Source organism: Shewanella sp. DNRA4 (genome assembly GCF_012843185.1).
GTDB classification, from domain to species: Bacteria; Pseudomonadota; Gammaproteobacteria; order Enterobacterales; family Shewanellaceae; genus Shewanella; species Shewanella xiamenensis.
On sequence record NZ_JABAIP010000010.1, the window covers coordinates 1 to 57,671 of the forward strand.

At 46.2% G+C, this 57,671-nt stretch carries 46 protein-coding genes and 1 pseudogene (1 of these 47 running past the window's edge); 25 read left to right on the top strand and 22 right to left on the bottom strand.

Annotated features, from left to right (window positions below; genetic code table 11):
• The first annotated feature begins 119 nt into the window (after positions 1–119).
• The 11 genes and pseudogenes from HG547_RS11855 to HG547_RS11905 all read left to right on the top strand — a co-directional run bounded on the left by HG547_RS11855 (position 120) and on the right by HG547_RS11905 (position 11,751).
• On the top strand, positions 120–527 hold the full coding sequence (locus HG547_RS11855; protein ID WP_169547941.1) for a S24 family peptidase: 408 nt from the start codon (positions 120–122) through the stop codon (positions 525–527).
• A gap of 43 nt (positions 528–570) precedes the next feature.
• Positions 571–1,194: pseudogene (locus HG547_RS11860) on the top strand (DUF4113 domain-containing protein); the annotation flags it as partial.
• Positions 1,195–1,380: 186 nt separating this feature from the next.
• Positions 1,381–1,830, top strand: a complete 450-nt coding sequence (locus HG547_RS11865) for a low molecular weight protein-tyrosine-phosphatase (protein ID WP_169547943.1) — start codon at positions 1,381–1,383, stop codon at positions 1,828–1,830.
• A 294-nt stretch (positions 1,831–2,124) separates the two neighbouring features.
• Complete coding sequence (locus HG547_RS11870; RefSeq protein ID WP_037418282.1) at positions 2,125–2,541, top strand: CBS domain-containing protein; 417 nt, start codon at positions 2,125–2,127, stop codon at positions 2,539–2,541.
• A gap of 114 nt (positions 2,542–2,655) precedes the next feature.
• Positions 2,656–6,537 (top strand): ATP-dependent RNA helicase HrpA, encoded by a 3,882-nt coding sequence (hrpA, locus tag HG547_RS11875; protein ID WP_169547944.1) that lies wholly within the window; start codon positions 2,656–2,658, stop codon positions 6,535–6,537.
• 705 nt (positions 6,538–7,242) lie between these two features.
• Positions 7,243–7,401, top strand: a complete 159-nt coding sequence (locus tag HG547_RS11880) for a nitrate reductase (RefSeq protein ID WP_011716898.1) — start codon at positions 7,243–7,245, stop codon at positions 7,399–7,401.
• Between the two features lie 43 nt (positions 7,402–7,444).
• Complete coding sequence (locus tag HG547_RS11885) at positions 7,445–7,702, top strand: chaperone NapD (RefSeq protein ID WP_037418275.1); 258 nt, start codon at positions 7,445–7,447, stop codon at positions 7,700–7,702.
• 2 nt (positions 7,703–7,704) lie between these two features.
• Positions 7,705–10,194, top strand: coding sequence for a nitrate reductase catalytic subunit NapA (gene napA / locus HG547_RS11890; protein WP_169548034.1), 2,490 nt, complete (start codon positions 7,705–7,707; stop codon positions 10,192–10,194).
• A gap of 10 nt (positions 10,195–10,204) precedes the next feature.
• Positions 10,205–10,690, top strand: a complete 486-nt coding sequence (locus HG547_RS11895) for a nitrate reductase cytochrome c-type subunit (RefSeq protein WP_169547945.1) — start codon at positions 10,205–10,207, stop codon at positions 10,688–10,690.
• 8 nt (positions 10,691–10,698) lie between these two features.
• Positions 10,699–11,286 (top strand): cytochrome c3 family protein, encoded by a 588-nt coding sequence (locus HG547_RS11900; RefSeq protein ID WP_169547946.1) that lies wholly within the window; start codon positions 10,699–10,701, stop codon positions 11,284–11,286.
• Between the two features lie 138 nt (positions 11,287–11,424).
• Positions 11,425–11,751, top strand: a complete 327-nt coding sequence (locus tag HG547_RS11905; protein WP_169547947.1) for a hypothetical protein — start codon at positions 11,425–11,427, stop codon at positions 11,749–11,751.
• A gap of 162 nt (positions 11,752–11,913) precedes the next feature.
• Here HG547_RS11905 and crr read toward each other — a convergent pair whose 3' ends face one another.
• The 5 genes from crr to HG547_RS11930 form a co-directional block, all read right to left on the bottom strand.
• Positions 11,914–12,423, bottom strand: coding sequence for a PTS glucose transporter subunit IIA (gene crr / locus HG547_RS11910; RefSeq protein WP_037418261.1), 510 nt, complete (start codon positions 12,421–12,423; stop codon positions 11,914–11,916).
• Between the two features lie 71 nt (positions 12,424–12,494).
• Positions 12,495–14,198 carry a phosphoenolpyruvate--protein phosphotransferase gene (gene ptsP, locus HG547_RS11915; protein ID WP_169547948.1) on the bottom strand — a complete coding sequence of 568 codons (1,704 nt, stop codon included), beginning with the start codon at positions 14,196–14,198 and terminating at the stop codon, positions 12,495–12,497.
• Between the two features lie 29 nt (positions 14,199–14,227).
• Positions 14,228–14,485, bottom strand: a complete 258-nt coding sequence (locus HG547_RS11920; protein WP_037418255.1) for an HPr family phosphocarrier protein — start codon at positions 14,483–14,485, stop codon at positions 14,228–14,230.
• A gap of 23 nt (positions 14,486–14,508) precedes the next feature.
• Entirely contained in the window at positions 14,509–14,904 is a 396-nt protein-coding gene (locus HG547_RS11925; RefSeq protein ID WP_037418252.1) for an ACT domain-containing protein, read from the bottom strand.
• A gap of 209 nt (positions 14,905–15,113) precedes the next feature.
• Positions 15,114–16,751: a methyl-accepting chemotaxis protein gene (locus tag HG547_RS11930; RefSeq protein ID WP_169547949.1), complete on the bottom strand. Its 1,638-nt coding sequence runs from the start codon at positions 16,749–16,751 to the stop codon at positions 15,114–15,116.
• Between the two features lie 342 nt (positions 16,752–17,093).
• Between HG547_RS11930 and HG547_RS11935 the strand changes: the two genes are divergently transcribed.
• Both HG547_RS11935 and HG547_RS11940 read left to right on the top strand, forming a co-directional pair.
• Positions 17,094–17,819 (top strand): DUF3334 family protein, encoded by a 726-nt coding sequence (locus HG547_RS11935; RefSeq protein WP_047537307.1) that lies wholly within the window; start codon positions 17,094–17,096, stop codon positions 17,817–17,819.
• Positions 17,820–18,129: 310 nt separating this feature from the next.
• On the top strand, positions 18,130–19,170 hold the full coding sequence (locus HG547_RS11940) for a LacI family DNA-binding transcriptional regulator (protein WP_037418242.1): 1,041 nt from the start codon (positions 18,130–18,132) through the stop codon (positions 19,168–19,170).
• 108 nt (positions 19,171–19,278) lie between these two features.
• Here HG547_RS11940 and HG547_RS11945 read toward each other — a convergent pair whose 3' ends face one another.
• On the bottom strand, positions 19,279–19,917 hold the full coding sequence (locus HG547_RS11945) for a 3'-5' exonuclease (RefSeq protein WP_169547950.1): 639 nt from the start codon (positions 19,915–19,917) through the stop codon (positions 19,279–19,281).
• Positions 19,918–20,445: 528 nt separating this feature from the next.
• Between HG547_RS11945 and HG547_RS11950 the strand changes: the two genes are divergently transcribed.
• Together HG547_RS11950 and HG547_RS11955 are read left to right on the top strand one after the other, a co-directional pair.
• The gene (locus HG547_RS11950) at positions 20,446–20,991 is read left to right on the top strand and encodes a heme NO-binding domain-containing protein (protein ID WP_169547951.1); all 546 of its coding nucleotides are present in this window, start codon (positions 20,446–20,448) and stop codon (positions 20,989–20,991) included.
• Positions 20,984–21,919: an ATP-binding protein gene (locus HG547_RS11955; protein WP_169547952.1), complete on the top strand. Its 936-nt coding sequence runs from the start codon at positions 20,984–20,986 to the stop codon at positions 21,917–21,919. Before HG547_RS11950 ends, HG547_RS11955 begins: the two co-directional genes overlap by 8 nt.
• Here HG547_RS11955 and HG547_RS11960 read toward each other — a convergent pair.
• The 7 genes from HG547_RS11960 to HG547_RS11990 all read right to left on the bottom strand — a co-directional run bounded on the left by HG547_RS11960 (position 21,916) and on the right by HG547_RS11990 (position 36,475).
• Entirely contained in the window at positions 21,916–22,308 is a 393-nt protein-coding gene (locus HG547_RS11960; protein ID WP_037418057.1) for a hypothetical protein, read from the bottom strand. The genes HG547_RS11955 and HG547_RS11960 overlap by 4 nt on opposite strands.
• Before the next feature lie 55 nt (positions 22,309–22,363).
• Entirely contained in the window at positions 22,364–24,496 is a 2,133-nt protein-coding gene (gene recD, locus HG547_RS11965) for an exodeoxyribonuclease V subunit alpha (protein WP_169548035.1), read from the bottom strand.
• Positions 24,497–24,540: 44 nt separating this feature from the next.
• Complete coding sequence (gene recB, locus HG547_RS11970) at positions 24,541–28,341, bottom strand: exodeoxyribonuclease V subunit beta (protein ID WP_169547953.1); 3,801 nt, start codon at positions 28,339–28,341, stop codon at positions 24,541–24,543.
• The gene (recC, locus tag HG547_RS11975; RefSeq protein WP_169547954.1) at positions 28,341–32,120 is read right to left on the bottom strand and encodes an exodeoxyribonuclease V subunit gamma; all 3,780 of its coding nucleotides are present in this window, start codon (positions 32,118–32,120) and stop codon (positions 28,341–28,343) included. The genes recB and recC overlap by 1 nt, the downstream gene beginning before the upstream one ends.
• A gap of 109 nt (positions 32,121–32,229) precedes the next feature.
• Positions 32,230–34,413 (bottom strand): DUF3488 and transglutaminase-like domain-containing protein, encoded by a 2,184-nt coding sequence (locus tag HG547_RS11980; RefSeq protein ID WP_211164636.1) that lies wholly within the window; start codon positions 34,411–34,413, stop codon positions 32,230–32,232.
• Between the two features lie 11 nt (positions 34,414–34,424).
• A complete protein-coding gene (locus tag HG547_RS11985) occupies positions 34,425–35,465 on the bottom strand; it encodes a DUF58 domain-containing protein (protein WP_211164631.1) in 1,041 nt (346 codons plus the stop codon).
• Positions 35,466–35,563: 98 nt separating this feature from the next.
• Positions 35,564–36,475: an AAA family ATPase gene (locus HG547_RS11990; protein WP_047539638.1), complete on the bottom strand. Its 912-nt coding sequence runs from the start codon at positions 36,473–36,475 to the stop codon at positions 35,564–35,566.
• 146 nt (positions 36,476–36,621) lie between these two features.
• Between HG547_RS11990 and HG547_RS20930 the strand changes: the two genes are divergently transcribed.
• Positions 36,622–36,753 carry a hypothetical protein gene (locus HG547_RS20930; protein ID WP_269430391.1) on the top strand — a complete coding sequence of 44 codons (132 nt, stop codon included), beginning with the start codon at positions 36,622–36,624 and terminating at the stop codon, positions 36,751–36,753.
• A gap of 446 nt (positions 36,754–37,199) precedes the next feature.
• On the opposite strand, the gene HG547_RS11995 is transcribed toward HG547_RS20930, so the two are convergent.
• From HG547_RS11995 to HG547_RS12010, 4 genes are all read right to left on the bottom strand, one after another.
• On the bottom strand, positions 37,200–37,454 hold the full coding sequence (locus HG547_RS11995) for a hypothetical protein (RefSeq protein ID WP_169547956.1): 255 nt from the start codon (positions 37,452–37,454) through the stop codon (positions 37,200–37,202).
• A 23-nt stretch (positions 37,455–37,477) separates the two neighbouring features.
• On the bottom strand, positions 37,478–37,813 hold the full coding sequence (locus HG547_RS12000; RefSeq protein ID WP_169547957.1) for a hypothetical protein: 336 nt from the start codon (positions 37,811–37,813) through the stop codon (positions 37,478–37,480).
• A gap of 259 nt (positions 37,814–38,072) precedes the next feature.
• On the bottom strand, positions 38,073–39,050 hold the full coding sequence (locus HG547_RS12005; RefSeq protein ID WP_169547958.1) for a transposase: 978 nt from the start codon (positions 39,048–39,050) through the stop codon (positions 38,073–38,075).
• 178 nt (positions 39,051–39,228) lie between these two features.
• Positions 39,229–39,558, bottom strand: a complete 330-nt coding sequence (locus tag HG547_RS12010) for an SMI1/KNR4 family protein (RefSeq protein WP_169547959.1) — start codon at positions 39,556–39,558, stop codon at positions 39,229–39,231.
• A gap of 310 nt (positions 39,559–39,868) precedes the next feature.
• On the opposite strand from HG547_RS12010, the gene HG547_RS12015 reads away from it, so the two are divergent.
• Positions 39,869–40,828 carry an integron integrase gene (locus HG547_RS12015; RefSeq protein ID WP_169547960.1) on the top strand — a complete coding sequence of 320 codons (960 nt, stop codon included), beginning with the start codon at positions 39,869–39,871 and terminating at the stop codon, positions 40,826–40,828.
• 690 nt (positions 40,829–41,518) lie between these two features.
• Here HG547_RS12015 and HG547_RS12020 read toward each other — a convergent pair.
• The 3 genes from HG547_RS12020 to rmuC all read right to left on the bottom strand — a co-directional run bounded on the left by HG547_RS12020 (position 41,519) and on the right by rmuC (position 46,021).
• Positions 41,519–42,220 (bottom strand): EAL domain-containing protein, encoded by a 702-nt coding sequence (locus HG547_RS12020; RefSeq protein WP_169547961.1) that lies wholly within the window; start codon positions 42,218–42,220, stop codon positions 41,519–41,521.
• Between the two features lie 193 nt (positions 42,221–42,413).
• Positions 42,414–44,339, bottom strand: coding sequence for a transglycosylase SLT domain-containing protein (locus HG547_RS12025; protein ID WP_047539644.1), 1,926 nt, complete (start codon positions 44,337–44,339; stop codon positions 42,414–42,416).
• A 68-nt stretch (positions 44,340–44,407) separates the two neighbouring features.
• Positions 44,408–46,021, bottom strand: coding sequence for a DNA recombination protein RmuC (gene rmuC / locus HG547_RS12030; RefSeq protein WP_037417844.1), 1,614 nt, complete (start codon positions 46,019–46,021; stop codon positions 44,408–44,410).
• Between the two features lie 273 nt (positions 46,022–46,294).
• Here rmuC and msrP point away from each other — a divergent pair, with 273 nt between their 5' ends.
• The gene (gene msrP / locus HG547_RS12035) at positions 46,295–47,329 is read left to right on the top strand and encodes a protein-methionine-sulfoxide reductase catalytic subunit MsrP (RefSeq protein ID WP_169547962.1); all 1,035 of its coding nucleotides are present in this window, start codon (positions 46,295–46,297) and stop codon (positions 47,327–47,329) included.
• 105 nt (positions 47,330–47,434) lie between these two features.
• Positions 47,435–48,082 carry a protein-methionine-sulfoxide reductase heme-binding subunit MsrQ gene (msrQ, locus tag HG547_RS12040; RefSeq protein ID WP_126513171.1) on the top strand — a complete coding sequence of 216 codons (648 nt, stop codon included), beginning with the start codon at positions 47,435–47,437 and terminating at the stop codon, positions 48,080–48,082.
• A 94-nt stretch (positions 48,083–48,176) separates the two neighbouring features.
• Here msrQ and gloA read toward each other — a convergent pair whose 3' ends face one another.
• The gene (gene gloA, locus HG547_RS12045; RefSeq protein ID WP_037417829.1) at positions 48,177–48,587 is read right to left on the bottom strand and encodes a lactoylglutathione lyase; all 411 of its coding nucleotides are present in this window, start codon (positions 48,585–48,587) and stop codon (positions 48,177–48,179) included.
• Between the two features lie 626 nt (positions 48,588–49,213).
• Here gloA and HG547_RS12050 point away from each other — a divergent pair.
• The 5 genes from HG547_RS12050 (at position 49,214) to HG547_RS12070 (ending at position 56,281) form a co-directional block, all read left to right on the top strand.
• Entirely contained in the window at positions 49,214–50,392 is a 1,179-nt protein-coding gene (locus HG547_RS12050; protein WP_169547963.1) for a cation diffusion facilitator family transporter, read from the top strand.
• Positions 50,392–50,853: a MarR family transcriptional regulator gene (locus HG547_RS12055; protein ID WP_169547964.1), complete on the top strand. Its 462-nt coding sequence runs from the start codon at positions 50,392–50,394 to the stop codon at positions 50,851–50,853. The genes HG547_RS12050 and HG547_RS12055 overlap by 1 nt, the downstream gene beginning before the upstream one ends.
• Positions 50,854–51,115: 262 nt before the next feature.
• The gene (locus HG547_RS12060; RefSeq protein ID WP_169547965.1) at positions 51,116–53,209 is read left to right on the top strand and encodes a prolyl oligopeptidase family serine peptidase; all 2,094 of its coding nucleotides are present in this window, start codon (positions 51,116–51,118) and stop codon (positions 53,207–53,209) included.
• A gap of 258 nt (positions 53,210–53,467) precedes the next feature.
• The gene (locus HG547_RS12065) at positions 53,468–55,093 is read left to right on the top strand and encodes a phosphoethanolamine--lipid A transferase (protein ID WP_169547966.1); all 1,626 of its coding nucleotides are present in this window, start codon (positions 53,468–53,470) and stop codon (positions 55,091–55,093) included.
• A 159-nt stretch (positions 55,094–55,252) separates the two neighbouring features.
• Entirely contained in the window at positions 55,253–56,281 is a 1,029-nt protein-coding gene (locus HG547_RS12070) for a GGDEF domain-containing protein (protein WP_169547967.1), read from the top strand.
• Positions 56,282–56,395: 114 nt separating this feature from the next.
• Here HG547_RS12070 and HG547_RS12075 read toward each other — a convergent pair whose 3' ends face one another.
• On the bottom strand, positions 56,396–57,040 hold the full coding sequence (locus HG547_RS12075; RefSeq protein WP_169547968.1) for a DUF938 domain-containing protein: 645 nt from the start codon (positions 57,038–57,040) through the stop codon (positions 56,396–56,398).
• Between the two features lie 300 nt (positions 57,041–57,340).
• Here HG547_RS12075 and HG547_RS12080 point away from each other — a divergent pair, with 300 nt between their 5' ends.
• Positions 57,341–57,671, top strand: the start of a protein-coding gene (locus HG547_RS12080) for an FAD-binding oxidoreductase (protein WP_169547969.1). 959 nt of this gene lie beyond the right edge of the window; 331 of the gene's 1,290 nt are visible here — the first part of the coding sequence; it begins with the start codon at positions 57,341–57,343; its stop codon lies off the right edge, out of view.

Sequence of the window (57,671 nt, forward strand, 5' to 3'; positions counted from 1 at the left end):
GAGCAAGCAGTGCGTTCTAAGCCGATAACGTACCAATCAATTAAAAATCGATAACCACAATATATAGTGGTTGGTCGTGCTAAGTGGATAGCCCTTATATAAAAACAGTGGTGTTGACTATGCGTATTATCCCTATCTATGCCAGTGCCGGTATCACTGGCTTCGAAAGCCCTGCAGCTGAATATAGTCAGTTGGGTCTGAGTCTTGATGAGCTGTTAGTTGTGCATCCCAACGCTACCTTTATTGGTGTTGCAAAAGGTGACTCAATGCAGGGAGTGGGCATTTTTTATGGCGATATATTGATTGTTGACCGCCAGGAAACCACGCGTCATGGTGATGTGATTGTTGCCAATTTTAACGGTGAATTTGTATGTAAAATCCTCGATAAAACGCATCGCATGCTGCTGTCATCGAATGAACAGCACCAACCTCAGCCTATTCACGACTATGATAATTTTACGATTGAAGGGGTTGTTATTCGTTCTGTTCGTTGCCATCGCCAAAGTCCATTATTAGCGGATATCTGATGTTTACTTTGGTTGACGCCAATAGTTTCTATTGCAGTGCCGAGCAGGTTTAGCGCGGAAGCAATTTAGTATTGAAATAGAACGCACTGTGCGTGAACTCAACGGGCAAGAGTGCAAAGTATGGGACGAGGCGAGGGCGGATAAGAAGCAAATATTCTCAACTCGTAGTGTGGGTGAGCGTATTACTGAGTATGAGGATTTACTGCGAGCCTTAAGTAAACATGTGGCGATTGCCGCAGCGAAAGCGCGCAAGCAAGGTTCAAGCTGTAAAACAATGTTGTTTGCCAGTAATTCTCCCTACGATGAACCCCCAACAGGCTTTAAGACTTTAGTGCACTTTGCTTGTGCTACTTATTGCAGCATTGAGCTTATTCAAGGGATGACACAAGCAGCATCTCAACTTTTCCGTGCCTGCGTACGTTATTATAAAGTCGGTGTAGGCCTGATTGATGTGGTCAGCACCCAGCATGGCCAGTTAGATTTATTCAATGTCTCAAAAGCCAAGCCAGCGCTAATGAAGACCCTTGATGGCATCAATCAACGTTATGGCACAGACACCTTATTCATTGCCACTCAGGGTATCGAACAAAAATGGGCCATGCGCCGCGATTTGCTCACGCCACAATACACAACCAAGTGGCATTGTCTGCCTGAGATTAAGTGTTGATTAGTTGAAATAGACGTCTAGTTTTGGCCTATTAAGGAGCATTATTCACACTTTCTCTCTCCAAAAATCAAAATAAGTAATTGATTAAAATAGTATTTAAATTTGTTCAATGCTCTCTATAAAAACACCTTGAATAGCAGTTAACTACCTGATTTTGTTGTTAATTATCTTATTGGTTGTGTTTATATGGGGAATATTTGTCGTTCGCCCACGGCTGAGGCCGTTTGCCGTGCAAAAATTCGTGAACGTCGCCTCAATATTGAAGTTGATTCTGCTGGCACCATTGGTTATCACCAAGGAGATAAACCTGACAGTCGCGCCATAGCTGCGGGTATAAAACGCGGGTTAAGTTTCGATGGTATGCGCGCAAGACAAATTGTTGATGCCGATTTTGAGTATTTTGATCTTATTTTAGCAGCCGATAATGGTAATTTAGTGGATTTACATAGTCGTTGTCCGCTTGAGTATCAATACAAACTTCAGCTAATGTTGTCTTACGGAAATAGTGAAATTGATGAGGTCCCCGATCCCTATTATGGCGGTACTCAAGGATTTGAATTAGTCCTCGATTTGCTCGAACAGAGTATCGATAGCTTGTTAGATCAATTAGCAGGAAAAACGAATGACACAGATTAATGATTAAGGCGGAGTAGGTACCTTAGAACCTCGATGAGTCAAAGTATCAACCCCTGCTTACCTATGCAATAGAACGTAAAATCATTGGATTAATTTCATTAAGCGTTAACTAAGCTTATTTCGGGATACTAAATCTATCTCAAACAGTTCTTACCGCTATAACCTTAAAACGTCAACATGCCCTAGTCGTCAGATAAGCTCAATCGATATTAATTGCTTAACTCTTGCGAGATTTTGACTAGACTCAAAGCTCAGTTAAGTGAGTTTGTTACAGGTAAGTTTGGGGAGATTGCTATGGATTCAATCAAAATACGCGACCATATGGACCGTCAGCCTGTGTTGCTCAGTGCAAATATGTCACTGGCTACTGCGGTTGAGAAACTGTTAGATAATAACAAGATGGGTGCAGCTGTCGTGGATGACAGTGGTAATTTAGTGGGTTTTTTATCCCAGCAAGACTGCTTAGCTGTCATGTTAAAGAGCAGCTATCACTGTGACTTAACCTCAGTGGTGAAGGATTGTATGCGCACTGAAGTCCTGTATGTCGGTCCTGATGAGAGTATTTTACAACTCGCGGAGCAGATGCTGGGCGCTAAACCAAAGACCTATCCGGTGGTGGATAATGGCAAAGTCATCGGCACAATCAATCGCACCAATGTGTTGAAGGCGATGAATGTATACATGCAGCAATGTTATCTTGCGCCCGCTTAAGCTGTTATTTGGGTGGCTAATTTCCCGCGGTTTACGGTGTGTTTTGAACAATTAGCCATACCAATAAACCAGGTTCCTTGCTAGGATCGCCTTTTTCGATGCTAGCAATGGAATTTGGTTTTGAACTCTGACAAACATCCGCTATCGAGCGCTTTTCTCCAGCAGTGCTTTCAAAGTGATGCCTCGCGGATCCGCCGCCGTTTATTTAAGCTCAATAAAGAAGCCGATTCTGACAAAAAAGCACAAGAATTAGCCAAACTTGCTGAGCAGGCGCAAGCAGCGTTCGAGAAAGTAGAGCAGCGCCTGAAGGCTCGCCCTAAGATCAACTATCCTGACAATCTGCCCGTCAGTAGCATGCGCGAAGACATCGCCAAAGCCATTAGTGAAAACCAAGTGGTGATCATTGCGGGTGAAACCGGCTCGGGTAAAACCACGCAGTTGCCAAAAATCTGTTTAGAACTGGGCTTAGGCAGCCGTGGTTTTATTGGTCATACCCAGCCGCGGAGGTTGGCAGCGCGCAGTGTCGCGTCAAGGGTGGCTGAAGAATTACAAAGCCCGCTCGGCGAAGTAGTGGGCTTTAAGGTGCGTTTTGCCGATGCGCTTAAGAGTGAATCCTATATCAAACTGATGACCGACGGGATTTTACTGGCGGAGCTCACCTCGGATCGTTATTTAGATCAATACGATACTATTATTATCGACGAGGCGCATGAACGTAGCCTCAACATCGATTTTATCTTGGGTTACCTCAAGCAAATTCTGAAAAAACGCCCCGATCTTAAGATCATCATCACCTCGGCGACTATTGATGTTGAACGTTTCTCTAAGCATTTCAATAATGCACCTATTATCGAAGTCTCTGGCCGGACCTATCCGGTGGAAACCCGTTATCGCCCGCTGGTGCAAGATACTGAAGCGGATCTCGACCAAATCGAAGGGATTTTTGCCGCCGTTGACGAATTAGTCGCCGAAGGCTTGGGCGATATTCTGATCTTTATGAACGGCGAGCGCGAAATTCGTGATACTGCCGAGCAGCTAAATCGTCGCAATTACCGCGATACCGAGATTTTGCCGCTGTATGCACGCCTCTCCTACGGCGAGCAGTCTAAGGTGTTTAGCTGCCATACTGGAAGGCGCATAGTGCTTGCGACTAACGTTGCGGAAACATCGCTGACAGTGCCAGGTATTCGTTATGTGATTGACCCTGGGACTGCGCGGATCAGCCGTTACAGTTATCGCACTAAGGTGCAGCGTTTACCTATTGAGCCTATTTCACAGGCCAGTGCCAATCAGCGTCAAGGCCGCTGCGGCCGTGTTGGCCCGGGTATTTGTATTCGTTTATACGATGAGGCGGATTTTAACAGTCGTCCCGCGTTTACCGATCCCGAAATCCTGCGCACAAACTTAGCCTCGGTGATTTTGCAGATGCTCGCCATCGGTCTTGGCGATATTGCCGCGTTCCCCTTTATTGAGCCGCCCGATCCACGCCATATTCGCGATGGCTTCTTACTGCTTGAGGAATTACAGGCCGTTAAGCAGCAGAAGGGCAATATTGTGTTAACGCCGCTTGGGCGTCAGCTATCACAGATCCCGGTGGATCCGCGTTTAGCGCGTATGGTGGTCGAGAGCCACCAACTTGGTTGCTTAAATGAGGTGTTAGTGATCGCCTCAGGGCTGTCGATTCAAGATCCCCGCGAGCGCCCCATGGATAAAAAGCAGGCGTCCGATGAAGCCCATCGCCGTTTTGCCGATCCCCAGTCTGATTTTGTCAGTTGGGTAAACCTCTGGCAGCACTTAAAAGAGCAGCAAAAGGAATTATCCGCCAGCCAGTTCCGTAAAAAATGCCGCGACGAGTACTTAGCCTACCTGCGTGTGCGCGAATGGCAGGATTTATATAGTCAGCTAAAACAAGCGGTTCACGATTTAAAGTGGCGTTTAAACGACACTCCAGCCAGCTACGATGCGCTGCACCGTGCACTGTTATCGGGTCTGCTTAGCCATATCGGCTTTAAGGACAATAACAACGAATATTTAGGTGCCCGTAACCGTAAGTTTTTTGTGTTCCCCGGCTCGCCACTGGCGAAAAAAGGCCCTAAGTGGATTATGGCGGCGGAGCTGATGGAAACCTCTAAGCTGTTTGCCCGCTGCTGCGCCAAAATTGAGCCAGAGTGGCTCGAGCCGTTAGCGGCGCATCTGATTAAGAAGAATCACCTAGAGCCGCATTTTGAGGCGAAACAGGGCAGTGTGATTGCCTTTGAAAACCAAGTGCTTTACGGTTTGACCGTGGTGCATCGCCGCCGCGTACAATACGGGCCGATTAATCCTGTTGAAGCGCGGGAGATCTTTATCCGTAGCGCGCTCGCCGAAGGGCAGTTACAGACCAAAGAAGCCTTTTTTATCGCTAACCAAAAGTTATTGGAAGACGTCGAAGCACTCGAGCACAAGTCCCGTCGCCGCGATATTTTGGTCGATGAACAAGTGTTGATGGACTTTTATGAGCCGCGCATTCCCGAAGGCATCTATAACGCGCCTAAGTTCTTTAGCTGGTGGAAAGAAGCGCGCCGAACTCAGCCCGATTTACTCGATTTTAATAAGTCGCTATTGATGCAGCGCAGTGCCGATCACATATCGGCGCTCGATTTCCCCGATACTTGGCACAAGGGCAATATCCGTTTGCAACTGAGTTATCACTTTGATCCTGCGGCGAGTGATGATGGCGTTTCTGTGCATATTCCAGTGGCGCTACTCAATCAAATCGATGATACGGATTTCGATTGGCTCGTGGCGGGGATGCGTGAGGAGAAATGCGTTGCGCTGATTAAGTCTTTACCTAAGGGGCTGAGACGTAATTTTGTGCCTGCGCCCGATTATGCCCGCGCCTGCGTGCAGGCGATGCAGCCCTTTAGCGCCAGTTTACTCGATGCCATGTGCAAACAGCTTTTGCTTATGAGTGGTACGCGCGTTAATCCCGAAGATTTTGATGTCACGCAGATGCCCGCGCATTTGCAGATGAACTTTAAGATTGAGGATGATAAGGGCAAGTTAGTGGCACAGGGGCGGGTACTCGATACCTTAAAGGCCGAGTTACAGGGCGTGGTCGCTAAGGCGATTCGTCAAGTGGCGGATAAGGGGATTGAAAAGGAAGCGCTCACCGAGTGGTCCTTTGGCGACTTACCTAAGCAATTTGAGCAGCGTAAGGGCAACTATCAAGTACGGGCTTTCCCTGCACTGATTGACAATAAAGACTCAGTTGCTATCAAATTATTTGATGATGAATTTGAGGCACAGGCGGCGCATCGTCAGGGTCTTCGTCGTCTGCTGTTACTCAATATTCCATCGCCAGTAAAACACCTTCAACAGGCACTGCCAAACAAGGCAAAACTGGCGATGTATTTCAATCCATTTGGCCAAGTACAAATTCTGATTGATGACATCATTGCCGCAGCCGTGCAGCAATTGCTCGATGAAAAGGCGTTGGATGTGCGCGATGCTGCTCAGTTCGAGCAAGCCAAGGATTGGGTGCGCCAAGAGTTGAACCCTACCGCCGAGCAAATCGCCCTAAAAGTGGAGCAGATTTTGACGCTCTACCAAGGCATTAAAAAGCGGACTAAGGGTAAAATCAGCTTAGATATCGCTTTTGCGATGAGTGATATTCAAAGCCAATTAGATCAATTAGTGTTTAAGGGGTTTGTTGAGGCCTGCGGTTGGAAGCGTTTAGCCGATGTGGCGCGTTACTTAAAGGCGATTGAAACCCGTATCAACAAGTTGCCCGTGGATCCGACCCGTGACCGCTTGCATATGCAGAGTATCACTAAGGTGCAAGAGGCTTTAGCGGCTCAACTTGCTAAGGTGCCACGCTCACAGCCCGTACCTGCGGAATTGATTGAAGCCCGTTGGATGATTGAAGAGTACCGGGTGTCTTGCTTTGCCCAAGCGCTTGGTACTGCCTATCCTATCTCGGAAAAGCGTATCTTAAACCATATCCTGCTGAGTTAATGATGTTGATGCATTACTGATTAATACGTCGATTCAGTGAGTAGTGAGCTAAGTACAACGTGTCATCTTTAGCATTAACAGCCGAACCTTAGGGTTCGGCTTTTTTATTGCTCATTTTCACCTAACTATAATTAGCCGCGATCAGCATGTTGTTGCAGGCGTGATTGTTTGCTATGGGCTATCACAGGCTAACCCCAAAGGGCAAAGTAGGTAGCGAATGAATGGCCCCTAATGGCTTTTAATTGATAAACAGTTAGCCAATACGGTAGGGACTTTGGCTATATCTTGAGCGAGTTAACGATTTGACGAAGATGTTAAGCCAATTTCGCTGCAGATAATCGGTAATTTGTGCCTTCCTTTACCATCCCCTAATACTCCTTAAGGAATATTTTGTTTAAATTTTGTGCGGTTTAGTTGCCTAACGCCTATCTCTTTTCCATGCTTTAGCAATTGGTTAATAAAAAAACATAACTAATCAACCTGTTTACAATCTGAAAAAACGCTCAAAAACCATGATCTAATTAAATCTATCGCCAAATTGATGATCTGGATCAAGCATCAAAGGGTTTACCGATTTTGAGGTATACAGTTTGTTAACACCTTAACGCTATGATCAATTGGTGGATCAAAGATGCAATAGAGATACCTATAAATCCTGTAGTGATCAGAGTAATCCATCACAGGAACGAACCTCTTGGAGGACGCATGAGTGCTAACAGCGCAGCAGAAAAATCCTTAGAACTGAAAATTTTTATCTTTTTAACCGTATTTCTCGCTCCCCTTTTATCCGTGTTGTTGGTGAGTGGATTGGGATTTGCCATATGGTTTAGCCAAATCTTCACCGGCCCACCGGGGGCTGGTTGAGTCAATACAAAATAATAACAACAGAATTAAAGCGGAGTGTCGGATGAGCAAAGAGCTGCATATCACAAGTCTCGTGGTGCAAGTCATGCCAAATAAGATGGCGGATGTTAGGCAACACATTATGGCGATTGAGAATGCCGAACTCTCTGTCAATAACGAAGTAAAACTCGTCGTTGTACTTGAAGGTAACTCCCAACGTGCCTTGATGGACGGTATCGAACAGATTAATGCCATTCCTGGCGTCTTGTCCGCCACTATGGTTTACCACCAGAGTGAAGAGCTCGAAGAGGGTGAAGAATGAACATGAATAGACGTGACTTTATTAAAGCCAATGCGGTGATTGCAGCAGCGGGCGCCGCAGGCTTAGCGCTGCCGGCATCAGCCAGCAATTTAATTACTAGCTCAGAGCAAACCAAATTAGAGTGGAACAAAGCGCCTTGCCGTTTCTGTGGTACGGGCTGCTCTGTGATTGTTGCGACACGTGATGGCAAAGTGGTTGCGACCCACGGCGATGCAAACAGCGAAGTGAACCGCGGCCTTAACTGTATTAAAGGTTACTTCCTGTCGAAAATTATGTATGGCAGCGATCGTTTGACCACGCCAATGCTCAGAATGACCGATGGCAAGTACGACAAGCACGGTGAATTTACTCCCATTAGCTGGGACAGCGCTTTTGATATCATGGCGCAAAAATGGAAAGAAACCCTCAAAGCTAAAGGTCCTACCGCAGTTGGAATGTTTGGCTCGGGCCAGTGGACCGTCTGGGAAGGCTATGCCGCGGTTAAACTAATGAAGGCGGGCTTTGGCTCTAACAACGTTGATCCGAATGCGCGTCACTGTATGGCGTCAGCCGTGGTCGGCTTTATGCGTACCTTCGGTATCGATGAGCCTATGGGCTGTTACGATGATATGGAAGCGGCCGATGCCTTTGTGCTGTGGGGCTCCAACATGGCCGAAATGCATCCTATCCTATGGACTCGAGTGACTGACCGCCGTTTAAGCGCATCCCATGTGAAGGTTGCGGTACTCTCGACGTTTGAGCATCGCTCCTTCGACTTGGCGGATTTACCGATTGTATTTACGCCGCAAACTGACTTAGCCATCCTGAACTTTATCGCCAACTACATCATTCAAAACGATAAAGTAAACTGGGACTTTGTGAAGAAGCACGTTAACTTCCGCCAAGGTACCACGGATATCGGCTATGGTTTACGTCCAACCCATCCGCTGGAGCAGAAAGCCAAAAACGTGAAAACGGCAGGGGATTCGACTCCGATTGATTTCGATACCTTTAAGGCCTTTGTCGCCGAATATACGGTGGAGAAGGTCAGCAAGATGTCGGGTGTGCCTGAGGCTAAACTTATCGAATTGGCGAAGCTTTATGCCGATCCCGATACCAAGGTCACCTCGTTCTGGACCATGGGCTTTAACCAACATACCCGTGGTGTGTGGTGTAACAACCTGATTTATAACATCCACTTACTAACAGGTAAGATTTCAACTCCCGGTAATAGCCCATTCTCGTTAACCGGTCAGCCTTCTGCCTGCGGTACGGCTCGTGAAGTCGGGACGTTCTCCCACCGTTTACCCGCGGATATGGTGGTAACTAACCCTGAGCATCGAAAACACGCCGAAGAAATTTGGAAGATCCCCAGCGGTATTATTCCACCAAAACCTGGTTATCACGCCGTAGAACAAAACCGCCGCTTAAAAGATGGCGACTTGAACTGCTACTGGGTACAAGTGAACAACAATATGCAGGCTGGCCCGAACATCAATGAGGAAGGCTTACCTGGCTATCGCAATCCTGCCAACTTTATTGTGGTGTCCGATGCGTATCCCACAGTGACGACTCAAGCTGCGGACTTAATTCTGCCAACCGCGATGTGGGTTGAGAAAGAGGGCGCTTATGGTAATGCTGAGCGTCGCACTCAATTTTGGCATCAAATGGTGCAGGCGCCGGGCGAATCACACTCAGATCTGTGGCAGTTGATGGAGTTTGCTAAACGCTTCACCACCGACGAAGTCTGGCCGAAGGAAGTCTTAGCCGCAAACCCGCAATTTAAAGGCAAAACCCTCTTTGAAGTGCTGTACCAAAACGGCAATGTCGATAAGTTCCCGTTGGCAGATACTGATCCTAAGTATCTGAACAATGAAGCGAAACATTTCGGCTTCTATGTTCAAAAAGGGTTGTTTGAAGAATATGCCACCTTTGGTCGTGGTCATGGTCACGATTTGGCCCCGTTTGATGCTTATCACGAAGCCCATGGCCTTCGCTGGCCAGTTGTTAATGGCAAAGAAACCCAATGGCGTTTCCGTGAGGGAACGGATCCCTATGTAAAATCGGGTAAAGGCTTTGAGTTTTATGGACATCCTGATGGCCGTGCGGTGATTTTTGCGCTGCCCTATGAGCCACCAGCAGAGTCTCCTGATGAAGAGTTCGATATTTGGTTATCCACGGGTCGTGTACTTGAACACTGGCATTCGGGCTCGATGACCCAACGTGTGCCTGAGCTTTACCGTGCCTTCCCCGATGCTGTGTGTTTTATGCATCCAGAAGATGCCAAAAAACGTGGTTTACGCCGTGGTGATGAAGTTCGAGTCGTGTCTCGCCGTGGTGAAATCAAAACCCGTGTCGAAACCCGTGGTCGTAACAAGCCGCCAGTGGGTTTGGTGTTTGTACCTTGGTTTGATGCCAGTCAGCTCATTAATAAAGTCACCTTGGATGCGACAGATCCGCTGTCGAAACAAACCGACTTTAAGAAATGCGCCGTGAAAATCGTCAAGGTATAAGGAGTACAGGATGAAAACATACAAATTAGCTTCAGCATTTAGTGCGCTTGCCTTTTCAGCCCTGATGATGACCAGTGTGACTGCAGCCAGTATTCCTGAGGATAAGATCGATACCTTACGTCAGGCGCCGATTAACGTTGAGCCAACATCGCCCGCGATGCAAGCGGTGCTGAATAAAGATATCAAAGAGGTGCGTAACTACCCAATGCAGCCACCCGTGATCCCGCATAAGATCGATGGCTATCAGCTCGATCTTAAGGTCAATAAATGTATGGCGTGCCATGCAAGACAACGCACTGGAGATTCGCAAGCACCCATGGTGAGCGTGACCCATTATATGGATAGGGATAACAACTTTTTAGCTGAGCTTTCACCAAGGCGTTATTTCTGTACTCAGTGCCATGTGCCGCAACTGGATGCCAAATTACTGGTCGAGAACGACTTTGTGGATATGGATCATCTGATTAAAGCGAACACTGAGCAGAAAAAACACTAGGAGTCAGCATGTTAGATAAACTTAAAAAGATCTGGCAAGTTCTCAATCGTCCGAGTGTGCACTACAGTTTAGGGTTTTTAACCTTAGGTGGCTTTGTGGCAGGGGTGTTCTTTTGGGGGGGCTTTAACACTGCGCTTGAAGCTACGAACAGAGAAGCCTTTTGTATTGGTTGTCATGAAATGGAAAATAACGTCTACCAAGAGTTACAGTCGACTATCCATTTCACTAACCGTAGTGGGGTGCGTGCAACTTGCCCTGACTGCCATGTGCCGCACAACTGGACCGATAAAATTGCCCGTAAGATGCAGGCATCGAAAGAAGTGTGGGGTAAAGTGTTTGGTACCATCAATACCCGCGAAAAGTTTGAGAGTAAACGTCGCGAGCTGGCTGAACATGAATGGGCAAGGTTAAAGGCAAATGACTCGCTCGAGTGTCGAAATTGCCATAACTTTACCTATATGGACTTTACCAGGCAGTCACCACGCGCCGCGCAGATGCACTCCACATCGCTGGCCAGTGGTGAGAAGACCTGTATTGATTGCCACAAAGGTATTGCCCATCATCTTCCCGATATGGCGGGCGTTGAAGGTTTTTAATCGCGTGTAATATTTCATCTCCAGTCAAAGGCCAAGTGCTCTCCACACTTGGCCTTTTATTTTTAGATTGCAATCTATGATTTATCTATCTGAAAAATATATACTATTCAGCATTAAAGATAACGACAACGAGTTGTGATGAACAATACCAAATGGCGTGAATGCATTAGTCTTTTAGCGTCACACAGTGTTTACCTACAATTACGACTGGTAGGTGAGGCTGATTTTCCATTGGATTATGAAGTATCAGATGAAGTGATATCTCAAATACAGGCAAAAGACTGCGTATTTGTAAGACGGGTGATTGACTATAAGTCCATCGCGGCTATACGGATTGTTAAAATACATTTACCGCCTTCAGCTAAACAGATGGATATGATGAGTAAACTCAAACAAGAATTATCACAGTTAGGCCAATTACCTATTATCGAAAATACTGAATTTATCACTATTAATGGATATTAGGTCGATTAGCTGTTTGAGGTGCTGCTGTTTTTGCTTTGGTTAATGCTGCGAATGTGACCACTGGCAGTATCAGCAAACTACCAGCGGTATGATTAACGAAGAAAAGGGGATTAGCTAAGGTATGGATCTTAAATGGACTGCTAATTAACACTGGATTAATTGTTAAAGTTGCACCGTAAAAATAGGATCTTTGCCCGCGGTGACACTCCCCTGAGCTTTGTCTAAATACTTCACATCTTCCATATTGGCAAGCACCACGGGCGTGAGTAAGCTGTCTACTTGGTCTTTAAGATACTCAATATCAAATGACAAAATCGGATCGCCTACTTTGACCTCTTGACCTTCTTCGGCTAAACGACTAAAGCCACGCCCTCTTAGCTCGACAGTACCAACACCAAAGTGAACAAATAGTTCTAATCCTTGAGGTGATTCAATACTAAAGGCATGATTAGTTTCGAATATTTTACCGATAGTACCATCAATCGGCGCAACAATCGTGTCGCCCTTAGGCGCGATAGCAATGCCATCACCGACAATTTTTTCTGCAAAAACGACATCGGGAACTTTTTCAATCGCGACTATTTCCCCATTGACGGGGGCGTAGACCATAATGCCACCTGCAAGTTGTGGCTGTCCTGATACCAATCGCCTTATGCGGCTTAAAAATCCCATAATGTGGTGCCCCTTTGCTTGTTTTTGTTGTTCTGTGTTGGTCTGTAAAGCAGCATAACCAATTAAATGTACTATTTACAGTTTGTTATACACTGTTGCAGATCTGAAATTCTATTTTGCTGCATCGCAGTGTGCGCTAACGCAGAAAATTTCGCCAGTTCACCTTGGCAAATGGCTGCTTTCACTTCTAGTAATGAACTTAAGTTAACGCTGAGTTCATCCAGCCCCATTCCCACGAGTAGCGGAGCGATGTGTGGCGAGCTGGCTAATTCACCACAGAGTGATACTGTGACCTCGGCTGCTTTGGCTTGAATGATTGTCATGTTTATCAAGCTTAAAATCGCAGGTGAAAGGGAAGGGTAATCCCGTGTCAGTTGTGGGTTGGTGCGGTCTGCTGCCATGGCATATTGCGTTAAATCATTGGTGCCTATGCTGACAAAATCCAGCCTTGGTAGCATAGAGGCTAAATTCAACACCGCCGCGGGCGTTTCTACCACTATGCCATAACTCAGTTCACCATAGCCTTTTTCTTCGTCTTCGAGGGCATCCTGGCATTCGGCGATAAGCGTAAATATCTCATCCAACTCTTCGACTTGATTGACCATAGGAAACATTAAGCGAATTGGACCGTGATTTGCTGCCCGTAAAATGGCACGAAGTTGGGTCTTAAATAATTCTGGGTGCGCTAAGGTGTATCTCACCCCACGTTGTCCTAAGGCGGGATTATCTTCTATGTCTTGGCATAAACAGGGGAGTTCTTTATCGGCGCCAATATCTAAGGTTCTGATCGTAAAAGTTTTACCACCTAGAGCATGCAGTGCCTCGCAGTAAAGATTGTACTGGGCTTTTTCATCCGGCAGGGTGCTGGTATGCATTAACATAAATTCAGTGCGGAATAAGCCTATTCCATCGGCCCCTTCATCTTTGACATGGGTGATCTCATTCAAATTGCCGACGTTTGCCAGCAGGCGAACCTGATGTCCGTCCTGTGTTTGAGCCGGAACATCGCGATAAGCTTGAAGTGCCTGACGTCTTGCTTGTTCATGGTGCAGGGTCACGGTTAAACGAGCTTGTTGCTCAGGCTCCGGATTGACATAAAGCGCTCCACTTATTGCATCGAGCACTAATGGGGTGCCATTAGGGGTGAGCTCTGCATCGAACTGACAACTTAAAATAGCGGGTATACCTGCTGCACGGGCCAAAATAGCGGTATGACTGGTGAGTCCACCGGTTTTAAGCACAATACCGCTGATGTGCTCTTTAGGGAGCAAGGCAAATTCTGCTGGGGTGAGATCCTGTGCTAGCAGTATCGTCGGTTCGCTCAGGTGAGTTAAACCTTGGTCCAAACGGCCATTAATCGCGGTGACTATGCGCTGGCCAAGGCATCGAACGTCTTGGGCACGATTGGCTAAATAGGGATCGTCTAGGGACTCGAGTTCATTGGCTTGATGGGCAAATATTCGCTCAACAGCAACACTGGCGGAAAGTTGTAAGGTGCGAATGGCTTCTTTGACTTGTTCTATCAGTTCTTCATCATCAAGGAGTAATAAATCGGCTTCAATCAGTTGGTAGTTTTCACTGTCAGGATCGAGCTTAGTTTGGCTTAGACTGAGCTGTTGTTTCAGTGTTTGTAATGCCTTAAGAAACTTACTTTGTTGCTGCGGGAGCCTAGAGAGCGGAATTGGGCGATAGTCGAGGTGGTTTTCGCAATGATTAAGGTGTAAAGCCTTACCGAAGGCTATACCCGATGACACAATAATCCCCGTTATCGACATAGTCATTCCTAATGATGTTGGGCGGTTCGCTAACTTAAGGTGATTAACAAGGCCGAGACTTTTTCGACGGCTTCCTGCGCCTGCTCTCCCTCGGCGAAAACCCTGACAGTGACACCATGGTATAAACCTAATGTTTGTAGCTTAAATAAGCTCTTAGCACTGGCTTGCTTGCCGTTACATTCAACCAAAACGTCGCAATCGAAGGTCTTTGCTTCTTTCACCAATAGTGCCGCAGGGCGGGTATGAATACCATGTTTTGCGGTGATAGTGACAGATTTTTCGTACATAGTGGTTTAACTCTTTATGAATATTATGGCGCTTCGTTCGACTCTATAATCTTATAACCGGCCTTTTTTAAGGCAGCAATGGCGCCTTGGAGGCAATTTTTCTTCACGAGAATATAGTCAGTATCAAAGGTTGAAAGGGCGAAAATACTGATTTGCACATCGGCTAAGGTGCTGGCAATTTTCGATAAAATACCCGTTAATGAAAATCCTAGAGGGCCTAACACTTCTAGACAGCTCCAGTTAGTTTCTTGCTCTAAGCTATCAAGCGCAAGCTCACTAGGCACAACCAAGGTCAAACCTTCTTCTGTTTTGCAGATAAAATACACTTCTTCAGCAAAAACTTCGGTAGGAATTTGCGCCTTAGGGCTAAAACTGTGAATGGTATATTGCCGGGTATGTACGGCTAAGGTCATACGCATAGGCGGTTCTCCTTTGGCGAGGTGAATGCAAGTTAGGAGTTTACCTTATAACATGGATTCCTGTTTAAAGGACATGGTTCTCAACTTCATCCTCAATCCGCCTGCATTTCGTATGTTCGGGTTGATTGTGTCGTTTCATTAGCTAATTTTAAAGGAAGAGAGGACGTTTTAATACGTCCTCTTGTTTGCTATTGAAAACATTCGCTAGGTTAGATTTTAAATTGTCCTAAGGTATGGGACATATCCTGGCTAATATCCTGTAATGATTGTGCTGCTCGGCTATTACTGTCATTGGCTTTTACAGACACTTCGGTTAGCTCTGAAATATTACAGATATTACGGTTAATTTCCTCTGTCACGAGGGATTGCTCTTCTGTCGCACTCGCTAACTGAGTGTTCATATCGCTGATGTGGGCAATTAGCCCCAGAATTGCGGCCATGGCTTGCCCAGCCTCTTGAGCCTTAGCTTGCAATTCTTCTGATTGATGTTGTGTTTGGCTATTGCTTTGCATCACAGAGTCCACACCGGTTTGAATTTCAGAGATAATTTTTTGGATCTCATTGGTCGAGTCTTGGGTGCGATTGGCTAAGGCTCTTACTTCATCTGCGACAACGGCAAATCCTCGGCCATGACTACCCGCACGAGCAGCTTCAATGGCGGCATTAAGTGCCAACAAATTGGTTTGTTCAGCAATGCTCCGAATCACATCCAAAATACTGCCAATTTGACCAGAGGCTTGTCCCAATTTTTGAGTGATTGCTTCTGATGCTTTCAGCTCTTGGACCAACTTCTCTGTATCGCGCACGGTATTGTCAATCACAGCTTTACTTTGCTGAGCCTGATTTTTCACACTGGTGGCGGCATCTGCGGCCTGCTGGGTATTGCTCGCCATCTCATGGGTCGTAGACAGCATTTGATTAACTGCCGTTGCTACGCTACCGGTTTCACGGTGAATATGTTCTGCACTTTGGTTCGACTCCTCAACGGCAAGCATTAACTGTTTAGCATCGTTGTCGAGCGATTTTCCTAGGGGTTGCAAATGTCCCACCATATCGCCAATTTTTTGGGCGAAAAGGTTAAAGGCTTGGGCGAGATGAGCAACTTCATCTTTGCCTTGAGTGCTTAAACGCTGGCTTAAGTCGCCTTCGCCTTGAGCGATATCTTCAAGGGCTTCAATAGCATCATTCAATGGTGAGGTAATCGAATGATTAAGAACAAGGAAAAATGCAAAAATAGGTACAGAAATCAAAAGCATGATAATCAGATAGTCGATCATCACATTGTAAAGACTATCTTTTACGTCACTGAGATAAGCCCCTGTGATCACAGTCCAGCCCCATTGTGGGTAGTAGCGGGCTTCGGCCAATTTGTCCTCAACAATTTTTGAAACAGGATTAGCAATCGGATATTCCAGCATGGCTTTGTCATGTTGCCGAGCTTGAGACAGCATCGTAGTCAGCGGATTAGTGCCATTGGGGAGTGTGAAATTTTGTGCAGAGGTACCGATTAGGCTGGCATTTTCACCATGGGCTAGGATTTGGTTGTTGTCATCAATCAGAATAAAGTAACCAACCCCGGCATAACGGGTTTGGTTAATGAGGTTCGCAGCAGCTTTTTGAGCCTCTTGCTCGCTCATTTTACCGTTAACAGCATCTTGGCGATAAACGTCTATCACACTGAGGATACTGCCAAGTTGACCATCGATTTGTAACCATTTTTGTTCGATCAAATTACTGTATTGTTCTTTAATCGAAAAACTTGCAAAACAAACAGTTCCAATGGCCGCCATCACTAACATCATCATTAGACGTTTTAAAATGGTGAATTGGCGCAAAAAAGTGATCATCTGGAGTCCTCGGGCGCAAAAATAATGTTCAACAATATACCTGCGAATGTTTTTTAATAGAATATTAGCGGGTTAAATTTCATATAAACTGGTAAACAATATGGGGTTTCTTTGATCTTAAGCAGGATCTTTGCAGGCCTTCTCCTGAGTGGTGATTTTATGGCTTATTTTGAGGATATTTCATCAGTCTAATCGCATGTGATGAAGTATTTATTAAATTCAACAACTTACCATTTATTAACAAATTCAATCATGATAACTATATCTAATTAGTTGTTTTAATTTTGATTTTTTACCGTTTTACGCGCAAGATTAATCAACTGTTATGTTTGAGAATCAATTATGACTACAAATACGATTGTGACTTCTGACGATATATTGTTGAAGTTATGCCACTCTGTTGCCCATGTATTATCGAGTACCAGCGCAAGCCATGTGAGCCATGCTGGTATGGTACAAAGTATTACCCGTACCCGCTTAAAACCCGACTTAGGATGTTTTTCGATTTTTGATGGGGGATTTTCAGGGCTTGTTGTTATTAACTTTTCCGCTGCTGCGGCTATCGAAATCTACCGTCGCTATATGCTCAATATGGGCATGCCTGAAGAGGAATTAGCCTTTTCCCATACTTCTGATGAAGTTGGTAATGTGATGGGGGAGTTAATGAACCAAATCTTAGGTGACTTTATTAATAAAGTCTCTAAGGAACTACAAACTTCCATCAGCCAAAGTCAGCCAAAAATGTTAACGATAAACAAAGAGTTGACTATCTCTATTGATGCAAACTTGGATGATGCCGTAGCAAGGCGAGTGTCCTTTAAAACCGAAAATAATCACATTTTCTACCTTGAATTTGCGATGGATAAGACCGAGTTTATCAAACTGGATGAGTTTGAATATGATGAGGAGTTTGACCCTGATAGCTTACTCGAACAGCACGGCGTGAGTGGGACGCAAGCTTCAAATGTTGAAAGCACTCCTTGGAGCCGAATGGCGGACAAGCCCGCGATAAGTCAACATCATACCAATGTGGACGCCGATGATTTACTCGATGAATTAGGGATTTAACTTCTATCTGGTTAAGAGAAAATAAATGCGACTCAGCTAATTATTAGTGAATGCAAAGCTGTGAATAGCGTTAGCGTTTTTTTTGAAGCATTTATTTTCTCTAGTCTGTGTTTTTAGTCACACAATCATAAGCCGCATTATCGTGGTTAAACACCCAGCGTTAAGGTGTGCGGTTAAGTTAGTTTAGCTTTCAATAGGTTAAAGCAGATTAACTCGGTTAACTTGTTAGACAGTTGTAAACCCTTCGGCTATACAAGTCATTAGAACTGTTTTAGTATCCCCCAAAATAATAATTATGGTGACCTCCGTTATGGCATCGAAAGCGACCTCAATTGATATTGCTTATCGTGCTGGTGTTTCCCAGTCTACGGTTTCCCGAGCCCTCAGAAATAGCCCGCTTGTCAACTTAGAGACCCGTCAGCGGATCCAAGCAATTGCAAAGGAACTTAACTACAAGGTTGATAAAAACGCCAGTAATTTGCGTACCCAAAATAGCCATACTCTGGCGCTGTTATTGTGTGAAGACCCGACTAATGATGATTCCCTTATCAACCCATTTTTTCTGTCGATGTTAGGCTCAATAACACGGGCAACTGCGCAACAGGGGTATGATTTACTCGTTTCATTTCAACAGCTTTCTAGCGATTGGCATGCCGACTACGAAGACAGTAATAAAGCTGATGGCATTATTTTGCTGGGCTACGGCGATTATATGGATTACGAGCAGAAGCTTGAAAAGTTACTCGCTCAGCATACTCATTTTGTGATTTGGGGCGCCGAGCATAACAATAAATCCGTATTATCCATTGGTTGTGATAATCACCAAGGTGGCCTGATAGCCACTGAACATTTGATTTCCCTTGGCCGTAGCGCTTTTGCCTTCTTAGGTGACGCCTCTAGTCATAGCCCAGAATTTAGGGACAGATATTTAGGTCATGTCAAAGCCTTACAAACCGCAGGATTACCAGTGGTGGCTGAGCGGCAAATTTCAGCCATTAGCACCGAAAGTGCTGGTTATGATGCGGCGATGGCATTAATAGAAAAAAGGCTTACGTTTGATGCGATTTTTGCCGCTAGTGATTTGATTGCTATTGGTGCCATTCGCGCCTTAAAAGAGAAGGGGATATTAGTGCCAGAGCAAGTGGCTGTGGTGGGCTATGATGATATTCCTGTGGCAAGTTTTGCTAATCCACCACTGACGACCATCAAACAAAATACTCAGTTAGCGGGTGAGATTTTAGTCGAGAGTTTGCTCAAGCTTATTCGCGGTCAGGCGGTAGGCCCTCAATTGATCCCAACCACCTTAGTCGTTCGCAGTTCCTGCGGGATTGACCACGCATTGCTAGGCTAAGCTGTCTCTGTATTGATTTACGCGATTAAGCCAAGTGTTTGCTAGCACTTGGCTTTTTATGACAAGTTTGGCTGGTGTATGGTGTAAAACTGGTCAACGCTGAGTGGATTAACCTCTGGCATATTGACGCAGAAACTTAGGCACCTCAGCTTTACTCTTGCTCATCACTTTTTGCATTAGACTGAAGGGTGGTTCGGCTATTGCAAAGTCCTGTTTCAGATCCGCTAACATTCGTAGCCATAAGTGTCCCGTCATTTCCGCATCAGCAAGCGCGCGGTGAAAAGTCCCCTCGGTCGGCAGTTGTTTATAGCGTACTAACGTTGCCAGTTGATGATTAATGGCCTCTGGGTACAAGCGCCTTGCCAACAGGAGAGAACAGCCAAACTGGCCGGAATATTGGTGACCAATTTGAGCAAATTCAGCATCAAGAAACCGCTGATCGAATGCGGCATTATGGGCAACCAAATGGTGCTTGCCGATAAACTTGGCAAATCGTGACATTACCTCGGCGCAGGGCGCTGCACGTGACAGCATTTGATTGCTGATCCCGGTGTAATCTTCAATAAAGGTGTTTATCCGAAAACCTGGATTCATTAATTCTGAAAAACGCGCAGTGATTTGGCCCTGTTCAATCAATACCGCCCCAATCTCAATAGCTCGAGCACCTTGACTGGGCGAAAGACCCGAGGTTTCAAAATCGAGGACCACAAGGGTATTAGCGGGCGAGTGGGCGGGTGTTTTAGGCATAAAAGTGACTACTTATTGGTATGGCAATGTTTGTAATATGCGTTTGTTGCATGGCCTATTTCACAGTTGGTGGCATATTAGACTAAACAAAAGTGGCTATCCATCAGATTGTCAAATTGCGATGCAATTTTTACTGTCATAAAGGGCGCGATAATCGCATTTAGCACATCAATAACCCTTGTACAACAGGATGCTGCATTGATGGACGTCGACTTATACTCCTGTTGATTTTATTCAAGAAAAGAGAAGCAAGTTCGCATCTGTGTATCTAAATCAACATTTAACCAGTGAGTGGTAACGCTTCACGAATAGACCTGCTGCTAAGGGTTATTATCGACGATGTTATTAACGGCTTGGCTATGACGTCATTACTTGATGACTTGGGTTTAGAAACATTCAACACGCCCTAGCAACTTCGCATAAAAATACTGGTGAACATTAAGATTGCTGCTATTACTTTATAGGTAATGTATAGGACAAATGTGACACTAACCTGCTAGCTCGACTTGGTCACCCCATGAGGTGTGTATGAAAGGAATTATTTTTAATGTGCTTGAAGATATGGTCGTGGCTCAGTGCGGTATGTCAGTGTGGAACGATTTATTGGAAAAACATGCTCCTCAGGATCGCGTGTATGTGTCTGCCAAAAGTTATGCTGAGTCCGAGTTATTTAGCATTGTTCAGGACGTGGCTCAGCGGCTTAATATGCCAATACAGGACGTAGTCAAAGCATTTGGTCAGTTTCTGTTTAATGGACTGGCCTCACGCCACGCTGGTGTTGTTGAACATTTTGAAGATTTTACTTCGTTAGTGATGGGGATCCACGATGTGATCCATTTAGAAGTCAATAAGCTCTACCATGAACCCTCATTGCCGAATATTACTGGCCAGCACTTGTCAGAGAATCAAATTGCGTTAAGGTACTCATCCCCCCGCCGACTGTGTTTTTGTGCTGAAGGATTGCTGTTTGGTGCCGCAGAGCATTTTAAACAAAAGATCCAGATCACCCACGATACTTGCATGCATACTGGCGCCGATCATTGTATGTTAATCATCGAGTTACAAAATGACTGACAGCGAAAATTCTTACTACGCAGCCTATCTGCGGGAAAAAAGGGCAAGGCAAGAGGTGGAGCAGTTGCTCGAAGACAGTACCCGCCAACTCTATGAGAAAAATCTGTTGTTACAGCAACAAATCGATCTGATTAAGCAGCAACAACAATCAATTATTCAGCAGGAGAAATTAGCATCACTTGGCACAGTGGCTGCTGGGGTTGCCCATGAGATTAATAATCCACTTGCATATATTCTTTCAAATGTCAGGAGTTTAACCAGCTATGCTCAGGACTTATTGGCGAGTATTGATGCGGGCGATAAACAACAGATTGATCAGGCTAAGCTGCAATTTATCAAAGAGGATTTGCCTGAGCTGGCAAGCGATACTTGCCAAGGCTTAATGCGTATCAAAGATATTGTTAACCATTTACTCTTTTTTGCTCGAACAGATTCAACGGGGAAGTCTTACATTCAATTAGCCGATGCCCTAGAGTTTACCCTTAAATTATTGCGACCAATGCTTAATAATGTTTTGATAAAAAATGAGATTTCTCATGTGCCTATGGTTTTATTTAATGTTGGCGAACTCAATCAGGTATTAATGAACATTATTGTGAATGCTTATCAGGCCTGTAGTGTGGTCGATGATAGATCTGCTGCAATAGAGCTTTACCTCTCCCAATCCGATACAAGCATATGCTTAAGGGTCGTTGATAACGGCTGCGGTATGGATGAGTATACCCTCACAAGAATGTTTGATGCCTTTTATACCACTAAACCCGTTGGGACTGGGACCGGAGTGGGAATGTCTATTGTGCTTCAAATTTTGCGTCAGCACGATTGTACGATTGACGTCGCATCTGAGTTAGGCAAGGGAACTGAGGTAAAAATATATTTTCCAATCGATCCACAAGCGGTTTCGATGTCGTCTAGCGCTAAAATCTAAATAGGGTAGTTTGCTTCGAGATTGATCTTCAGCCCTAATTGATAGGCGTGATCTTGCATAAGAGATGTCATCAACTCGGTATCACGCAACTGAGATAATAATAGTGGTCGGGCTTCCCATCTTGGTGCATGGCCAGCATCATTCAAATGAGCAAGGTATACACGTTGCTGGCTCTGATGCAGGGTAAAAAAACGCATGTTACAGCGTTCCGCAATTGATAAATAAGGCTCAAAATCAAGCTCATACACTTGCATTGCCTCAAATTCAGACCAACGAATATAGCGTGTGCTTTCATAGTATTGCGCGGGTAACTGCGCCTCAGGCTTGATGCTATCAAATAAATTGATGACATCTTGCATCTGTTGCAGTTTTATCATTGTTTGTTCCATCAACTCCTTGCTCCTTTTTTTTGCTATTTTTATTTATTAATCAATTTGTTAAATGTTAATTGATTATCGACTTATCGCGCCAGAGTCTATCCGCTAAACCTGAGGCGCGCTGGGTAGCTTGCAAGCTAGCACGCTCGAAGACTTGCTGTGTACCTAAACAGCTAAAGTGTTGTTTTGCACGGGTAATAGCAGTGTAAATCAGCTCTTTGGTGAGCAATTGCCACTGAACGAGACTAGGATTTGGCGGGAGCACTAGGGCGACTCGATTAAATTCACTGCCCTGACTTTTATGTACCGTCATGGCGTAACAGGTTTCGTGGCTAGGTAGCCTTGCGGGTAGCACTTTAAGCAGTTTGCCATCGGCTTTGATAAAGTGGGCCATCAGTCGGTCAGCTCTCTCTTCATCCTGCAAAATCAAACCAATATCGCCGTTAAACAGACCTAAGTTATAGTCGTTGCTTTGGATGATAATCGGGCGCCCGAGGTAAAATTCCTGCTGCGGCTGAATAAGTTTGGCCTGTGCTAACGCCTTCGTCACCGCAAGATTAATCCCTTCGACACCATAATCGCCGGTTCGCATGGCGCACAAAATGCGATATTGATTAAATTTGGCAATCGCCTCCATGGCGCTTGGCGGGCAAAATGGCTCACTCGTGTGTATTGTGGTGGCGTGCGTTGGTTGTAATAGGCGCAAATAGTCACCGTATTGCTCACAGGCCTGTGCAAGTAGCGCTTTAAGTCCGGTATTACTGCTAGGTTCACTGATTTTTGCTTGAGTTTGGCTGTGATCTACGCTGTGTTCTAGCCAGGTTAATTCGGCCAGCCCTCTTTGCCATACCGCTAAAATGCCCGCGAGATCGGCACGATTGACTGCGCTGGCCAGCAAGCCAATCCCCGCATCGCCTTTAAATCGATGGCTGTGGGTTAACATACACAGGCTATCGCCAATTTTAGGTTCTGCGTGGATAAAGGGGGTTAAATTAAAGCCCGTGAGTGCGGTTAATTGTTCGGCCTGTGCTTGGCTATAACGCATTTTCCATTCGGTATGTTGCATCGAGGCTTGCTTAAGTCCGGCGCAAATATCGGCAAGTACGGCGCCTGCCTCAACTGAAGCGAGTTGGTCCTGATCCCCTAGCAATATTAAGCCTGCGTGTTCCGGCAATGCGCTAAGCAGCTTGTACATCATAGGTAAATCGACCATGGAGGCTTCATCCACAATCAAAAGATCGAGCCGTAATGGGTTACCTTGATGATGGCGAAAATGCGCTGAGTTGGGGATGACACCCAGCAGGCGATGTAAGGTTGATGCCTCTTCCGGTACTTGCTTTAGCGCGGCTAACAGGGCTTGGGTTTCGTGGTTTTGCGCCAGTTCGTTTGTCGCTTGAGCCTGCTTAAGTTCCTGCTCGAGTCTCGCTTTAGAGGCCTTGATTGATTCACTTAAACGGGCGGCCGCTTTGCCCGTCGGGGCGACAAGTCTTATCTGCTTTGGTAACCCTAATTGTTGTAACAACAGCAATTTAGTGACCGTGGTGGTTTTACCTGTGCCGGGGCCACCAGTTATCACCGCCAGCTTTCTACCGAGTGCAGTAGCGGTGGCGACCTTTTGCCAATCGATGTTTACTTCATCGGTGTGGGCTGCGCTTGGAAATAAGCAATCCAGTTGCCTGCGTAGCGGCAAAAGTGACTGATTATCCGATGCTAAAGACTGCGAGGGCGTTAACGAAAGCGCCGTCGCTGATAACCTTGTTAAGGCGCTGGCGACTTGGGTTTCAAAATGATGATAACGCTCAAGGTAGAGTCTACCATCTTCAAAAATCAGTGGTTTATTGCTATTTGGTGCACCAATGGCGTCAAAGTGTTGCAGTGCGTCAATCAGTTCAGTAAGGCTTAAACGGATTTGACAGCGGTTTACCGGCTCCGCCATTGGATTGGTTGGCACTATATATTCGAGCACTAGACAAGTATGTTGGGCCGACAGTTGCTGACTCAGCAGGGCGCACAGCAGCATAAACAGTGGCTCTTGGGCGTCATTGGGGTGAAGACGTGCCATCTCGAGGGCAAAATGACGATCGAGAGCAGTGATAAGCCGCTCTTTTTCCCAATATTTGAGCAACTCAGCTAGTGGTGCTTTAAGTCTGAGTGCGCCTGCATTGTACCAATTGGTGGCAAGGGCAGTGGCGTTATTCATTTCTGCGCTGTTTGTATCGTTGCTATTCATTTCGGTGCTGTGGTTCATGCCATCGCTCCGGTATGTTGTTGACTCATATGGCTTTCATCTTGGCTGCGGTTAAACAGCGCATCTAAGGCGAGAATGAGCGCCTTAGGTGGCTTATCGTAGTAAACCCCAAAGCCGGGATACTGAACCGACATTCCCCGTAAAAACAAGTAATAACAGCCGCCGATATGGATATCGTAGTTATAGTTTGGCAGTCGCATCGCCAAATAACGATGCAGGGCGAGGGAGTAGAGAATATATTGCAAATCGTACCTATGATCGCTAATCGCCTGCTTAAGCGCTCCATAATGGTAAGCCTGAATCGTGTCGCCTAAATGGTTTGATTTATAGTCGGCGATATAAAACTTACCTTGATATTCAAAGGTTAAGTCGATAAAGCCCTTGAGCATGCCCTGTAATTCATCAAAATGCAGCGCGGTATCGTAACCAAATTGCCCGAGGAGTTGATTAAGCTCTGCATCTCTTAATCGATTTAAAGGCAGGTAAAACTCCATCTCCACTAAGGTGTGTTGCGGCGCGAGCGCGGCTAAACACAGCTCGGGATTGATGAGCTGATTATCCTGCGCCATCAATGCCAGCGGTGCCTGTAAGACCTCAAGGTACCAATCCTCTAATACACTTTGCCATTCGGGGGCAATACCGTATTGCAACATAGCCTTAGGTAGCTCTCGCGGTAAGTCGGTTTGAGCTTGGGTAAAATCAATTAACTCAAGCACTAAGTGCATAAAACTCCCCGCGTTGGCGCCGCGCTCAAAGCTAAAGCGATTGAGTAGCGGTAGCTGCGGCACATCAGCGCTATCTTGCCATGAGGATTCACTTAGGCTATGGGCGGGTTCTGCGCCAAATACCGCGCTAACTTCATCATCGGCGCCCGGACTGGCTTTGGCGTGGGGTGCATTTTTGACTAAACCTGAATAACTGCCTACTCGCCATGGGGTGCGATACTGACGGGTGACGTTACGGGCATTTGAGGTGTGGGATTGTGTTTCACCCGTGTGCAGCTTGTTATCAGCAATGCTATCAGCAACACACTCAACGCTGATCGCTTGCGCATTCGACTCAACACCATTAAGTAGCGCCTGCGCCGCATTGTGCAGACGAGCAAAATCACAGTCGGCATCGGTAATGCCTAAAAGGTAACCGATAGCGGTTTCATGCAGTTGGCTTTTGATCCCGGCTTTTAACATTCGGCTATGGTTAGCGATGTACAAATAACACAGGTACACGGGGCGGGTGAGCGCCACATAAAGTAGGCGAAGATCTTCGGCTAAGGTTTCTTGCTTTGCTTGCTCCCAGCCTTCGTCTGTGCCTTCAATATCCCATACCAGCTCCTGTGCCCCACCCGCATCGGTTCTGTGATAGAGCATGGGTGTCGGGCGGCGGCGATTATCCCGCGCAAGGCTAACAAAGGGGATAAAACACACTGGGTATTCCAGTCCCTTACTTTTATGGATAGTCACGATTTGCACCAGATTTTGCTCACTCTCAAGGCGAAGCTGCTGCTCATCTGTCCCTGTATTATCAATAAGTTGTTGCTCATACCAATTGAGTAGGGCACTGATGCCATCAATCTCAGTGGCCTTTTGCTGCAACAGCTCGGCTAAGTGGCGAAAATCTGTTAGTCGCCTCTCGCCATTACTCGCCTCATCGGGCTCTTCGCTATCTTGGTCGGCAGTGGCTTTAACGCTGGGTGTTTGCAGTAGGCGTGCCACCATGTGGGTGGTGTTGGCTAAGCTCAGCAGCGCTGGCATAATGCCGCGTTTTTGCCAGATCTGATGTAGCGTAAAAAACTGTTCGAGCAGCATTTGGCGCTGCTCTTCATCTTGGTTAAAGGCATGAATTTGCTCGGCACTATAGCCAAGTAGCGCGGTGGCGAGAGCGCTGCGCAGGGCGCGCTCATCCTTGGGGTTGGCTAATGCGCGCAGAATGAGCGCCATTTCTCGCGCTTCAACGGTATCAAACACACTATCGCGGCTTAAAAAGACCGCGCCAATCTGGCGTTTACTGAGCGCCGTTTTCATGACTGCGGCTTCGTTTCTATCCCGCACTAAAATGGCAATATCTTTGGCAATTAACGGCCCTTTTGGCGTATGGCATTGGCCATTGGCGGCCTCGGTGAGTAAACGGGTAATCTCGGCGGCGGTATCTTCGGCCAAGGTTTGTCTGGCGCTGGCTTTATTCAGCCCCGTTTCGCCCTCGCGTAACAGTTTTAACCGCAGTGCGGCACTATTGGCTGTACATTCGACTAACTGTTTTGCCGCCGCACTGGCGGGTGTTTTTACCCTGTCAAAGGGAATCGATTGACTAATAAAAGGATTGGGATGCTGGGCAAATAGGTGATTCACTCCCGCCACCAGATTACGACTGGAACGATAGTTAGTGTCGAGAAAATAGTGCGCCTGGGTTTGCCTGCGCGCCTCGATATAGGTGTAAATATCGGCGCCGCGAAAGGCATAAATTGCCTGTTTAGGGTCACCAATCATCAGCAGGCTTAATTTGCTATCCGTGCGAGCCTTGGGTTCGACAGCCGTCGAATTTTGCGCTTCAATCCCCAAACGGGTTTGATAAATCCCCGAGAAAATTGCAAATTGCAAAGGATCGGTATCTTGGAATTCATCGATTAAGGCCACAGGGAAGCGACTTGCCACCGCTTTTGGCAACGTATCAGGATTGGCCTGCATCGCTGCGGCTAAGGTGGTCAGCAAATCATCCGGTGTCAGCACATTTTTAAGCTGTTTTTGCTTAGCAAACCGCTCGCTGATCCCTTGCTTAGCACTGAATAAAAACGCGGGTTTAATGGCGTTAATTAGCGTGGCTAATTGCTCCATATGGTCAAGCAGTGGTGCTTCACTGGCACTTGGGAGTACACCGCCCTTATTCAGCTTAAGCTCTGAGAGTGACAAGGCCTCAAGCACTTTTAGCGGCGGTAAGCCATGACTAAAGGCGATAAAGTTATCCAGTTGGTCGAACATTTCCGCCAATTTGGGGTAATTGTCGCTCGCCTTACCAAAGCGCTGGCCATTAAGCGGCAGGCTATGAAGTAACTCTAACAGCGCGTCGCGGCCACGCGGCCAAGCGAGTTTAAAGCGTTGCACACTCTGGCTTAAGGACTCAGCCAAACGAGCAAAGGGCTGTACGGGTTGAAGCGGTTTAGCCTCACTGGCGCCGAGCAAGGCCCGAAGCTGCTTGACTAAGCCATCGGGATCGCCAAATTCGCTGGCAATAATCTGGGCTAAATATTCCGGCAGCGGATAGCAGGCTTCACGCCAAAAGTCCCGCACCGCATGGTGCAAAAACTCGCTGTCGTCTAAGGTAAAATCTGACTCGAACAGTAAAGAGGATTCGAAGGCGAGATCGGCTAAGATCCGTTGGCAAAAACCGTGAATGGTAAAAATCGCCGCTTCGTCGAGGGATTTGAGCGCCAAGTCGAAGCGTCTTAGGGCGATTGCGCGCTCGGCTTCAGGGGTCTTATCGTACAACGCCTGTACAAAGGGATCGTTAATTTCGAGCCCTAAGAAACACTTAAAAGCCACTTGTATACGGCGGCGAATTCTGTCCCGCAGCTCCTCGGTGGCGGCATTGGTGAAGGTTACTACCAGAATTTGTTCGCAACTCAGTGGTTCGCTTAATCCATCCCCAAGCAGTAGTCGCAGATACAAGCCCGAAATCGTATAGGTTTTACCTGTGCCCGCACTGGCCTCTATCAATCGGCTACCACCAAATGGCAGGGTGAGCGGATCTAACGGCAGCGCCTGTGATGTAGTAGGAAGGATCATATTATTTGATAGTTCACTCATTACTGCGCTCCCTCTGATGTGACGGCTTGTGGTTCTGCATTGAGCACAAACTCCTCAAGTTGGGCGAGGGTGTCTTTATGGTACAAGCTCAGCATGGGTCGATAGATCTCGTCGGCCAGTTTGCCAAAATTTGCTTCGGTAAAATCCTGCGGAAACCGAAATAGCCGCTGGTAATGGGGATCGGTGCCTTCGCCAAGCTCACCTTGTTCGTCCAGCCATTCGCTTTGCGCCGCCTCGAGCCGCACACTGTGTTGACTATCGTACTGGCCATCAAGTTGACTGGTTTTATCCTCTTTGATCTCTGCACTGGCGTAGGCAAGGGAGGTTTTGGGCATAAAACACAGCGGATGCAACTGTCCCTGATAAAAATGTTGTAACAAGTGAGCCAGTTGATCATGGGCCTGCTTTGGCGCAATCGGCGAGAGGGCGTGAAAATGCCCCATATCGAGTAGATAGCTAGGTTGTAGATGATCGCTAGGCTGAGTTAGTCCTGCGGCCATTAAACATAAATGGCGCAGATACAGCGCTAAAATATCCCGCCCATGGGCACTGCCGGGGCGACAACTGACCAAGCCTTTTGGACTGATATCATCAATGCGACCTTCGAGGATCACGCGCTTTACCGACACCTTAGTCGTTGCAGCACCGTGAGATAGTGGTAACTCAAAGGCGAGCCGAATATCCGCATGGCGCGGGGGGACATCGCCACGCATAAATAAGGTTCTGCCGACAAGCGGCGCGATATCATGGCTATATTGGCGCAGCAGCAGATCATCAAAGGGCTGCATGGGTAAATTACCACTGGCTTTTAAGCGTTGTAATAGTTCGCTACTGGGCTGCGCCTGTCCTTGTTCAGCGCCTTGTTCAAGCGCATCATCCAGCAACCTTGCCTGTAACAGATAACGTTCAAGCGCATTGAGGCTAAAAGGCTCATCATTATCATCCGCTTGAATATTCAGGTTTAAATCAACCTTTAGTGTGCGGTTAAAGAAATATTGCGCAGGATTACGAAAGAATCGGATAAAAGCGGAGATATCGACATGGTCTTCTTCGCTTAGTGGCTCAATATCTTGTTGAATATCACTATCCCCAATCGTGTCATCTTCGAGCACGATCAGCGTGTTGGCATCAATAAAACGACGCTGGAGTGATTGCGTGCTGATGTCAGGTGGACACCATTGCTGGCTGTAACTTTGTTTTATCGCCTGCGCTTGCGCCTCTGTTGACTGATACAGTTTAGGATCAAAAGGTTGTAGCGGCTGGTGGCTTATGATGGTCTCAAGCAATGCCTGTTGGGCGGCTTCATTACCCACGGCTGGAGTTTCTGCTGTAAGCGATTCTGGCACATAACACAGCTGGCAATACTCAATCAGCTCGGAGACTAGCATAGAGGGAATGCGCTCCGAGTTATCCCGCTCACTGCGGCCAATATAGCTGATGTAAAGCTGCTCCCGTGCCGAGAGTAGTGCTTCTAAAAACAAGTACCTATCGTCTAATCTGCGGGAGCGATCGCCTTTGCGTGCACCAAAATGTGCCATCAGATCAAAGCCTACAGGATGTTGCATGCGCGGATATATGCCATCATTCATGCCGAGCAGGCACACCACCTTAAATGGAATCGAGCGCATCGGCATTAAGGTACAAAAGTTTACGCTACCCGCCAGATAACGCTGGCCAACCCGTGACTCGGTTAAGCGTTGATTAAACCATTGTGCGAGTACTTCGATGCTTAAGTTCAAGGCGTTTGAGTGTAAGCCGCTTTGGTCTAGGAAGTTGGGGGTTAAGTCGTATGCCGATGTATAGCTGTCAGCAGGGCTGGCGGCCAGTAACTCTTGCTCTAAGGTAGCAATGGCGTCGCGGATTTCCTGTAACTGTTCACGCTCATCCTCATCGGGGGCGTAAAAAGCATTTAACAGTTCAGTCAGTTCAAATAAACGCTGGCAAGGCGCTTGAGGCTGGGCTAATTGCAGCGTGGTTTCATCGAGGACTTCAATAAAGTTCAACAGTTTGCCAAGGGCCTGCGCCGATTGGCCTTCTACCCCTGACACCACTAAATAGCTCGGCGCCTGTGGGCTTGCTTGATACAAGGGTGCATCGTCCCTTAAGGCATAGCCCAAGATTAACCGTTTGATGCCAAAGGCCCAGGAGTTTTGCTCAAAAGCGGGCACACCCTGTTTAACACGGCTTTGCTCATCGCGCCCCCAACGCACACCGGCCTCATCTAACCAACGGCGGATCAGTGGTAGCTCGTCTTCTTCGAGTTGAAAACGCCGTAAAATCGCTGGCACTTCTAAAATGCTTAAAATATCGGTCAGTCCGAAGCGACTCTGATTAATATTGAGTAAATTCAAAAAGCTGTTAATGAGTGGCGATTCCTGCGCCGCACCGCGGTCGGCAATGGCGTAGGGGATATATTCGAGCCCCTGTTTGGCGGCAAACACCGCATCGATATAAGGCGCGTAGGCGGCGACATCTGGCATCATTACCACAATATCTTTGGGCGTGAGTTGGTTGTCGCGATCCAGCAGGTCGAGTAAATGATCGTGCAAGGTTTCGACTTCGCGCAGCGGGCTGTGGCAGCTCTTGATTTGAATCGAATGGTCGCTGTTTTTTAACACTCTTCGATTGGCAACGTCTTGATATAGCGCGGCATCAGGCCCGAGTACGCGGTCGAGGGTTTGCATTTCTAAGATATCGTATTGCACCCCAGCCAGCATGCTGGCGTTGCTATCCGGATCGTTAGGATCGCTGCAGGGCTCGCAGTACACATCATCGCCAAAATCGCAGTGTTCGGGCGGGAGTTCGAGCAGCATATCGAGTAATTCGCGGCCCATTTTGCCATTGTTGGCAAGCAGCGGATTGCCGACCTCGAGTTTATCCTCCCATTGCTCGGCCAATTGGCGTTTGCCAGCATATTGCAGCGCCATTCGCGCTCGATGCCGAGGATCGATAATATCGCCCCAATAATGTTGGCAGGGGCTGAGGTTAAGGATGATCACATCAATTCGGCCCGCGAGCTGGTGGAGCACGTCTATGGTTTGTGGGGCCATAGACGAAATACCAAACACAAATAAACGCTCAGGCAATTTGGCAATGGAATGGTTGCTATCAGCCAGCGCGGCAATTAAATCCTGATGTAAATTGGCCCTGTGGTAATGGCTTTGACGCAGCTCATCACGGTTTAAGGCAATCAGCGCCCGCCAAAGAATAGGTTGCCAGCGTTGTTCCTCATTTAATTTGAGTGCATCGAGTGGTTCATTGGCTTCCCATGCGGCAATCCAGTCGGGGCGGTAAACTAAATATTGGTCGAAGATATCGGCGATACGGCCGCAGAGCTGATAAAGCTTAATATTATCGGCGGCGATTGAGTTTGACGCTTCAAGTTGATTATTTGTTGTGCTCGAGTCGGGGCTGCTTGACTCCATATGACCTAAATAATGCCGCAGCGGCCCAAAGGATTCCTCCTCAAGTAGGCGAGGCAGTAGTTGCATTAATTTCCAGGTCATTGCCGCTTTAGTAAAGGCATTTTCCTTGGGGACATTGGGCAGTAAATCGTGGCACAGTTGCCAAATAAAACTGGAGGGTAAAGGGAACTCAAGTGCGGCGGCAATGCCATTTTGTTTTGCAATTTCAAGGCGTAACCAAGTCGACATCCCAGGGCTTTGCACCAAAATATGCTCGCTTTGCAATAACGCCGCGCCGGGTAGTGGTTGGCGCAAATACGCAGCGAGATGGGCACAGAGCACTTCCATTTGGTTGGATTGGATTAACTTCAGCATATTCGACTCACGATTTGGGATTGCTGTTATGCGTAGCAAAGTGGCTTGGCAATTCTATGTGTTTGATTTATAAGATTCAACAATCTTGTCCGCCCGCGGTCTATCCTATCTATTTTAACTGTTTACTTGGGCCAAATAGCAGCCAGTTGAGGGCTTTGGCCGCGGCATTAAAGCGCTTTAGCGCCACTTGATAGTCGTTATCCGCCAGGTTTTGGTATTTCAGTGCGACGTAGCTTTGGGTGAACGTGTCAAACTCACGACAAAACTGAGGGGATTGCTGCTGGTGCGTGTCAATAAGCTGCGCTGCAAAGGCGTTCGGGCCTAAGTGGGCTGGGCGGGCGATGCCAAATTTACTGAGTCGCTGGCAAATGCGTTGGTACTTAGCGCTGATGGGATCTTGTTCCCTTTTAAAGCGAAATAGCCCTACGCTGTAGGCGATATAGAGGCCAATAAGCCCAATACACACACTCATAAACATCGCAACTTTGGCCTTAGTGACTTCTCCTAAAATACCGCTTAGCACTTTGTTTTGTCGTTCTTGATTAAAACCGAGCACCCACAAACTCCAGTAATAATCAACGCTAGCAAAGCGTTGCCTCAACTCGTTGAGCCAAGGCATAGATTTAAATCGTAAACTGCTAAAAGGGCTTTCTTGCAGGTAACTTTGCTCAGGGGAAAACTCGGCATCAAAGCCTTGTTCAATCCGATTAGGTGCCACCATGGCGGTCGGATCAAAACGCACCCAGCCTTCATTCTCGAGCCACACCTCGGCCCAGGCGTGGGCCATGTATTGATACACGCTGAGGTAATTGGCCTGTGGGTTGTATTCGCCTCCTTGATAGCCTGTCACCATCCGTGCTGGTATGCCGCTGGCGCGCGCCATAAAAATAAAGGCAGAGGCATAATGGGCGCAAAAGCCAGCTTTGTTTTCAAACAGAAAGTCATCGACTTGCTGGCGGCCAATCGGTGGGGGCGTGAGGGTATAGAAGAACGGCTGTTGATTAAAATAGCCCATCATAGCCCAAAGTCGCTTATGGGGTTCTGGATATTTAGCCTTAAATTCAGCGGCGAGTTGGCGCGCTCGGGGATTGCTGTCCGCTGGCAGATTGAGGTTTATTTGTCGCTGTTTGGCACTTAAGGTGAGATCCATTTTCGCCTGTGGCCACGAACTGGCATTGTAGCCCATTCGTTGATCGACATTACGCAGCGCATAGAGCCGATAGTCGAGCAAATTCACCAGCTTATTATCTTGGCTGTAGGCCACATCAAGGCCAAATAGCCAAGGTTGATGACTGGGTTCGGCAATCACTTGGTAACGGTAAACCCTTGGTTGGCTATTGCTGGTACTGTTTTGTGTTTTTGGCGTTAACGAGGGCAACTGCCGCGCAGGATCTGGCCTTGAGGGCGGAAAGAAAAACGCATCCTTTTGAATTTGTTTGATACCCGCATCTTGGCGCCATGTTAAGCCGTCATAATCTTCCAGCACTAGGGCGCGCCAGTAGAGTTCGGCTTGCGTGGGGCTGGCATCGGTAAAACTCACCCTAAATGCCAAGGCCGATGAGCGAGTGAGTTTACTGATATCGCCCACTGCAAGGGAGTCCGAGAGCCCGGTTTGGGCTTCCTTCATATTGGGCACAAGCCAAAGCGGTGCAAAACGGGGCAGCACCAAAAAAAGTAATAACGCTAAGGGCAAACTTTGCAGCAATAACTTAGCGCCAATCCATGCCGTGTGTTGCCAGCGATATTGGTTTTGGTAGAGGGTGACCAGTACGCAGGTATTGATAATCGTGACGCCAATAAGGTGCACGGTATTGAGCATGGATTGGTGGTCAATAAAGGTGAGGGCAATTAAAAAATAGCCGACAATCACGACGGCTCTTACATCCCTAACACTTCGCATCTCAATGTATTTTAATGCATAACCTAAAATGAGCAGGTTGACTAAAGCGTTTAATAGCCCAATTGTGCCCGAGACCAGTGCCAACGTGATTGCCGCGCCAACAGCAAGGCTTGTGACAAGATAACGGGGAGGTTTAGCGACTTTGCCGACATAGATACCAATGCGCCACAGCAAGCAAATGGCGCAGATCCCAAGTGTCCAAGGGGTGGTTTTATCAAATAACGGGCTGAGCACTGCTAAATTGGTGAGCAGTAGCCAAAACAGGGTTTGACGACTGATATTATCCCCAGTTTGAGGTCCATTAGCGCGATAGGCATTTAGCTGAGCTGCACTCGCCTTGGATGAATTAAGATGTTGTTGGTCTGCACTTTCAGTGGCGATTGCATTGGTCATTGATTTGAGGCTCATAGGCGATCCTCAACATGTGATGCTGTTTGAGTGCTATGCCTGTGGGGAGGAATATGTGGCTTATGACTAAATCCATGATTAACAGATAATTTATCGCTTGTATCTTGCGTTTGTGTATGTGTTCCATAAAGCGCCAGTGCCCGTTGGCAGGCGATTCGGTGCGAGTTACCGAGGGCGGGCGCCAGAATAATATCTTCCCCATTAGGCTGTTGCAGCCAAAGGCCAAAATATTGCTCAAGCTGACTTAAGCGGTTCACCTGCCAGCTTAATTGGCTGAGCTGCTGTTCGAGGTGAGTAGGAGCAGGGGCTAATTTTAACCAGACCGGATCACCTTGAGGCTGTTCAAACTCCTTGGTTAACATGCCACGCCCTTGGGCCCATTGTTTCCATGCCACTTGCTTTAATGACTCACCGAGCACATGGGGTTTAAGGCCTTTATATTCATCAATGCCAGCAATATATTTGCCTGCCCGCTCAAGCGGTTCGTCCTGTCCGGATTCCGTTGCGGCTTCAAGTTGTAAGGGGCTTTCAAGCGGCTGGGCATAGACAATATGGGCGTTATCAAGGTCGATATGCGACCAAGCACGGCAGAGTCCTAAAGGGTAGGTGGATTCAATCTTTAGCCGTCCAGCGGAGACTATTCCACGCTGTTGATTTGCAAACGACACTAGCGCTTGCTCGTCCTGCGTACCAACGTGTTTGACTAAATAACCTAAATTATTCGGATAATTTAGGCTGATATGATGGCTGCTGTGGTTTGAGTTAAGCAAAATAGGAAAAGTGATCGTCTCGCCCGCATACACCTCCGGCGGTGTGAGTGCCCGTAGTCGCAGTCCAGCCAAGTTTTTGTAACTATAGAGAATGCAGGTATTGAATAAGCTGAGCAGCAAAATACTCAGGCCAATCACGAGATTGTTCTGATAGTTAGTACCAAACAAGTACAGTAGCAATACCAGCCCCAGCCAAACAAACCCAAAGCCACTGGGCAGAATAAAGATACTGCGATGGCTTAAGGTGAACTCAGAACTGGGCGGCATGCGCCTTTCCAACCAGCGCTGCCAAAAAGCAGAAAACACGCGTTTCACACTGTCCTCATCTTCTTATCAATATTCACATTTAATGGCTGATTGAGCCGTTACATGATTGGATTCACACCTGCGAGGATCCGCTCCGAGAGCGCTTCTCCCTGTAATTGACTGCTGGTGCGCAGTCGATGTTCGGCGACGCTGCAAAACACCGCCTGTACATCTTCGGGCACTAAATAGTGTCTACCTTCTAAAAATGCCCAAGCCTTGGCTGCTTGTAACAGGGCTTTGGTTGCCCGTGGCGACAGGCCAATGGCGTCCGTTTGGCTGCGAGAATCATGGATTAAGGCCAAAATATAATTAAGCAGCGCATCGGATGCAGTGACCTTATCGCATTGCTCCTGCAATTGGGTTAACGCCAAAGGGGTTAAACATTGGGGCAGATTATCCAGGGTTTGCGGCGTTTGCACTGTTTTGAGCATCGCAAGCTCGGCATCGTGGCTCGGATAACCAATGGATATCCGCATCATAAAGCGGTCGAGTTGGGATTCGGGCAGTGGGAAGGTGCCTGATTGCTCAGTAGGGTTTTGCGTAGCAATCACAAAAAATGGATTGGGCAATCTGTGGGTTATACCATCGACAGAAATTTGCTGCTCGGCCATGGCCTCGAGCAAGGCGCTTTGCGTCTTAGGACTGGCGCGGTTAATCTCATCGGCCAGCACCATCTGCTTAAAAATCGGACCTGGATGAAACACAAATTGCGCTTGGTGTTTATCAAAAATCGATACCCCGAGAATATCGGCGGGCAGCATATCACTGGTAAATTGAATGCGTTGATAACTAAGGCCGAGGCTCTGGGCGAGGGCATGGGACAAGCTGGTTTTGCCCATACCGGGTAAATCTTCAATTAATAGGTGGCCACGGGCGAGAATACAGGCGAGGGCTAAGCGAATTTGCCGTGGCTTGCCCAATAATACCTGTTCAAGTTGTTGTAATAGTTGGCTTAAACCAGAATGTGCCACGTGAGACTCCTTGTGCATGGATGAGGTCATTCGCTCTACCACTATGGCGGAATATGCCGCGCTTAGCCAGTCGCTTTTACTGTGAAATCAATCGGCTTAGTGAGTCGTTGCTAAGTAACCTTATGTAGGCCTTACTGCTTGGAGCTTTGAAGCATAGATATATAGGTGAGCTATGGCATTTGCTCAACGACGCGCAGCGAGTCCATCCGTGGATGCTCGACCGCCCCGTCCGTGGGGCGGACGGTCGTCTCGCTAATCGCCACGACTCACCTATTTAGCATCTGCGTCGCCTGTAAATTTTAAAGAAATAAACAACACGTTTTGGGACAAAACCTTGCTAGATTTTTTACTCTAATTCATTGGTTTCGGATTAATATTTGTAAGGCGATTATTGAACGTTAGTATTAAACCCGATAAACAAGCTATCCATTTTCTTGCATGAACTTAAGCGAGTGATCTCCAAAACTCGCAGCAGGCTGAGCAGCTCAAAGCAGTAGAAGTGATAACTCATGGACAGCAGAAGCGATCAATTGTGCCAGTCCTGCTGGCTAGTGGCGCTGCAACAAACTGCCCGCCCTGCTGGCAAACAGTGATCACTTCTACCGGCAACGGCTGCCCAGGCTGCTGGTTAAATTGCCCAGTTTCAGGCAAGAAAAAGCCCCAAGGAAATGGGGCTGATTGATAAAAAGAGTTAAGCCTGTCCTGTCTCTTTTATACTACTTCTTTACTCATAAATTTTTGCAGCATACAAAATATCAGCAAAAACCTTCCACCCAGGTATTTCTGGGCATTCTTGACCTGTATTCTTGTAGTAAGATTCCATTGACCCAACCCAGCTTTCCATTGCCTCTAGAAAGCTTTCAAGAGTTGGATTTTCCCATGTATCAGGATGAGCAAGCAAGTCAGTTCTTAAAGCAGAAATAAAATCTGCAAAATCTTCTTTTGATCCCACAGTATTAATTTTTTCATGTAATTCCATATTGATTTCCTAATGCATAACAGTTACTCAACACAGCCACCCTTTACACATACATATGTTCCACGGTTTGGTGTTGTAAATTTCCAAGATTCTTTAGCAACCTCTTCCGTCGTTGCAGGGACCGTTTTAACACCTACACCAGCTTGGCTGGCCGCAAATAATCGTCTGTTATCAAGCGTAAAGGTAAAACCATCCTGCAAAAATGTTCTAATTGGAGGAAGATCATTCGGCGAGAGTTTACCAGAACGCAACGCATCAATGGTTTCTTGAAGTAATCGCCCATCCTTAAACGAAGCACTGACGCTACTCTGTGTAAATCTTATCGTGCTTGGGTTCGCTAACCCCTTCGCCCCACCCAACCGTGCTCCTGCCAGGGTTTCTACATAGAATAAATCTAGCCACCCATTTTAAATCAATAACATAATGCACTTTAGGTTTGCCTACAACTTGTACGAGCTAAAATGACTTGAGTGGGAGTCATCAACGTCGTAGGGACTGCATATAAGAAAATAAATTGCGCGAATTCCTTCAAAAATGGGTATTTCAGACGAGGTAAATTGGCCCATAGTACTTGGGATATGTTCTGGATGTAGGCTTTTGAAGTGATATAAACCGTTGTCAGTTACTGTTAAAGTGCTGACAGCTTGACGCAAAGTGCCGTCGTCGCTTTTCTAAGTGTTCGCAGTAATCGGTCAGCTCTTGCAATGTGCCTACAGGGCCATGAAATAACTTGCCAAATTCGGTGGTCAGCTTGAGCCAATTGTCATGGGGGATATTTAATCTGTTCAGTATCTTGGCGCTACTTTCACTGATGCATCCACGTTTATCATTGCGAATAATTCGGCCCCTATCATCCACCAACTGAAGGTAATCTTTTAATGAAAACGCAATGCCATTGGGTTGGTTGTCGCACTCATTACCAATAAAAGGCAGGAGATTGCTCGGCTGCTCACCTTTTAATGCGGCCCGAATACGTAGTTGGATACTGGTATGGTCGGATTGTTCTGGTGTATCAGCAAGTTGCGCTCTAATCGGATTCAAATCAACATAGGCCATACAGGCTAATACCGCAGCTTCATCGAGTAGGGCTTGCGATTTAAACCGCCCTTCCCAGAACCTGCCTGTACAGTTATCTTCTTGATTTGCTTGTCTTGCAATCGGTTCGTTGAGGCAGCGCATAAACCATGAGATATCACACAAACGACTGCGATAAAGGGCGATTAAATGCTTTAATCTGCTCACCTCATGCGCTTCAACTAACTCACCTTTAACGAATTTTTGCGTTAATTCATCGCCTTTAAACAACTTATGCCACTGCTCAAGCACTTCGCGGTCAGTCCAACGATTTGCCGTCTCAATATCAACTCGCAGCACCACATGCAGATGATTCGACATCACCGCATAAGCAGCTACATCAATTGCAAAAACCGCTGCAAGTTCAAATAGTAGCGATTCTACCCAAGCGCGGCGATGGTCGTAGTTTTTACCCGAATAGGTATCATCACCACATAAAAATGCCTGCCGCACCACGCGGCTACAGCAATGGTAATAGGGCGTGTCTTCAAGACTTATCTGAGTTCTGCGAGGGCGCGGCATACAAACCTCCTTGTTCAATGCTTAACCAAAGCATAGTCGGAGGTTAACTACTGCGCTATTGAGGTTGGGTGTCCAGTTTCGGTAATTTTTGAGTTTCGGATTAAAAATTCTATGGGTTTAACGCTCGCATTTGCGGCAAATTGGAGCGCAGCGGAAATGTGTCCGAAACATGCGCTTGTTAGGGCTTGCTCTTGATGCCGATTTGCTTCGCAAACTCGGGATCTATCCAAGCCGACTCTATTTGGCTAGGCTCTAGTTCAACTTCTTTTGGAGCGGAACACCTAGAAACAAAATCATCTACTGACTTAGAAAGAAACTCGTTCTCTCCTGTTTCGTGCTCCCAGAAGCACACAGCCTCATTACGCAGAACGAAATAGTTGCCGCAATCGTCTTCGGCAAGGACATTCGAAGTGGATAAGACTTCAGGAAATGGCTCCTTGGCTTTTCGGATTACGCCGTATTCAACGCCAGTTTCGCTTTTGAATATATTACCAAATGCTCGATTCACATCTTAGCCCTAACATTTTATTAGTGCGCATGCGCGTTTACCTCGTTTGACCAGTAAAAACGCGCACAGTTAACTACTTGTATTGCAAATAACTTATCAGCTTCTCTTCAAATATACTATCTGGAAAAACGCGCATGCGCGTTTTCCAAACCTATTATCTCAAATCGCAAATACATAACATATTGATATAAATTAATTATATGAATTAGCACACGTACAAACGCGCAAATTTTTTTCACTTTTTTCCTTGATATCCGAGAATTTCAAATAATACTGTATAAAATAACAGTATTTGGTGGTGAGGGTCATCATGAGTATAAAAAGCCCATTTCTAAGCGGTCTTCAAGAAGAAATGCGTATGCGTGGTTACAGTATTAGAACGGAAAAAACGTATTTGTATTGGATCAAGGCATTCATTAACTTTCACGACAAGCGTCACCCCAAAACAATGGGAACGGAAGAAGTTACACAATTTTTAACCTTCCTTGCCAATCAACGAAATGTGGCCATCAACACACAAAAAATTGCACTTAACGCATTAGCCTATTTGTATCAGAAGCATTTGCACCATGAGCTTGGGGATTTAGGTTTTTGCTACGCCACTAAACAGAGACATTTACCGACAGTGTTATCCCCATCAGAAATCTCACTAATACTAAATGAACTTGATGGCCGCGATAGGCTAATAATAGAACTACTCTATGGTAGTGGACTAAGAGTTTCAGAATGCCTCAGGTTACGTATCCAAGATATTGATATTGTGAGAGCTTCGCTGACCGTTAGAGACGGTAAAGGACATAAAGATAGGCAAACCATCCTCAGCCATAGATGCGCAGAAAAGCTCACTACATATATTGAAAAGGCTATTAAAATTCAACAGAATCATAACCAGCAAGGGATAGGTCCATCTCTGCCAAATGCATTAGAACGTAAGTATCCAAATGCGTTTAGGCAACACGGGTGGATGTTTATTTTCCCTTCCAGCACAACCTGTATCAATCCTTATACAGGAACACTTTGCAGGCATCATTTACATCAAAGTGTTATTCGTAAAGCGCTCGGGAATGCCGTGCGTAATATTCAAATGAATAAACGCGTCACCTGCCATACGTTTAGGCATAGCTTCGCAACCCATTTACTTCAAGCTGGTCGTGATATAAGAAGTGTTCAAGAGTTACTGGGCCACAATGACGTTAGTACCACACAAATCTATACACATGTACTTGGCCAACATTTTGCGGGAACAACTAGCCCGTTAGACACATTATAAATGTCAGAGTCCTTTTGTAACTCTGTAGCATTACTAAAATTGAGTCAACATACTGATGTTAAAGTGAGCTAGATACTACTTTGCTAACGAGGAATGGGGCATTAGCTTTTTTGCCAAATGAACAGTGCAATGGTCGTCAAAATTGCTATTGTTGCAACAGTGACCGTTGGCGACATGGATGTCGCCGTCGAGCCTATAGGGACATATTCACGGCGTGTCACTGGGGAAACAATGACAATTCATCCTACACACCTGACGACAAACTTATCTCGCTTTGGGGCAAAAAAGCTTTTAGTCTGATGAACAGTTCAATGGTCGTTAAGATTGCCACTGTTGCAACAGTGACCGTTGGGGGCGATCTTTCACATCTGCTCCATAGGGATATGGGAAATGCCACTATGATGTTGGGAACATCATTGGCCATGTGAACGTGGCATTTACACTTCCATGTGTTGCAGATACCGCCGTCGAGTCTATAGGGATACTTCTTGTTAAATAGGCGGCGTGTCACTGGGGAAGTAGTGGCAATGTATTAATGCCATATTCGATTCAGCTTTGGCTGCGTTGCTGGAAAAACAATGACAATCAATATCTGCACTATGTGACTATAAAATTCGAAGAACCCTTAACATTATTAATGGCGGCAAACCAATACGCACTCTGCCATTTTTGTATAACACTTTATTCTTCCTAACAAATTAACTTTTCGCTTTGCTCTGGGCGGATAAACCAAGGTTTAAATAAAAATCCCTGTACTAGATCGACATTCAGCTCGCGGGCTAGCTGGAGCTGGGCTTCGGTTTCTATGCCTTCGAGGATGCATTGTTTGCCAGTGCGTTTGCCAAATTCAATCAATGCACTGAGTAGTGCGATACCGTGAGGTTCGGCAACTAAATTTAGCCAGTGACGATCAAACTTCAGGTAATCCACATTCATCATTAAATCGACCGACAGCATGGAGTGGGGCGCACCGATATCATCAAGTGCCACGTTAATATTGGCTGCTTTAAATTGATGAAACAGTTGATTGGCAAGCTCGGCGTCATTAATGCAGGTATTCTCAATAATCTCTACTGTGACTTGCGGGTGACTGGAGAATAGGTCGAGTAACTTTTGGGTATGCACGCCGTTAGCTGCATGGGGATCGACATTCACAAACAAGCTTTGTTCAGCGGGGGCGTGTTTAAGCTGAAAGGCTTTGGCCTGAAACTCGATTGAAGCAAGTGCATCGCTGTTTTCGTGTAACTGCTCAAATACCAGATTAGGAGCGATGGCTTGACCTTGCTCAAGGTAGAAACGGGCGAGTGCTTCATAACCATGAATGTGTTTAGTGTGAGGGCAAACGAAGGGTTGGTATTCGCAACTTAAGGATAAACCGCTGAGCTTGAGCATGTAACAACGCATGGATAATGACTAATTGCTAATTATTCGCATTTAATAGTGCTAAGTGCAAATAAGTTTGCCTGAGTGATGTGCGTTTGCTGATTTTATATACATAGCTTAACGGTATGAATTTGAAACGGTATTATGTTAGTGAATGCGATAAAGGTGGCCTTTGCCACCTTTATTACATTTAGTCTTGTCCTTAGTAATGGAATTTCAGCTCAGCCTCGTTAAATAAAGGCTGTGGCTGTTGTTTTTGCGCTTCGTAAATCAAGCGATAACTTAACACGGCTTGTACATATTCACGGGTTTCGGTGAAGGGAATAGACTCGATAAAACTCATCGCATCGAGTTGACCATTTGATTCCGATAACCAGCGGCGAACCCTTGATGGGCCTGCGTTATAAGCGGCTGTGGCTAATACGCGGTTTTGATTGAACTCCTTCAATAATTGGGCGTAATAGGCGCTGCCTAAGTTTAAGTTAAGTTCGGCACTGTAGAGATCCTTTGGATCGTTGTATTTAGCACCGTGTTTTTTTGCTGTGGCCTTGGCGGTCGCGGGCATAATCTGCATTAAACCGCGGGCACCAACGCCAGACGTTGCATAGAGGAAAAACGCACTTTCGCGTCGGCTAATGGCGCGGATTTCATCGATATTAACTTTGTGCTTTTTGCTCGCATGTTCGAAGCCTGATTGATGCGCCATTGGGAACCGTAGAGGGATGTCGTCCCAAAGTTTGCCTTGAATACTGGCTTCGACGCCAAAGTCATACCAGCCTTGATCATGGGCATAACGGCCATAACGAGCACGCATGTCATTATTGCTGCGTTTGAGCAGTGCCACCCATTCATAGCGGGCATCGAAATAACGATCGAGCGCCATCAGCTCCTGTACGCGCACAAAACCCAAATCATCTTCGAGTTTTGGACTGTTCCCATTGATAACTGGCTCAGGACTTTGATTTAGCGATACGGGCTTATTCAATAATTGTGAGGCGGCAAAACCATAAAAGCCGCGCTCATTGCTAACGGCCGCTAGGGCTTTGGTGGCGCTTTCTGGGGCGTGTTTGGCATTGGTGCGATACAGCCAATATTGCCAGCGCTCTTTGGCTTGAGCTTCAGGTGATAATAAATCTAAGTAGCGGGCAATATGGGTGCTGTCCTGCTCGCGAATCGCCCAACGTAAACGACGTTCGAACATATCGTCGCTTTTCATCTCTGGCAGCAGATTATCGGCCCAGTCTTTAAAATTATCATCCTGCTCAATCAATACACGGCGCACCAGATACTTTTGCAGCTGTAGATCTTGCGCGGGACTAAAACGTTTGGCTTTTTGATACCGAGTATATAAATCGATGGCTTGGTCGAGATCTTTACGGGCAAGGCGTTTTAACCCAGCAGCAACGATATCGCCAACAATAGGATTTTTGTCTTTAAATTTTTCAGTATGGCGCAGGCTATTGGGATCTTTAAAAACGGCGACTAAGCGTTTTGCTTCGGCGCTATGGACCGTAATTTTTTGCGATAGAAAGCTCAAAAGACTGGTTTGGCCTTCATCGAAGCTCACTAACATCCGTGCCCAAATCACCTCTTGAGTGCGCTTGCCAGCTTTGGTCCAAGCATTGAACAGAGGATCACATTCTTTCGGACGGGAATCACCATAGACCCATAGCGACTGCGCGGCGGTATAGGCGGTTTGGGTTTCACCTTTGGCAAGTTTTGCCTCATAAAAATAACACTGTAGCCTGACATCGGTTGGCGCATCTTGAGCCAGCGTCAGAAAATCGTTCCAGCGCTTTTGGCTACCAGCATTCAATAAATATTTCGAACGCAGTCTTTGGTACATTGGTGTTGTTTGATATTTATCTATCAAAAACTTAGCGTCATTACCGCGTAAATCATTGAGCCGACCTATATCGATATCATGGTCTAAGTAGATCGCCAGCGGATATTCACCTAACTTAGCACGCAGGGGCTTATAGGTTGCATAGTCTTGTTTCTTCAAGGCTTTTTCAGCCTCAAGAAAAGTCTTTTGGGTCGACGTTAAAGCAAAAGCCGCAGAGGCATTAAATGCACCTGCGATAATAATTGCGCTGGATAACACCATCTTTGTGAATGGGTTGCACATGCAGAACTTGCCTCCGGGCATCAAGGTTACAATCGATTTTTCCCTATCGATTCAGGATTAATAGTGATTTAGGCGTTTTGCTGCGTTTGGGTGTTGAGTTGTTCGAGTGCGGTGGCATCCTCAATTTTTGTTACCCTGGTTTGGTGTTCAGTTGTTTTAGCTGAGCTATCGTTTTCGAACTCGCTGGTTTCATCAATATCACTGTCGTCTAAGGCTTCATTGAGCGCCTTCTCAAGTAACATCTTATCGAGTTGTTTGCTGGTATCAACACCCAGTTGCTGCATTAAATGCGCTTGACGTACCAAATTGCCTTTGCCAGAGGATAATTTATTCATGGCACTGTGATAGGTTTTCTCGGCGTTATCTAAAGCGCGGCCAAGTTTTTCCATATCGTCGAGGTAGCCGCAGAGTTTGTCGTAGATCCGGCCTGCTTGTTTGGCAATGGTTTGGGCGTGTTGGTTTTGATACTCGTAACGCCAGATATTATTGATGGTACGCAGGGCAACCAAGAGGTTGGTTGGGCTGACCAGCATAATATTTTGCTCAAGGGCAAAGTTAACAAGGCTTGGGTCATGCTCTAAAGCCAGCAAAAACGCGGGCTCGATGGGGATAAACATCAGCACATAATCTAAGCTTTTAAGCCCGTGTAAACGCTGATAATCCTTTTGACTCAATCCCTTAATATGATTTCGGATCGATAAAACGTGCTCATTGATGGCTTGCTCACGCACCAGCGGATCTTCACTATTAAAATAACGCTCGTAGCTGACAAGCGACATTTTAGCATCGATCACCACGTCTTTATTTTCAGGCAAATGCACGATGACATCGGGCTTAAAGCGTTTGCCGCTGTCGTCTTTGAGATCCTGTTGGGTATGGTACTCGTGGCCTTCGCGCAGGCCGCTTTCTTGCAGCACGCGGTCTAAAATCACTTCGCCCCAGTTGCCTTGCTGCTTATTATCGCCTTTTAGGGCTTTTGTCAGGTTAATGGCATCTTGGCTCATTTTTAAGTTGAGCTCACGCAAGTGCTCTAATTGATGTTTGAGTGCACTACGCTCGGATTGCTCATGGTTATAGGATTCGCGGATTTGCTGCCTAAAACCTTCTAACTGTTGCTTTAACGGCCCAAGTACGCCTTCTAATTGATTGGCGTTTTGGTGTTTAAAGTTTTCGCTGCGCTCTTCGAAAATACGGTTGGCGAGATTTTCAAATTGGGTTTGCAGACGTACTTCGGCACTTTCAAGGGTGGCGATCTTTTCCCGCAGTGATTCTTGCTGGGCATCCGCTTTGGCCTGAATGGTTTGTTGTAGGGCATTGGATTTAGACAACGCCAGTTGTAATTCGAGTTGACGGCGATGACTATCGTTTAATTGCTGCTCTAAACTCGGCACTCGCTCGGCTAAGGCCTCGGCTTTGCCTAGATGTTCGATTTTTTGCTCTAGGCGCTGCTGGCATTGACGGAGTTGGCTATCTTTATCATCCACTAAGATTTGCTGCTGCGCGAGGGAAAGCTCTGCATCTTCGTTCACTTGGCGCATTTCTTGTTCTAACTCGTCCTTAAACTGTTGCCAGCGAGAACGGGTGAGACGTTGATTGAGTAGGGCACCGATTAACAGTCCTAAAAAGGCCACGGCGATTAGGCCGATGATCTGGGCGAGGGAAAAAGATTGAGAAAATGGCATCTTACTAGCACTCCTTTTGCGATGGCGCCTAGGGTCGCATGCCCCTAGAAAGGCTTCAAGTGCTTTAATAAACAATCTGTTTAGCTGATGACTCAAATGAGCAAGACTTAGTCGCTTAGGTTGATATAGTGTGAGGGATGAAATTTTTTTGCGGTTTTCTGTGTCTATATCCCTAAGCTTATCAACACAGGTTAATTTACCTGAGCTTTATGGGTGAGAGCTTAGCGTTAGCAAAAGCCGGTACATAACATTTTATTTCTGCAGAGGTGTCCATTGGCTAATCAATCACGTTTTACACCGGGTATTTTGAAAAAAGCACGCTGGCATATACAAGACAATCAAGTTACTCCTGAGTCGGTCTTTAAGGCACGCCGCCACATAGTGAAAGCCATGGGGTTAGGTGCGATTGGTGCCAGTATCCCAGGTTATGTGCAGGCTGGATTATTCGATCTGTTTGGTGATCAGCCCAAAACCAGCTTTATCACCACGCCACTGACTTTTGAGGCCAATGCGCGCTTTGGTCAGGGTGAGGAGCTTACACCATTTGATAAGGTCACAACTCATAATAACTTTTATGAGTTTGGTACCAGCAAACAAGACCCGTCTGATAATGCGCAGCAGTATAAAGTCGACCCTTGGCAATTGCGTATTGAAGGGGAAGTTGAGCGCCCCATGACACTTGATTACCAGGATCTAACCAAGCTGTTTCCGCTTGAAGAGCGTACTTATCGACTGCGCTGTGTTGAAGCTTGGTCGATGGTGATCCCTTGGGTAGGGTTTCCTCTTGCGGCGTTATTGAAAAAAGTGGGCGTAACCAGCAAGGGAAAATATGTCGCTTTTGAGACCGCCTTCGATCCCGAGCAAATGCCAGGACAAAAAAGCCGTTTAATGGGCGGTGGCATTCATTATCCCTATGTGGAAGGCTTAACCATTACCGAGGCGATGAATGAACTGACGCTGATGTCCGTCGGGCTGTATGGTAAAACCCTGCCGCCGCAAAATGGCGCGCCAATTCGGTTAGTGGTGCCGTGGAAATATGGTTTTAAGAGCATTAAATCCATTGTGCGTATTCGGGTGATGGACAAGCAGCCACCCACCAGCTGGAATCAACTCGCACCCCATGAGTACGGGTTTTATGCCAATGTGAACCCAGCTGTCGATCATCCCCGGTGGTCACAGGCGAGTGAGCGGCGCATCGGTGAAGGTGGGTTATTCTCGGCGCAGCGCATCGATACATTGCCTTTTAATGGCTATGGCGAGTTTGTGGCCTCTTTATATGACGGCATGGATTTGAGGCAGTTTTATTAACCCATTCGGCGACCGTATTCTAGGCGCAATCGATTGCGCCTGTTGCAATATCTGTCTAGCGAGATAATGGTTAGCGCCATTAAAGGGGAAAAGAGTAGGAGTCTTATGTTCAACATCACGGCGTTAAGAGTCACGCCAAAACAGCTGCTCTGGGTAAAGTTAGTCTTTCATTTGATTGGGCTTATCCCGATTACTTGGTTGGTTTTTACTGTGCTGTCGGGGCGTGCGGGCGGCGACCCTGTGCAGCATATTATCCACTTTACTGGAATTGGCGCACTCAATGCGCTACTGGCAACACTACTGATTTCACCTATTGCCAAGAGATTTAAGTTAGGTTGGTTAATGCAGACTCGCAGGCTTGTCGGCCTGTATGTGTTTGCCTATGCCACTCTGCATATTGTGGCGTTTTTCAGTTTAGATCTGCTGTTTGCCTGGGAGTTATTCTTCAGCGAGGTGGCGAAACGGCCTTATATTTTAGTTGGTGCTGTGGCTTATGTGATTGTGAGCGCCTTAGCGATTACCTCATTTAAGGTCTTAATGCGAAAAATGGGCCGCCGTTGGCAAACGCTGCACAATGGAGTGTATGTCGTGGCGATACTAGCACCGATCCATTTTTATTGGTCGGTCAAATCCGAAATCATCGAACCGAGTCTGTATATCCTCGGTTTTGGTTTGTTGCTCGCATGGCGTTTACCCATTTGGCAGAAGAAGCGCAGCAGCCGTATCGCGATGGCCGCCGAGGGCAAGCGATAATCTGTAGTGTTGGCATTTATCAACGAGCAAAGAAAACGGCGTTTGCATACACCGCAAGCGCCGTTTTTATATCAGACGTTGGAAGAGAATAGGTTTAACCTAAACCTTGGGTTGCCGATTTCATTTGAATAAATTCAATCTTATAGCCGTCAGGGTCTTCCACAAAGGCGATTTCGGTGGTGCCACCCGCAACAGGGCCAGGCGCGCGTGTCACTTTACCGCCTGCGGCGGCAATGGCTTCACAACGAGCATAAATGTCTTCATCACCAATGGCGATATGGCCAAAGCCTGTGCCGAGATCGTATTTTTCAGTGCCCCAGTTATAGGTCAATTCAATCACCGCTTGGCCTGTTGACTCTTCACCGTAGCCCACGAAGGCTAAAGAATATTTGTATTCTGGGTTTTCTGAGGTGCGTAGCAGCTTCATACCAAGTATTTGAGTGTAAAAATTAATACTGCGCTCTAAGTTACCAACGCGGATCATTGTGTGTAACAATTGTGACATAGGATTATCTCGGTCAATGAATTATGCCGGCATTATAACAAAAATCATTGTTAATCGAGTCTTAATGTTAATCGAATAAGCGAATTGCTATGCCTTGATTTTTGAGTTGATGTGCGCTAGGTGAGGTTGCGTGGTGTGAGCTGTATCACGTCACCATTAAACGCGATGTGAAAAGTACAGGATAATTTAGGTCTTGCTCACAAAATAACTATCTCAATATAGGCATTTATCGCAGGCTTGATAATAATGGGTTCATACCCACTAGGAGAGTGAATATGAACACCGAACTTAAAATGGCGCTAGGTACTACAGTTGTAATTGCTTTATTTTTCAGTGCATTCTTCGTATCTATGTTCTGATACCGCATTCTAATCAAATCCTGTGTTAAGGCGCTTAAATCGGTTGATTTAAGCGCCTTTGTGTTTCTAGACTCCGCCGTTTTCCGTATCTGTCCGTTTTAACATCTCGTGATTGTCGGCAATATTTCTGCAAATAGTTTGAAAAATGATTATTTTGATATTTATATATTTTGATTTTCAAACTAAAATGTTGGCAGACATCATCAAACACCACAGGTACTTTTGTCCAAATCGGTCAGATAAGGGCAGGGAACGTAGGAAAGAATAATGAAAATAACCCCTTCAACAACAATGTCGCAGCCAAGTCATGGCGTTGGACACTCCATCGCCCAATGGCAACATCCCCATGGATTCTCTACACAAAATACTGATGGCGAAAAAAATACCCGTTATGTGCTGTATTTAACGGTTATCACTATGGTGGCCGAGATTGTGGCGGGCACGATATACGGCTCTATGGCATTGCTGGCCGATGGTTGGCATATGGGCACTCATGCCGCCGCCTTTATGATTACGCTGTTTGCCTATTCCTATGCCCGTAAGCATGCCAATGATCCAACCTTTGCCTTTGGTACCGGTAAAGTGAGTGTCCTTGGCGGTTATACCAGCGCCATCGCCTTAGGACTGGTTGCACTTATCATGCTTATCGAATCAGGGATGCGTTTGATAAACCCTGAGAATATTCACTTTAATGAGGCCATTTTCGTGGCCTTGATTGGATTAAGTGTGAACGTATTAAGCGTGTTCCTGTTGAAAGACCATCACTCCCACGACCATGGACATTCACACGGTCACTCTCATGGCAACACTCACGCACATGATCATGATGATGAGAACGATGACCATAAGGCTCATCAAGATAATCATTGCTGCCATGGGCACGATCATCATGCTGCTGACCATGACCATGACCATGACCATGACCATGACCATGACCATGACCATGATAACCATTCACACAACCACGCACATGGACATTCCCATGGGCATTCGGGGCATGATCACAACCTGAGAGCGGCTTATTTTCACGTATTAGCCGATGCATTAACCTCAGTGCTGGCGATTGCCGCACTCTTATTCGGTAAATATATGGGCTTAACCTGGCTCGACCCGATTATGGGGATTGTAGGGGCAATTATTATCAGTCGCTGGTCATGGGGATTGATTCAGCAAACGAGTCCAATTTTGCTCGACGGCGGGGTAAATGCTGCGTTACAGCGTAAAGTGCGCGAAACCATTGAAGCGGTGCCTGATCACCAAGTCGCCGATTTACATATTTGGCGCGTGAGTGCCGATCACCATGCTATTATGTTATCCATAGTGTCCCACTCACCGAAAGAAGCCAGTTATTTTAATCAGTTACTGACTAAGTTCCCTGAGTTATCCCATATTACTATTGAGCTGCATACTTGTCGTCAACGTGAGTGTGTCGCTAAGGAAGCCTAATGACAGTTGCACCGCAGCATGATGCTCTATCAGCCTCGGCCGTCCATTCCACGGATCAGGCGTTAAACCATGTGATTATTGAGTTTTATGAAAAATTATCATCTTGGGAGCATGCTATCGTGCGTGATAAGGGTTTTAGCCTATCACAGGTTCACACCATTGAATTATTGGGAGTGCACGGCGCGATGCGGATGAAGGAACTTGCTGATAAAATTGGGGTAACGACTGGCACGCTTACGGTGCAAATCGATAAGATGGTCGAATCCCAATGGGTTGTGCGCCGCCCGCACGAAACCGATAGGCGCTCGATTCTGGTCGAGTTAACCGAAAAGGGCCAAGCACTATTTCTTGAGCATGATGCGCTGCATTTGCAATTAACGACCGATCTCACTGCTAAAATGAGTGCGGAGGAGCGCAGCGTGCTGCTGAACATGCTGACGCGGATGAACCAAGAGTTTTAATTGCACATTTATGTAGCTCATTAAGTCACGATTAAAGCGCCCCGATGGGCGCTTTTTTTATGACACAACATCTTGAATATTTTCGATTCATTCTCGATTAATCATCCGTGATTACAATATCTTATCTTTTGTTACATTCTTGTTGGATTAAAAGTTGAACTGAAAATCAATTAAGGTAATGTAGAGCAGAAATTAAGATGGAATCAATTTAAGGGCTCTGTTTAAGGACTATGTTTAAGGGCTCTGTTTAAAAAGGAATAACATGAATCGTAAATTACTGCCTTGGTGCATCGCAGGTGTGCTCACTATGACTGCTCAAGTTCACGCGCAAGAAGACAAGTATATTTGGCTTGAAGAGGTTGAAGGCGCCAAGCCTATGGAATGGGTTAAAGCCCAAAATGCCGCTTCTGCCGCTGAAATTAAAGCGTTCAAAGGGTTTGATACCTTAGTCGCAAATAGCCTCGCTATCCTCAATGACAAAGAGCGTATTCCTTACGCCACCCACATCGGCGACAAGCTGTATAACTTTTGGAAGGACGATACCCATGTCCGGGGGATTTATCGCCGCACGACCATGGAAGAATACACAAAGGCGCAACCCAAGTGGGAAACCGTGCTTGATGTCGATGCTTTAGGTAAGTTGGAATCGGTTAACTGGGTATTTAAGAGCATTGATTGCCAATATCCCGATAATCAACGTTGTTTTGTGTCTTTATCCCGTGGCGGCGCCGATGCGGTGGAAGTGCGTGAATTTGATTTAACCACTAAAGATTTTGTGCCAGCAAAAGATAAGCCATTCTTTTTAAAAGAAGCGAAATCTAGCCTAAGTTGGATAGATAAAGACCATGCATTTGTCGGCACCGACTTTGGCGATGGCCAAAGCATGACGGACTCGGGTTACCCCCGCGTGGTGAAGTTATGGCAACGTGGTACCCCACTTACCAACGCTAAGACGATTTTTAGTGGGGATAAAACCTCTGTCGCGGTATCGGGTTGGGTGATGTTCGACGATAAAACCCCGCTGAGCCTAGTCACAGAAGCACATACCTTTTACACCGCTACCCAATATGTTTATCAAGACGGAAAACTGACTAAGCTGCCAATCCCACAAGATGCCGAGATTAAAGGCTATTTCCAAGGAAAATTGTTTATTGAGCTCAAGAGTGACTTAGCAACGCCTGCAGCGACATTCAGCCAAGGCGCTGTGGTGTTCGCTAATGTGGCCGATCTAATTGCCCAAAAAGTCTCCTTCACTGAATTTGTGAGCCCAACCCCAACAGCATCTATCGCGCAGCTAAGTTTCAGTAAGAGCGCGATTTTTGTTAATTGGCTCGATAACGTGAAGAGCAAGCTGGTTCGCTACGAGCAAGATGAAAAAGGCGCATGGCAAAGCACGCCAGTGCCCTTTGAGGCCAACGGCGCGCTAACTGTGATGGATATGGAGCGTGACAGTGACGATTTCTTTGTCAACTACACTAGCTTCCTTGAGCCATCGAGCCTGTATACCGTCAATGCTAAGGCGCTTAAACCTCAAAAAATCAAAGGTATGCCTCAGCAGTTTGCGGCGGATAAATTTAAAACCGAGCAATATTTTGCCACCTCAAAGGATGGTACCAAAGTGCCTTATTTTGTGGTGATGGCAAAAAATCTTAAGCTCGATGGCAGCAATCCAACACTGCTTTATGGTTATGGCGGATTTGAAGTGTCTCTTCGCCCAGCGTATTCAGCTACCATTGGTAAAAACTGGTTAGAGCAGGGCGGTGTGTATGTACTGGCCAATATCCGAGGTGGCGGCGAGTATGGTCCTGCGTGGCATCAAGCGGCGCTTAAGCAGAATCGTCATAAGGCCTACGAGGACTTTGAGGCCATCGCTGAGGATTTGATCGCCCGTAAGATCACCTCGAGCAAGCATCTAGGCATTCAAGGCGGCAGTAACGGTGGTTTGCTGATGGGCGCCGCCTTTACCCGTCGTCCCGATCTCTATAATGCCGTGGTATGCCAAGTGCCTTTACTCGATATGTACCGTTTCAATAAGTTACTCGCTGGCGCAAGTTGGATGGGGGAGTACGGTAATCCTGATGTTCCAGAGGAATGGGCCTACATAAAAACTTACTCGCCATACCATAACCTGCATAAAGACGTGCATTATCCTAAGGTGTTTTTTACCACCTCAACCCGTGACGACAGGGTACATCCAGGGCACGCCCGCAAGATGGTGGCTAAGATGAAGGATATGGGTATTGATGTGCTTTACTATGAAAATATCGAAGGTGGGCATTCTGGGGCTGCAGATAATAATCAGGCTGCGGAACTAAATTCAATGGCGTTTGCCTACTTATTACAGCAGTTAAAATAATCGCACTTGTTACCGCAGTAAATTAACAAGCTGGGGTTAGTTCCGAGCAAGTCCCTATAGGTTGGGGAGTCAAAAACGGTCGAATGCCTTCAGATTCGGCCGTTTTTTTAATCTGCATTATAACTTGTTAATTATAAAGATTATTTAATTGAGGAGAATCTGACGACTTGCTAAGATGGCGCAAATTGTAGGGCATAAGATTGCCTTAAGAAAACTAAGTTAGCTTCGGCTCACTATTGATTTGAGAGACCATAACCAGTGCTGACGAGATTTAAAACCCTAACCGTGAATCGTTTCACTTTTATCACCGCAGTATTTTACGTTTGCGTTTTTAATATCCCACTGTTTGAAATTATCAAAAAAGGCATTGAAAAACAACCTGATGTCGATCCGGTTTTTATCGCCAGTATGCCGTTATTTTTGATCTTTGCGCTGAGTTTTGTGTTTTCGCTGTTTACAGTGAAGTATCTGCTAAAGCCCTTTTTTATCATCCTCACTTTATTATCATCTAGCGTGTTTTTTGCGGCCTTAAAATACAATATCGTGTTTGATTACGGCATGATTGAAAACACCTTTCAAACCAACAGCGCTGAAGCGCTGATGTATGTCAATTTTGCTTCCATACTCAATATGCTGCTTACGGGGATTTTGCCAGCCTATTTGATTTACAAAGCTGATATCCAATACAAGCCATTTTTCAAAGAGTTGCTACATAAAGTTTTGTTTATGCTGGCGATGTTAGCAGGGCTTGGGATTATCGCTTTCTTCTATTTCCAAGACTACGCTTCCTTTGGCCGCAATAATGATGAGATTAAGCGTTATATCGTGCCGACCTATTTTATTGGTGCGGCGGCTAAGTACATCAATGTGCATTACCTACAAACACCAATCAAATATGAACAGCTTGGCTTGGATGCAAAAAATGTCAGTCCCAATGCCAACGGTAAGCCCAATTTATTAGTGCTGGTGGTTGGGGAAACGGCTCGTTCGATGAACTATCAATACTATGGTTATGATAAACCGACTAACGCCCATACTCAGGGGCAAGGATTACTGGTCTTTAAGGATAGCCATTCTTGTGGGACGGCAACCGCAGTATCGCTGCCTTGCATGTTTTCCCGCATGGGACGCGATGACTATGATTCCCGCCGTGCCTATGCCCAAGACACGGCCGTTGATGTACTGAATCATGGCGGGATTAAGGTGCAATGGTTTGATAATGACTCGGGTTGTAAAGGCGTGTGCGATCAGGTTGAGAACATCACTATCGATTTAAAGAGCGATCCTGAGTTGTGCTCCGGTCAATATTGCTTTGATCAAGTTTTGTTGAACAAACTTGATGAAGCATTAGCTAACGCCGAGCAAAAAGATACTGTGATTGCGTTACACATTATTGGCAGTCACGGACCGACTTATTATCTCCGTTATCCGCCAGAGCACCGTAAATTCACCCCGGATTGCCCACGTAGCGATATCCAAAATTGCAGCACTGAGGAGTTAATGAATACCTACGACAATACTATTTTGTATACCGATTACATCATCAGTGAAGTCGTCAATAAGCTTAAACAACAGCAAGAAAAATTTGATACTGCCATGTTCTATCTATCCGATCATGGCGAGTCTTTGGGTGAAAAAGGAATGTATTTGCATGGCGCCCCTTACAGCATTGCGCCCATTGAGCAAACGAGTATTCCTATGCTGGCTTGGTTTTCTGAGGATTTTAGTCAAGACAATCATTTGAATATGGCCTGTCTTGCCAAAGAAGCCGAAAAGGGCGGCTTTTCCCATGACAATTTATTCGATAGCCTATTGGGATTAATGAATGTTCAAACTCAGGTTTATCAGCCTGAATTGGATATTTTTGCCCGCTGCCGAGGTTGAGCCGCTTTTGGCATAACATAAAAAATTAAAGGAGGATGGCAACATCCTCTTTTTGTTTTTGCGCGCCATCATAATAATCATTTTACCCAGTATCCAAAACGAAGCAGTTGAGTTAACTTAAGTTATACAAAATTATAACAACTCATGGATGCATGATTCATGTCTTTTCCTGCAGCAAATAAAGAGCTCGATTCAGCGGCTCAAATTTTACGTTTAGCTGTACCGCAAATGTCTGCGCTCGATATACCTGTTACGCCAGAAAACTACACCGTTTGGTATGAGTATTTTGCCCAGTCGAATCTTGATTTGAATCGTGCTATCGATGGTTTTCTTGCTAACAACGTGGTATTTACCAAAGAAGTGAATACCAGCCTGTACAAGAATTTTATCCAAGAAAAGTCCCCTGAAGTTATCGAAAATGTCCAGATTGAAACCCAGATATTGATTAACTCCCTCATCAGTAAAATTACTCAGTTAACCCAAGGGACGGAAGCATTTACAAGCACCTTGGCGGATTTTGGATTGCAACTGCAATCAACGCCCGATGTGAATACGTTAAATCAATTGGTCGATGGGGTGATTGATGAAATGCAGAATCTATTGGTCAATAACCAAGCCATGGAGCAGAGTCTCAATGCCATGGGGCAAGAAGTACAAAATTTAAAAACAGAAATGGAGAATTTAAGTCTGGCAGCAATGACAGATCAATTGACTTCGTTACATAACCGCCGAGCTTACGAAATTGCCATTCAGGACCATATCCATCGTGCGGAGGAACAACAAACCCGTTGTAGTTTATTACTTGTGGATATTGACAGATTTAAGATATTTAACGACACCTATGGGCATCAAATTGGCGACAAAGTCTTGGCTTATGTTGCGCTGGCTTTAAAACAATGTGTGCGTGGTGATGACTTTGTCGCCCGTTACGGCGGTGAGGAATTTGTGGTGTTACTGCCTAATACCCATTTTCATGATGCGCTGCAAGTGGCCGAGACTTTGAGGGAGCGGATCTCCGAGCGGCGCTTAGCCATAGGCAAAGATAAAAAACTCTCATTGGGCGCCATTACGGTGTCGATTGGCTTAGCCTCTTTGCAAAAGGGCGATGATGCAGAAACCTTGTTTAGCAGAGCGGATAAAGCCCTGTATGAAGCTAAATCTGATGGCCGTAATTGCGTGCGTGGCTGAGTTGTTGCTTATTATCAGTATAGTTTGAGGGCCTATGTATAATGGTTTAAGTGTAAGTAGTCACAGCATCCTTATGCTTCACTGATGCGAATCTTGGGTTCAGGATTGAGCGCCTTACGCCAATAAATGTTTAAAATGCAGCAAGCGATTGTTGGCGGGCATGGCGATATCTTCAACTAAGGTTAAGTTTTGGGCTTGGGCAAGGGTGACAATCCATTCAACATCTCGAATACCGCTTTCACTATCTCTTTGTTTTAATAAGTCATCAAATCGCCGATTGCTGTCGCTGGTATAGTGACCTTGATAGTTAAAAGGCCCGTACAGGCATAGGGAGTTGAGCTGTGGTAAATACTCACCTAAGCCATTAAAAAATGCTTCCACCTTGGGTTTACTCATAATATGTAAGGTATTGGCGCTGAATACTGCATCGATATGGGGGCCGTTGATAGGCCAAGGTAGTGATACATCAAGTGTAATAGGTAAGCCAAGATTATGAACGCCAAGTTGATGACCTTGTTGTAAACATCTTGCACTAATGTCCTCAAGATATTGCGCTTGATCGCTCGTTTGCCAAAAAAGTTGAGGGAGATTCGCTGCAAAATAAACGGCGTGTTGCCCAGTGCCGCTGCCGATTTCAAGTACTTGTTTGGTATTGGCAAAAGCGGTTTTTAATACCGCAAGAATAGGCGTTTTATTATTTTCACAGGCTTGAGAAAAGGGCAGAACATCAGTTGTTTGAGGTTGTATATCCTGCGGCATAGTTTCTCCTGATAGGTCATTGTTAAATAAATCTTTGTGAAATGCGTCTTTCTGATGGCGATTACCCTTGAGACAATAACGCAGGGTCAATTCTATTACCATCCTAGCGGGTGGTGCCTAGCTTAAGTCACTAACCTCGTTAATCCAATGGCTTAAGTTGTTTTGCCAAACTCGCTTATTTCCCTGTCAGGGGGCATTCTTCTGTTGACCATGATAATAGCTTCGTTATACTCAAAAATTCTGAACGTTTGTAAAAAATATTAAACGAAAAATCATAATAACATCGTGTAAGGAAACCCTATGTCAGCCAAACGCTGCGCCTCTTATTACAATGCCACTATTAAGCAAGAGTCTGATTATCCAGAACTTGAAGGTGATCTTCGTGTAGATGTTGCCATTATCGGCGGCGGGTTTACTGGGGTTGCAACAGCGGTTGAGTTGTCTGAAAAAGGCTACAAGGTCGCATTATTAGAGGCAAATAAAATTGCTTGGGGCGCGACTGGCCGTAATGGTGGTCAAGTGACCGGAAGCCTATCTGGCGATGCAGCGATGACCAAGCAATTACGCCGTCATCTTGGTCAGGATGCTGAGGATTATGTGTGGGATCTTCGCTGGCGTGGGCACGATATCA

Coding starts and splice junctions, on each gene's coding strand:
- HG547_RS11855 (WP_169547941.1), top strand. CDS start 120: ATGCGTATTATCCCTATCTATGCCAGTGCCGGTATCACTGGCTTCGAA.
- HG547_RS11865 (WP_169547943.1), top strand. CDS start 1,381: ATGGGGAATATTTGTCGTTCGCCCACGGCTGAGGCCGTTTGCCGTGCA.
- HG547_RS11870 (WP_037418282.1), top strand. CDS start 2,125: ATGGATTCAATCAAAATACGCGACCATATGGACCGTCAGCCTGTGTTG.
- HG547_RS11880 (WP_011716898.1), top strand. CDS start 7,243: ATGAGTGCTAACAGCGCAGCAGAAAAATCCTTAGAACTGAAAATTTTT.
- HG547_RS11885 (WP_037418275.1), top strand. CDS start 7,445: ATGAGCAAAGAGCTGCATATCACAAGTCTCGTGGTGCAAGTCATGCCA.
- napA (WP_169548034.1), top strand. CDS start 7,705: ATGAATAGACGTGACTTTATTAAAGCCAATGCGGTGATTGCAGCAGCG.
- HG547_RS11895 (WP_169547945.1), top strand. CDS start 10,205: ATGAAAACATACAAATTAGCTTCAGCATTTAGTGCGCTTGCCTTTTCA.
- HG547_RS11900 (WP_169547946.1), top strand. CDS start 10,699: ATGTTAGATAAACTTAAAAAGATCTGGCAAGTTCTCAATCGTCCGAGT.
- HG547_RS11905 (WP_169547947.1), top strand. CDS start 11,425: ATGAACAATACCAAATGGCGTGAATGCATTAGTCTTTTAGCGTCACAC.
- crr (WP_037418261.1), bottom strand. CDS start 12,423: ATGGGATTTTTAAGCCGCATAAGGCGATTGGTATCAGGACAGCCACAA.
- ptsP (WP_169547948.1), bottom strand. CDS start 14,198: ATGTCGATAACGGGGATTATTGTGTCATCGGGTATAGCCTTCGGTAAG.
- HG547_RS11920 (WP_037418255.1), bottom strand. CDS start 14,485: ATGTACGAAAAATCTGTCACTATCACCGCAAAACATGGTATTCATACC.
- HG547_RS11925 (WP_037418252.1), bottom strand. CDS start 14,904: ATGCGTATGACCTTAGCCGTACATACCCGGCAATATACCATTCACAGT.
- HG547_RS11930 (WP_169547949.1), bottom strand. CDS start 16,751: ATGATCACTTTTTTGCGCCAATTCACCATTTTAAAACGTCTAATGATG.
- HG547_RS11935 (WP_047537307.1), top strand. CDS start 17,094: ATGACTACAAATACGATTGTGACTTCTGACGATATATTGTTGAAGTTA.
- HG547_RS11940 (WP_037418242.1), top strand. CDS start 18,130: ATGGCATCGAAAGCGACCTCAATTGATATTGCTTATCGTGCTGGTGTT.
- HG547_RS11945 (WP_169547950.1), bottom strand. CDS start 19,917: ATGCCTAAAACACCCGCCCACTCGCCCGCTAATACCCTTGTGGTCCTC.
- HG547_RS11950 (WP_169547951.1), top strand. CDS start 20,446: ATGAAAGGAATTATTTTTAATGTGCTTGAAGATATGGTCGTGGCTCAG.
- HG547_RS11955 (WP_169547952.1), top strand. CDS start 20,984: ATGACTGACAGCGAAAATTCTTACTACGCAGCCTATCTGCGGGAAAAA.
- HG547_RS11960 (WP_037418057.1), bottom strand. CDS start 22,308: ATGGAACAAACAATGATAAAACTGCAACAGATGCAAGATGTCATCAAT.
- recD (WP_169548035.1), bottom strand. CDS start 24,496: ATGAATAACGCCACTGCCCTTGCCACCAATTGGTACAATGCAGGCGCA.
- recB (WP_169547953.1), bottom strand. CDS start 28,341: ATGAGTGAACTATCAAATAATATGATCCTTCCTACTACATCACAGGCG.
- recC (WP_169547954.1), bottom strand. CDS start 32,120: ATGCTGAAGTTAATCCAATCCAACCAAATGGAAGTGCTCTGTGCCCAT.
- HG547_RS11980 (WP_211164636.1), bottom strand. CDS start 34,413: ATGACCAATGCAATCGCCACTGAAAGTGCAGACCAACAACATCTTAAT.
- HG547_RS11985 (WP_211164631.1), bottom strand. CDS start 35,465: ATGCCGCCCAGTTCTGAGTTCACCTTAAGCCATCGCAGTATCTTTATT.
- HG547_RS11995 (WP_169547956.1), bottom strand. CDS start 37,454: ATGGAATTACATGAAAAAATTAATACTGTGGGATCAAAAGAAGATTTT.
- HG547_RS12005 (WP_169547958.1), bottom strand. CDS start 39,050: ATGCCGCGCCCTCGCAGAACTCAGATAAGTCTTGAAGACACGCCCTAT.
- HG547_RS12015 (WP_169547960.1), top strand. CDS start 39,869: ATGAGTATAAAAAGCCCATTTCTAAGCGGTCTTCAAGAAGAAATGCGT.
- HG547_RS12020 (WP_169547961.1), bottom strand. CDS start 42,220: ATGCTCAAGCTCAGCGGTTTATCCTTAAGTTGCGAATACCAACCCTTC.
- HG547_RS12025 (WP_047539644.1), bottom strand. CDS start 44,339: ATGTGCAACCCATTCACAAAGATGGTGTTATCCAGCGCAATTATTATC.
- rmuC (WP_037417844.1), bottom strand. CDS start 46,021: ATGCCATTTTCTCAATCTTTTTCCCTCGCCCAGATCATCGGCCTAATC.
- msrQ (WP_126513171.1), top strand. CDS start 47,435: ATGTTCAACATCACGGCGTTAAGAGTCACGCCAAAACAGCTGCTCTGG.
- gloA (WP_037417829.1), bottom strand. CDS start 48,587: ATGTCACAATTGTTACACACAATGATCCGCGTTGGTAACTTAGAGCGC.
- HG547_RS12050 (WP_169547963.1), top strand. CDS start 49,214: ATGAAAATAACCCCTTCAACAACAATGTCGCAGCCAAGTCATGGCGTT.
- HG547_RS12055 (WP_169547964.1), top strand. CDS start 50,392: ATGACAGTTGCACCGCAGCATGATGCTCTATCAGCCTCGGCCGTCCAT.
- HG547_RS12060 (WP_169547965.1), top strand. CDS start 51,116: ATGAATCGTAAATTACTGCCTTGGTGCATCGCAGGTGTGCTCACTATG.
- HG547_RS12070 (WP_169547967.1), top strand. CDS start 55,253: ATGTCTTTTCCTGCAGCAAATAAAGAGCTCGATTCAGCGGCTCAAATT.
- HG547_RS12075 (WP_169547968.1), bottom strand. CDS start 57,040: ATGCCGCAGGATATACAACCTCAAACAACTGATGTTCTGCCCTTTTCT.